At 58.2% G+C, this 42,980-nt stretch carries 45 protein-coding genes and 2 pseudogenes; 15 read left to right on the top strand and 32 right to left on the bottom strand.

The window, feature by feature from the left end; translation table 11 throughout:
• Window positions 1-340 precede the first annotated feature (340 nt).
• Together ACXAJT_RS25305 and ACXAJT_RS25310 are read left to right on the top strand one after the other, a co-directional pair.
• Window positions 341-718: a hypothetical protein gene (locus ACXAJT_RS25305; RefSeq protein ID WP_475241091.1), complete on the top strand. Its 378-nt coding sequence runs from the start codon at window positions 341-343 to the stop codon at window positions 716-718.
• Between the two features lie 93 nt (window positions 719-811).
• A complete protein-coding gene (locus tag ACXAJT_RS25310; RefSeq protein WP_475241095.1) occupies window positions 812-1,693 on the top strand; it encodes a hypothetical protein in 882 nt (293 codons plus the stop codon).
• A gap of 332 nt (window positions 1,694-2,025) precedes the next feature.
• Here the strand turns inward: ACXAJT_RS25310 and ACXAJT_RS25315 are convergent, their stop codons facing one another.
• The gene (locus tag ACXAJT_RS25315) at window positions 2,026-3,120 is read right to left on the bottom strand and encodes a glycosyltransferase family 4 protein (RefSeq protein WP_475241098.1); all 1,095 of its coding nucleotides are present in this window, start codon (window positions 3,118-3,120) and stop codon (window positions 2,026-2,028) included.
• Between the two features lie 274 nt (window positions 3,121-3,394).
• Between ACXAJT_RS25315 and ACXAJT_RS25320 the strand changes: the two are divergent.
• Window positions 3,395-3,532, top strand: a pseudogene (locus tag ACXAJT_RS25320) (transposase domain-containing protein); the annotation flags it as partial.
• Between the two features lie 265 nt (window positions 3,533-3,797).
• Window positions 3,798-5,879: a tail fiber domain-containing protein gene (locus ACXAJT_RS25325; RefSeq protein ID WP_475241102.1), complete on the top strand. Its 2,082-nt coding sequence runs from the start codon at window positions 3,798-3,800 to the stop codon at window positions 5,877-5,879.
• Window positions 5,880-6,073: 194 nt separating this feature from the next.
• Here the strand turns inward: ACXAJT_RS25325 and ACXAJT_RS25330 are convergent, their stop codons facing one another.
• From ACXAJT_RS25330 to ACXAJT_RS25350, 5 genes are all read right to left on the bottom strand, one after another.
• Window positions 6,074-9,454: an MFS transporter gene (locus tag ACXAJT_RS25330; RefSeq protein ID WP_475241107.1), complete on the bottom strand. Its 3,381-nt coding sequence runs from the start codon at window positions 9,452-9,454 to the stop codon at window positions 6,074-6,076.
• A gap of 21 nt (window positions 9,455-9,475) precedes the next feature.
• Entirely contained in the window at window positions 9,476-10,051 is a 576-nt protein-coding gene (locus ACXAJT_RS25335; RefSeq protein ID WP_475241110.1) for a TetR/AcrR family transcriptional regulator, read from the bottom strand.
• Between the two features lie 315 nt (window positions 10,052-10,366).
• Complete coding sequence (locus ACXAJT_RS25340; RefSeq protein WP_475241216.1) at window positions 10,367-11,737, bottom strand: RNA-guided endonuclease InsQ/TnpB family protein; 1,371 nt, start codon at window positions 11,735-11,737, stop codon at window positions 10,367-10,369.
• Between the two features lie 9 nt (window positions 11,738-11,746).
• The gene (locus ACXAJT_RS25345; RefSeq protein WP_475241115.1) at window positions 11,747-11,938 is read right to left on the bottom strand and encodes a helix-turn-helix domain-containing protein; all 192 of its coding nucleotides are present in this window, start codon (window positions 11,936-11,938) and stop codon (window positions 11,747-11,749) included.
• Entirely contained in the window at window positions 11,935-12,870 is a 936-nt protein-coding gene (locus tag ACXAJT_RS25350; RefSeq protein WP_475241118.1) for an IS1595 family transposase, read from the bottom strand. Before ACXAJT_RS25350 ends, ACXAJT_RS25345 begins: the two co-directional genes overlap by 4 nt.
• 348 nt (window positions 12,871-13,218) lie before the next feature.
• On the opposite strand from ACXAJT_RS25350, the gene ACXAJT_RS25355 reads away from it, so the two are divergent.
• Window positions 13,219-14,970: a UvrD-helicase domain-containing protein gene (locus tag ACXAJT_RS25355; RefSeq protein ID WP_475241122.1), complete on the top strand. Its 1,752-nt coding sequence runs from the start codon at window positions 13,219-13,221 to the stop codon at window positions 14,968-14,970.
• Window positions 14,971-15,033: 63 nt separating this feature from the next.
• Here ACXAJT_RS25355 and ACXAJT_RS25360 read toward each other — a convergent pair whose 3' ends face one another.
• Entirely contained in the window at window positions 15,034-15,270 is a 237-nt protein-coding gene (locus ACXAJT_RS25360; RefSeq protein WP_475241125.1) for a hypothetical protein, read from the bottom strand.
• Between the two features lie 259 nt (window positions 15,271-15,529).
• Window positions 15,530-16,297: a hypothetical protein gene (locus ACXAJT_RS25365; RefSeq protein WP_475241129.1), complete on the bottom strand. Its 768-nt coding sequence runs from the start codon at window positions 16,295-16,297 to the stop codon at window positions 15,530-15,532.
• A 218-nt stretch (window positions 16,298-16,515) separates the two neighbouring features.
• Between ACXAJT_RS25365 and ACXAJT_RS25370 the strand changes: the two genes are divergently transcribed.
• Window positions 16,516-16,710 carry a hypothetical protein gene (locus tag ACXAJT_RS25370; protein WP_475241133.1) on the top strand — a complete coding sequence of 65 codons (195 nt, stop codon included), beginning with the start codon at window positions 16,516-16,518 and terminating at the stop codon, window positions 16,708-16,710.
• Between the two features lie 98 nt (window positions 16,711-16,808).
• Here ACXAJT_RS25370 and ACXAJT_RS25375 read toward each other — a convergent pair whose 3' ends face one another.
• From ACXAJT_RS25375 to ACXAJT_RS25395, 5 genes are all read right to left on the bottom strand, one after another.
• Window positions 16,809-17,081, bottom strand: a complete 273-nt coding sequence (locus ACXAJT_RS25375) for a hypothetical protein (protein ID WP_475241138.1) — start codon at window positions 17,079-17,081, stop codon at window positions 16,809-16,811.
• Between the two features lie 130 nt (window positions 17,082-17,211).
• Complete coding sequence (locus ACXAJT_RS25380; protein WP_475241141.1) at window positions 17,212-17,391, bottom strand: hypothetical protein; 180 nt, start codon at window positions 17,389-17,391, stop codon at window positions 17,212-17,214.
• Between the two features lie 11 nt (window positions 17,392-17,402).
• Window positions 17,403-17,654 carry a hypothetical protein gene (locus tag ACXAJT_RS25385; protein ID WP_475241143.1) on the bottom strand — a complete coding sequence of 84 codons (252 nt, stop codon included), beginning with the start codon at window positions 17,652-17,654 and terminating at the stop codon, window positions 17,403-17,405.
• A gap of 12 nt (window positions 17,655-17,666) precedes the next feature.
• Complete coding sequence (locus ACXAJT_RS25390; protein WP_475241146.1) at window positions 17,667-18,305, bottom strand: hypothetical protein; 639 nt, start codon at window positions 18,303-18,305, stop codon at window positions 17,667-17,669.
• Window positions 18,306-18,673: 368 nt separating this feature from the next.
• Window positions 18,674-19,318: a cobaltochelatase CobT-related protein gene (locus tag ACXAJT_RS25395; protein ID WP_475241148.1), complete on the bottom strand. Its 645-nt coding sequence runs from the start codon at window positions 19,316-19,318 to the stop codon at window positions 18,674-18,676.
• A gap of 44 nt (window positions 19,319-19,362) precedes the next feature.
• Here ACXAJT_RS25395 and ACXAJT_RS25400 point away from each other — a divergent pair, with 44 nt between their 5' ends.
• On the top strand, window positions 19,363-19,680 hold the full coding sequence (locus tag ACXAJT_RS25400; protein ID WP_475241151.1) for a DMT family transporter: 318 nt from the start codon (window positions 19,363-19,365) through the stop codon (window positions 19,678-19,680).
• Between the two features lie 20 nt (window positions 19,681-19,700).
• Window positions 19,701-20,333, top strand: coding sequence for a cysteine hydrolase family protein (locus ACXAJT_RS25405; RefSeq protein WP_475241155.1), 633 nt, complete (start codon window positions 19,701-19,703; stop codon window positions 20,331-20,333).
• Between the two features lie 432 nt (window positions 20,334-20,765).
• On the opposite strand, the gene ACXAJT_RS25410 is transcribed toward ACXAJT_RS25405, so the two are convergent.
• The 8 genes and pseudogenes from ACXAJT_RS25410 to ACXAJT_RS25445 form a co-directional block, all read right to left on the bottom strand.
• Window positions 20,766-21,083 (bottom strand): hypothetical protein, encoded by a 318-nt coding sequence (locus ACXAJT_RS25410; protein WP_475241218.1) that lies wholly within the window; start codon window positions 21,081-21,083, stop codon window positions 20,766-20,768.
• A 60-nt stretch (window positions 21,084-21,143) separates the two neighbouring features.
• Window positions 21,144-21,302 (bottom strand): annotated as a pseudogene (locus tag ACXAJT_RS25415) (IS1/IS1595 family N-terminal zinc-binding domain-containing protein); the annotation flags it as partial.
• 26 nt (window positions 21,303-21,328) lie between these two features.
• On the bottom strand, window positions 21,329-21,940 hold the full coding sequence (locus tag ACXAJT_RS25420; protein WP_475241159.1) for a cobaltochelatase CobT-related protein: 612 nt from the start codon (window positions 21,938-21,940) through the stop codon (window positions 21,329-21,331).
• Between the two features lie 8 nt (window positions 21,941-21,948).
• A complete protein-coding gene (locus ACXAJT_RS25425; protein WP_475241163.1) occupies window positions 21,949-22,746 on the bottom strand; it encodes a hypothetical protein in 798 nt (265 codons plus the stop codon).
• Between the two features lie 57 nt (window positions 22,747-22,803).
• Window positions 22,804-23,577: a hypothetical protein gene (locus tag ACXAJT_RS25430; protein WP_475241164.1), complete on the bottom strand. Its 774-nt coding sequence runs from the start codon at window positions 23,575-23,577 to the stop codon at window positions 22,804-22,806.
• Window positions 23,578-23,645: 68 nt separating this feature from the next.
• Window positions 23,646-24,095, bottom strand: a complete 450-nt coding sequence (locus ACXAJT_RS25435; protein WP_475241166.1) for a hypothetical protein — start codon at window positions 24,093-24,095, stop codon at window positions 23,646-23,648.
• A 21-nt stretch (window positions 24,096-24,116) separates the two neighbouring features.
• Window positions 24,117-24,296 (bottom strand): hypothetical protein, encoded by a 180-nt coding sequence (locus tag ACXAJT_RS25440; protein WP_475241168.1) that lies wholly within the window; start codon window positions 24,294-24,296, stop codon window positions 24,117-24,119.
• An 84-nt stretch (window positions 24,297-24,380) separates the two neighbouring features.
• Window positions 24,381-24,572 (bottom strand): hypothetical protein, encoded by a 192-nt coding sequence (locus ACXAJT_RS25445; protein WP_475241170.1) that lies wholly within the window; start codon window positions 24,570-24,572, stop codon window positions 24,381-24,383.
• A 163-nt stretch (window positions 24,573-24,735) separates the two neighbouring features.
• Here ACXAJT_RS25445 and ACXAJT_RS25450 point away from each other — a divergent pair, with 163 nt between their 5' ends.
• Window positions 24,736-24,945, top strand: coding sequence for a hypothetical protein (locus ACXAJT_RS25450; RefSeq protein ID WP_475241172.1), 210 nt, complete (start codon window positions 24,736-24,738; stop codon window positions 24,943-24,945).
• 79 nt (window positions 24,946-25,024) lie between these two features.
• Window positions 25,025-25,588 (top strand): hypothetical protein, encoded by a 564-nt coding sequence (locus ACXAJT_RS25455; protein ID WP_475241174.1) that lies wholly within the window; start codon window positions 25,025-25,027, stop codon window positions 25,586-25,588.
• A 156-nt stretch (window positions 25,589-25,744) separates the two neighbouring features.
• Here ACXAJT_RS25455 and ACXAJT_RS25460 read toward each other — a convergent pair whose 3' ends face one another.
• Together ACXAJT_RS25460 and ACXAJT_RS25465 are read right to left on the bottom strand one after the other, a co-directional pair.
• On the bottom strand, window positions 25,745-25,999 hold the full coding sequence (locus ACXAJT_RS25460) for a hypothetical protein (protein WP_475241176.1): 255 nt from the start codon (window positions 25,997-25,999) through the stop codon (window positions 25,745-25,747).
• 471 nt (window positions 26,000-26,470) lie between these two features.
• Window positions 26,471-27,715 (bottom strand): AAA family ATPase, encoded by a 1,245-nt coding sequence (locus tag ACXAJT_RS25465; protein WP_475241179.1) that lies wholly within the window; start codon window positions 27,713-27,715, stop codon window positions 26,471-26,473.
• 325 nt (window positions 27,716-28,040) lie between these two features.
• Between ACXAJT_RS25465 and ACXAJT_RS25470 the strand changes: the two genes are divergently transcribed.
• Both ACXAJT_RS25470 and ACXAJT_RS25475 read left to right on the top strand, forming a co-directional pair.
• Complete coding sequence (locus tag ACXAJT_RS25470) at window positions 28,041-28,394, top strand: hypothetical protein (RefSeq protein WP_475241183.1); 354 nt, start codon at window positions 28,041-28,043, stop codon at window positions 28,392-28,394.
• A gap of 8 nt (window positions 28,395-28,402) precedes the next feature.
• Window positions 28,403-28,750, top strand: a complete 348-nt coding sequence (locus ACXAJT_RS25475; protein WP_475241185.1) for a hypothetical protein — start codon at window positions 28,403-28,405, stop codon at window positions 28,748-28,750.
• Window positions 28,751-28,755: 5 nt separating this feature from the next.
• On the opposite strand, the gene ACXAJT_RS25480 is transcribed toward ACXAJT_RS25475, so the two are convergent.
• Entirely contained in the window at window positions 28,756-29,505 is a 750-nt protein-coding gene (locus ACXAJT_RS25480; protein ID WP_475241189.1) for a hypothetical protein, read from the bottom strand.
• A 793-nt stretch (window positions 29,506-30,298) separates the two neighbouring features.
• Between ACXAJT_RS25480 and ACXAJT_RS25485 the strand changes: the two genes are divergently transcribed.
• Window positions 30,299-31,696 carry a sensor histidine kinase gene (locus ACXAJT_RS25485; RefSeq protein ID WP_475241191.1) on the top strand — a complete coding sequence of 466 codons (1,398 nt, stop codon included), beginning with the start codon at window positions 30,299-30,301 and terminating at the stop codon, window positions 31,694-31,696.
• A gap of 5 nt (window positions 31,697-31,701) precedes the next feature.
• Here the strand turns inward: ACXAJT_RS25485 and ACXAJT_RS25490 are convergent, their stop codons facing one another.
• A complete protein-coding gene (locus ACXAJT_RS25490; protein WP_475241193.1) occupies window positions 31,702-32,169 on the bottom strand; it encodes a hypothetical protein in 468 nt (155 codons plus the stop codon).
• 128 nt (window positions 32,170-32,297) lie between these two features.
• A complete protein-coding gene (locus ACXAJT_RS25495) occupies window positions 32,298-33,221 on the bottom strand; it encodes a Fic family protein (protein ID WP_475241197.1) in 924 nt (307 codons plus the stop codon).
• Window positions 33,222-35,255: 2,034 nt separating this feature from the next.
• Here ACXAJT_RS25495 and ACXAJT_RS25500 point away from each other — a divergent pair.
• Window positions 35,256-36,050, top strand: coding sequence for a hypothetical protein (locus tag ACXAJT_RS25500; RefSeq protein ID WP_475241199.1), 795 nt, complete (start codon window positions 35,256-35,258; stop codon window positions 36,048-36,050).
• Between the two features lie 746 nt (window positions 36,051-36,796).
• Window positions 36,797-37,444 carry a class I SAM-dependent DNA methyltransferase gene (locus ACXAJT_RS25505; RefSeq protein WP_475241202.1) on the top strand — a complete coding sequence of 216 codons (648 nt, stop codon included), beginning with the start codon at window positions 36,797-36,799 and terminating at the stop codon, window positions 37,442-37,444.
• Between the two features lie 465 nt (window positions 37,445-37,909).
• On the opposite strand, the gene ACXAJT_RS25510 is transcribed toward ACXAJT_RS25505, so the two are convergent.
• The 6 genes from ACXAJT_RS25510 to ACXAJT_RS25535 form a co-directional block, all read right to left on the bottom strand.
• Window positions 37,910-39,046 (bottom strand): ATP-binding protein, encoded by a 1,137-nt coding sequence (locus tag ACXAJT_RS25510; RefSeq protein ID WP_475241204.1) that lies wholly within the window; start codon window positions 39,044-39,046, stop codon window positions 37,910-37,912.
• Entirely contained in the window at window positions 39,043-40,053 is a 1,011-nt protein-coding gene (locus tag ACXAJT_RS25515) for an ATP-binding SpoIIE family protein phosphatase (RefSeq protein ID WP_475241206.1), read from the bottom strand. Before ACXAJT_RS25515 ends, ACXAJT_RS25510 begins: the two co-directional genes overlap by 4 nt.
• The gene (locus tag ACXAJT_RS25520; RefSeq protein ID WP_475241208.1) at window positions 40,050-40,469 is read right to left on the bottom strand and encodes an ATP-binding protein; all 420 of its coding nucleotides are present in this window, start codon (window positions 40,467-40,469) and stop codon (window positions 40,050-40,052) included. Before ACXAJT_RS25520 ends, ACXAJT_RS25515 begins: the two co-directional genes overlap by 4 nt.
• Window positions 40,462-40,815 carry an STAS domain-containing protein gene (locus ACXAJT_RS25525; RefSeq protein WP_066110692.1) on the bottom strand — a complete coding sequence of 118 codons (354 nt, stop codon included), beginning with the start codon at window positions 40,813-40,815 and terminating at the stop codon, window positions 40,462-40,464. The genes ACXAJT_RS25520 and ACXAJT_RS25525 overlap by 8 nt, the downstream gene beginning before the upstream one ends.
• A 1-nt stretch (window position 40,816) precedes the next feature.
• Window positions 40,817-41,692 (bottom strand): STAS domain-containing protein, encoded by an 876-nt coding sequence (locus ACXAJT_RS25530; RefSeq protein ID WP_475241212.1) that lies wholly within the window; start codon window positions 41,690-41,692, stop codon window positions 40,817-40,819.
• 520 nt (window positions 41,693-42,212) lie between these two features.
• Entirely contained in the window at window positions 42,213-42,581 is a 369-nt protein-coding gene (locus ACXAJT_RS25535; protein ID WP_475241214.1) for a response regulator, read from the bottom strand.
• Window positions 42,582-42,980 lie beyond the last annotated feature (399 nt).

Below are 42,980 nucleotides of genomic sequence, written 5' to 3' on the forward strand. Positions count from 1 at the left end.
GAACATTGCGAAACGCACTCCTTCTCTTTGGATGCGTATCAACTCGCAATGGCTGATCCCGTCGGCAATGTGGGGCGGCGACAGCGTTTACATCTCTACAACCGAGCCAAGATGTTCGGCTACGCGATGGCTGACGATTCCGATGACCCTCAAGATCTCGAGGGTGATGTCGAATACATGGCCCACCACTACCGTGATGTCCTAGGCGCGGATGCAGAGCTTGGTGACCTCCGCCTCTATAGCGGTCTCGCCCTGCTCGCCTCGCCCGCAACCTGGAATGTGTTCAGTAGCTGGGGGTCTTACATTCAGAGCGGTGACCTAAAGATGTCCGACCCATTCTTTGAATGCCGGCGGTGTGCGCTTTGCCTGGGATATCCCCTCCTACCTCAACGCAGAAAACATGTCTCTGGCGCCGATGGCCTATGTGGATGTCGACGGCTTCGTGGCGGGTGCTGGCGTCGAAACGCCAGTCGTGGGAGACGGCGACAATGAATACACGATGTCCTTCGGCAAGCAATGGGAGCACTTCTCGCTGCAAGCAGACCACACATTTGCGGCCGATGGTAGCCACACTGAGCTGCAAGCAGGCTACGACTTCAACGACAACTTCGGACTGGAGGTACGCCATGTGCAGAGCTCGGGCCAAAGCTATCGAGGAGATCGCAACAACCTCTACGGAGAGGCCGTCACGACCTTAGGTGTCAACGTAAAGTTCTGAATTTCGACGGCGGGCATCGTTCCCGCCGTCAGTTAAACCTCAGAGAAATCTGACTTTGTCATGGTTGCGCGAACCACACGAAAAGGACATGCCGTGACATTCAGTGATCGTTTGAAGAAGTTTATGACGCCGAGCAAAAAGGCTCAGGAGCGCAAAGAGGCGAATAGGCAATATTGGGCTTCAATGCCTCGCTGCGCGAAGCCGACATACTACCTCGGGGTGGTCGCACTCGCTGCGGTGGCCATCATCTCCGGTGAGCTCCTGATCAGCGTGTTTGCCTTCCTTTTTTGGTCTGCAGCCTGGGAAATGCACCGCACAAAGAAAGTCATCAGGCCCTTGGTGCTGCCGATCGCCTTCCCGGTAGCCGCCGTGGTCCTGGGGAATGTCGCTTTTCACTATAATTTGCGACATTTCACCGACGAAAGCCTGCAGGACTATTTCTACGCTGAAACGCTCATGAACGACCCCGATGCAGCCAGGGCCGCCGCCCAGCAGTTCTACGACCAAGTCGAGAGCGAAAACGTCTATCTGAAGCGTGAAGAGTTCCCTAGCAGCCCTCTCAACTGGGGCTTTCGCTTCCTGAACGCGACCACAGTTGTGCCCTCCGTCAACCGCGCCCTCGATCTACCCGACTACGTAGAACCGACTGATGTTCTGCCTTTCGCGGACATCGTGAATACTTCCGAGCTGTTTGCGATCTTCCCCAAGGACCCCGAATGGACCCGAGGCCGCGATCTCAAAGAGGTCATCATGTTCGCGAACTGCTACATGAAAGAAGACGGATCACCATTGCGCGTGACCATGATGCCGAATGGTAACGCACTGAACGCTGCCAAAGTTCCTGAATTTAAGAAGGTCGCCGAAGCGTGCACTCTTGCGAGCTCGCTTGCCGACGAAGGAATGATTGAAGAGCGGCCTTCTCTCGTGGTCACAGAGGTCACCCCCGAAAAAGCTGCAGGAGCAACAAAAGAGTGACTCTGATGGGGGCCCTAAGGCAATCGTACTCGGCGTTAGTGTAGTCGGCGCCACTGACTGACACCGTCGAAGCATCACAAGCCCCCTGAGAGCCGCCTCTCAGGGGGCTTCGCTTAGGTCGCCATTGCTGGTAGGGCCTCGCCCTCCAAGAAATACCCGCTCTTGCCGCGGCGTACGGTTCTTTGAGGAACACGAGAGCGCAAAGCGGTCCCCTGAACTTTCGCGGCCGCAAGTTCGGTTAGGAAGCGATCGGGAGCACTAAAGATCGACTTGGCGAGAGAAAGGGGCGCGAAGAGCTCTAAGGAAGGCTAGCGCTACGTAGAAAATAGTGCTTAGCTTTCAATGCCGCTCTCACACATCAAAGCACGGATGCGCAAGATGAAATTCTCGGCGCTTAGCTCGCTCTGTGCCGTACGCCTCGCAGCAGCCCCAAGGCGCAGACGAAGGAATGAATCCGAGAGTAGCTTTTCGAACACCTCCTGAACTGCGCCAGAGCGCTCGACGTTCACATGCATTCCGTTTTCGCCGTGCCGCACGTAGCCCGCCGAGCCGGCATCCGTCGATATAACCGGCACACAGCCGTAAGCCATAGCTTCCAGCGGTGCGAAGCCCAGCGGCTCACACACCGAAGGTAGAATACATATGTCCGATTTCATATATAATTTCGGCATGTCCCGGAAGGGCACATTGGCGTGCAGTTCGAGCCAAGGCTCACGAGCCGCGACATCTTCGAGAGCGGCGATTTCCTGCGCGTACTTCTCACTTTCTCCAGTTGTGCCAGCAACCAACAAACGAACATTTCCGCCACGTCCGTGTGCGCGAAGAGCATCAATGACCAGACTGTGGTTTTTACGTGGACTGTATAGCTTGGCGACGCAGAGAACCGTAACCGCCCCTTCCTGAGTTTTCTCCGGAGCATCCGGCGCCGCGATCACAGGCCATGGGATGTGGCGTGTGGCTCGGTTTGGCAGTGTCGAACTGTCGAGGCCCAATACTGGTGTAATTCGGCGTGTCGGAAGCCCTTCTAGCCGGCGTCTCAGAAGGCGTCTGAGAGGCTCACGCCAGTGATACGGTCTAAGATCATAGAACCACATTGGTACGCGATCCATGCGCGCCAGCTCGGCCACCGCACGACGGTGGGGCGAAACATTGCGCACGATCACGAGGTCTGGCTTTTCAGCGTTCCAAGCAGCCCGCAACTCTGCGGAACTGGCATCTTTCGAAAAAAGTCTCGGAGTGACGATACTATGGTCTTCGGCGTTGCCGCGCCCTTCACCCCATATCGAAACCTCAATCTGAGCTTCGCTAAGTGCGCGAGTTGCCTCCCAAAGGTTTGTATGGAACCGCTGAACGACAAATAATATCCGTCGTCTCTCTTGCCCCCCGCTTTCGTCGCAGGATCGGTCGCCAAAGGTGTCGAACTGCACAGACGCTTCCATTCTATTAGCCCGTTCGAGCGAAACCAAAACACAGTAAGTAATTGGTTTCCATAACACCCTCCAGAGTACGCCTCCGGCGAGGCTTGCAATTACCCACAAGCGTCCGGCGGCGGTGTTGCGAGACGGGCGTCTTCAACGAGGTCGGCGAGGCGGGAGAAGCCACGCCAGTTTATCGTCGTCCCCGGTCGTGCGTCGGAAGCGCGGTCGAAGTAGCCTTCATGTACTCCTTGATCGTCACGGCATAGTTCGGCGTACGGCATAAACCGCCAAGATGAACGACATCGACCCGCAGGCATGGCTTGCCGATGTCCTCGCCAGGCTCCCCAACACCACGGCCTCACGACTCCCGGACCTTCTGCCATGGAATTGGCAGCCATCGGAGCGCCAGCTCGCGGCGTGACCACGGCCTACGCCGGATGCTTACTTTTCTTCGGTATCGAAAACCAACTTGCAGTCCCGCTCGACCTCATCCCCATCTTCGTCAAAGACATGAGGCCAAAGGTTATCGGGGTCGTCGGCGATGACGTAGCGCATAGAATTCCCCTTATTCTCAAGGTAGCAGGTACCCGACCAAGTGTAACTCGCAAGAATTCTATCCATTATTTTTGCAATTAGTAACCGTCCGCGCACATGTCCCTTAAAGACAGTAACTTGAGGGTAGTCTTATGAAACTCAGAAGAGGGATAAGCCGCCGGCACGAACGCGGCAGTAATTTCCTGGAGACGGCGGGCGCCTTGTTGGTGGTCGCCATGATCGGCGCGGGCATCTTCGTGCTCATGGCCGACAACGCACGGACTGTGAAGGCGCAGAGCAATGCTGAAAAGCTGCGCACCATCACCGAGACAGCCGAGCGCTATATCTCCACCTACCAGACCGATCTGGCTGGCGCAGTGTCCGGCGGTGGAACCATCGCGATCCCGGTCGGACGCCGCTGCGTTGGATGCGCCCAACCTCCTGCACCGAGCGGGTTCCAGACGATCCAAGAGGCTGGCTTCCTTCCCTCCTCCTTCGTCGATGTGAACGGTAACCAGCAAAGCCACGCGCTCCTCGTGCAAAGGTCCCCTTCCGGTGGTGTCGAGGCGATCGTTACGACCTATGGCGGGTCACGCATGTCCGATGAAGACATCGGTCAGGTCTCCAGCATGCTTGGCGCGGCCGGTGGCGGTGTCTTCAGCAATGCGTCGATCGGCCCAACCAACAGGATCTCCGGTGTCCACGGTGGATGGGGCGATGCCACCTCAAACTGGAATGCCTCCATCGGCGGTACGAATGTGCGTCCCAGTTCCGGTACGGTCCAGGTTTCCATGGACCTTGCGGGTATCGCTGGCCTTGGCGGCGTCGACCAGACCAAGTATCTGCACCGCACCGCGCAGACCGACACGTCTTTGAACGGCATGGAGACCGATCTTTCGATGGACGTCGGTGGTTCACGAAACGACATTACCGGTGTCGGGTCTCTGACGGCACGCACACTAAACGCTGAGGTTATGAACGACACTTCCGGCGGCACCTGGACTGTGAACCCTTCGCACACGTCACAAATGAATGTGATCAATGCGCAGAGGGCCGATCTCGGAAGCACCCGCGTGCAGCAACGACTGATCCGCTGGGGTGGCAATGGGACCATTCAAGACACGACGACCTTCGATGGCTCTGGCGACGTGAACTACAACAACCAAGGTGACGTTCACTTCAGGAACACCGTCGACCTGATCACATTCGACACTCCTACGCATTTCAACCGCCCTGCCTCCTTCACACAGGGCATTCGAAACGACGGAAGCGGACCTCTTCGTATCAGGGATGACCTAATAATTGAAGGCAACTCCAACCTCCCAAATACGCTCACCGTGGGAACCGTGAATGCAAACTCGCTCACCAGCGGAAGTAATGTCGACGTCGCCAACGACGTGAATGTGAGCCGTGATGTCAATGCCGCCAACAACATCCGGGCGGGAAACGACGTGAGGGCTTCACGAGACGTGGTCGCTAGCCGAAACCTGGTGTCGAACACGGACATTGAGTCGGCACGCCACATCACTGCGGTTGGCAACGTCAATGGCCTGAACGTCATCGCCGACAGCCTCGTGCGCGGGGCCAACGCAAATATCGCTGGCCTCGCCAAAGTAGGGACCTTGGCAGCAGAGGATAACGTGCAAATCAAGGGAACACTCCGTGCCTTGGGCAACGCGACGGTTGCAACCACCCTGCAAGTCGGGGACGAAGTACGCTCGGAGAACTTGCATACGAACCACCTCACGGTCGGCGATGTCCGGTTTTCTTCGAATTTGATGTCCTCAGATGGCGCAGGCAATGTTGATGGGCTCATGTCACTTTCAGAGTCCGCCCTGAACTTCGATAATGGCTCCTCACAAACACAAATCACAGGGGGCCGTTTGCTGACCACCGGCTACGTCCGCTCTGACTCTGTGCAGACCTACAGCATGTACTTCCGCTCAGACCGCCGCCTGAAGACCGACATCAAGGACCTCGAGGATGAGGGCATGATCAACAAGCTCCGTCCTCGCGAGTTCCGTTGGAAGAAGGACGGCAAGAAGTCCCTCGGGTTCATTGCCCAAGAGGTCGAGAAGGACTTCCCCGAGCTGGTAATGACCGACGAGGACAGCGGCATGAAGTCAGTTCGCTATACCGACCTGATCGCCCCTCTGGTCGCCAAGGCACAGGCCACCGACGCGAAGATCGAAAGCCTCGAAGAACGGCTCGAAATCCTAGAAGCCGCCCGCTGAGGCCAGCTACCTTGAACGATGAAGACGCCCTGCCATTCGGCGGGGCGTTTTCTTTTGACCGTCGCCCACTATCGACTTCGGCGTCCGGTTGAGACCGTGCAATAGGACAACGCACGCGTCTTCGGATGACACCCCTGCAATCGCTGCCCCCGGGAGTCCGAGAGCAGCGACAAGCATGCCTTGAAGAAGCTTCCTCACGCCGCCGTCTCCTCGGTGGAAAGGAGACGGGCGGTGAGCGCCGGGTAGTCCGTCTTGCCCGAAGCCAACAGCGGGATGCGATCCATCACGAGGACTTCTGCGGGTACCGTGATCTCGGCCACACCCTGCGCCTTTGCCACACCGGACAGTTCCTTGCGGGTTGCACCGGGCTGATCAGTCACCAAGACGACCTTCTCGCCTTTGCGTACATCTTTGAGGGCAATTGCCGCCACGTGTGCGTCCGGCCAAGCCTGAGCTGCAAGCACTTCTGCAGCAGCCAGCGAAACCATCTCACCGCCGACCTTCGCAAACCGCTTCGCGCGGCCGACGATCCGGATGAAGCCAGCATCATCGATCTCCACGATATCCCCGGTGTCGTACCAGCCCTCTTCCGGCGCATGGATGGTGTCACCCTGTCCATGCAGCAGATACCCCGCCATGATGTTCGGGCCGCGGATCCAGAGCCGGTTTCCGTCGATGCCTGGAACCGGTTCGAGGCGGGTCTCCAAGTTCGTCATCGGCCGGCCCACCGTTCCAGTCTGCGCCTCCATAGGCGTGTTGAGGGCGACGATCGGACCGGCCTCGGTGGCGCCATACCCCTCGAGGATCCGCACGCCGAATTTCTCGGCCCACATCGCACGGGTAGCAGCCTTCACCGGCTCGGCCCCGGCGATCGCCGCGCGCACAGTTGCGAAATCATAGGCACTTGCCCGGCGGCCCCAACCGGCCAGGAACGTATCAGTGCCGAGAACGATCGTGGCGCGGTGGGCATAGGCCATTTCGGGCACGATCCTATAGTGCAGCGGCGACGGGTACATCATTACGCTCACACCGGAGATCAGCGGCAGGAGTACACCCGCAGTGAGACCGAAGGAGTGAAACAGTGGCATCGCGTTGAGCATCCGATCCCGCACGCTGATGTCCGTCCTCGAGCGCACCTGGGCGACGTTGGCAATCAGGTTCGCATGGGTGAGCACCACCCCTTTCGGGGCGCCTTCTGTCCCCGATGTAAAGAGAACGACAGCAGGGTCATTCGGCAGCATCTCGATGTCGGTCGCCTGGCGCGAAGCAATCAGTGCCTTCACCTTCGCTCTCATGCCGATCTCAGCCTTCAGGTCATCGGTCCAAAGGATATCGATCCCACCGGCGACCAGCTCATCGACAACTTCGCCAATTTTCGCCTGCTCGACGAAAGCCCGGCTCGTGAGAATACGCTTGATGCCCGCCGTCTCGATCGCGGACCGCATCGGCCCAGCGCCCAAAGTCGGATTCAGGATCGCCGGAATACGGGCGGACCGCCAGAGGCCCATCAGCACGACTGGAGCCGCAGCCACACCTGGAAGTAGGACACCCACGCGCTCGCCCGGCTCGGTCTTCTCCCGTAAGAGCGCCGAGAATGCTGCCGCGCCCACGGCGATCTTCTTGCGTGTGAGCTTCGTGCCCATCGGATCAGTCGCTGCGATACCGCTGCGGCTCAAGAGAGCCCGCGCTTCATGAAATGCCTCGGGGATCGTGCTGGCTTGGCTGAGGGCCTCGAACCGCCCCTTCTCGAGGATGCCCTGCAATGCTCGGGTTGCCGCCTCTCTGCGGATGCGTCCTTTAAGATCTTCGGCGACCTCAAGATTGACCGGTTTGCCAACGCGAACACGGACCTTCGGAAACAGACGGCGCGCCAAGCCCGGGATGCGGCGGGTGAAGATCGAGCTTTCCAGCCCCTCAATGTGCACCGGAACCACCGGTGCGCGGGAAGCATCCACCATCCAGGCGCTGCCCGGATATGTTTTCATCAGAGCTCCATGCGTCGAGATGCGGCCCTCCGGGAAAATCAGGGCGGCACCACCCTCTCTGATTTCTTGCGCAAGCCCCTTGGCGGCCATCGGGCGCTGCGGGTCCAACGGTGCAATTTTCAGAGTCTTCGCCAGGCCCTTCAGCAGACGGCCCTTGGCCCAGCCAGTGTTCACCGCGATGTCGACCTCGCGATCGATCAGCGAAAACAACAGCGGCCCGTCGGCGAAGGACGTGTGGTTCGCCACGTAGACGACCGGGCCATCCGCCGACAGGTTCTCTGTCCCCTCGATCTCGAGGCGGAACCAGGTCTTTAGGACCACCCGGCCGATCCACTGCAGCGCCGCCCGCGGGAAGAATGCCAAAGCACCCACGAGTGCGAGGACTGCGCTTGCCGCGACCACGAGAAAAATGTCGGACAGCCCCATGCCGGCACTCACCCCCGCAGACATCAAAGCTGAGGCTGCCGTGATGCCCAGCGCGTTCAGGATATTGAAGCCAGCCATGACCTGCGCACGCTCGCCTGCAGCAGCCCGGGATTGGATGATCGCCTTGAGAGGGACGGCAAACATCCCACCCCCGAAGGCCAGGGTGAACAGCGATGCCACGACGAAGAGCCCTTCCGGGGTCGCGATCAGGCCGGCCATGCCAGCACCTTCCTGAAGCCGATCAAAGCCCGCATAGACGCCGAACGCCGCCGCAGCCACGAGCACCGAGGAAGGAACCAGCAAGGATGCGCCCACGCGCCCCTTCAGACGCATGCTCGCGAAGAAGGAGCCAGCTCCGATACCGATCGCGAAGAGTGCCATAACAAGCGTCATCATGATCTCACCACCCCCAAGTTGCATCCGCAGGTACGCAGGGAGCGTCGACAGGTACACCGCGCCGGCGGCCCAGAACCAGGTCGAGAGGATCGCTGCCTTGAGTGCGGTGCGGTCAGAAATCAGAGTCTTCAGGATGCGCCAGTTACCGGCAAGCGGGTTCAGCGGCATGTGCAGGTTCGGTGCCGCTGCCTTGGTCACCGGAAGCTGCCACGCCCAGTAGATACCGATCAGGGCTACGACAATCGAGGCCACGCCGACCCACAGCAGGGTTCCTGCGCCGGCCAGGATGCCCCCAGCGACGGTGCCTGCGAGGATTGCGAGGAAGGTCCCTGTCTCGAGCCATGCGTTCGCACCGGTGAGTTGATCCTGTTCCAGACGCTCCGGAAGCCAACCCAGCTTCAGTGGCCCGAAGAACGCGGACTGCGTCCCCATCAGAAAGACAATCACCAGCATCGCTGGCACGGAGCCCGAAAGCATGACGGCGAGAGCCGACACCGAGAGAACGAGCTCGCTGACTTTGACCGCGCGGATCACCTTCGCCTTCTCGAACTTGTCGGCCACGATGCCTGCCCATCCAGAAAAGAGAACGAAAGGCAGCATCAGCAAGCCCCCAGCCAGAAGGCCGGTTGTCGCCGCCTGCTCGGCAGGCACACTCATCGCCGCGTAGACGATGATGGCAGCTTTCAGAAGGTTGTCGTTCAGCGCTCCGAATATCGCTGTAACAACGATCCCGAAGTAGCTGAGAAATCTATTTGAATCGAAAATCATGGAAACTGGCCCTTCTGAAAATTACTGAGCGCCCAAGAGCTTCAGGATGCCCTTGAGGATCTCGTCATGGTGGGAGATCGCCGGCCTGGAAATTCGGCCGAACAGCATGAACGTGAGCGGTTGCAAGGCGGCCCCCATGACCATTGCTGTCGCCATGTCGATATCGTCGACTTCGATGGCTCCAGAGGTACTTGCGGACTCGATCGCGTCCCACACCATCGTCAGCGGCGTGACATCTTCATCAGCCACGGCCGCATTCAGGGTGTCGTGCTGTTGGGCGAGCAGAAACCGGATCAGGTACGCATCTTTGTCGAAGCCATTCAGCATCACCTTCAAGTACGCAGACAAACGCTCCTCGAGGGTCACATTGCCCTCTGCCGCGGCATCCATCTTCGCTGCAAAGCCCAGGTAGGCTTCCCTGAATACCCGGATCGCCAGCTCTTCCTTTGAGTTCGTGTGCCGGTAAATCGCGCTCTGCACGATCCCGCATTCCTGCGCGATGTCCTTGATCGAGACCTCCGCGAAGCCCCTCTCCGCGAACAGCCGCAGGGCCGTCGTCTCGATCAGGTGTCTCCGAGTTTCCGCTGCCTTCGCCATACCTGTTGCCTACCTTTCAAAATGTGAGTGAACGTTCACTCACATTTTTAGATATGGCAGGGCATCCTCAAAAGCAAGGCTCTAAAACTGCGAAGGCCACGCTCCTCACGCCCCCGGCCGCATGTGCCTGAGCTCTCCCTCATCCTCGGTGAGCTTCCTCTTGTTCCTGCGCAGCACCCCCTTGAGCATGTCCTCTAGCGGATTTCCGGGCCCGGGATTTGGGAACTTAGCCATACTCCCAGAGGTCAGCTCAATTCCCGCAGCGAGCCCAGGAACCGGCTGCCCGTTCATCTGTCGCACGCCTCCTGAACGGCATTATTGAACTGAGTCATGAGGCCCCAAGGTATTGAGAGGGCTCATTTCATCGGTATCGATATTTCCGGTTCTTTCTGCAAGAGCCTTTCGAGCGGAGTTTCGCCGGAGGCCTTTGCCTCTGGCCAGAGCTCTACTCTCCCCGGACGTTACTTCCGGCGTGCCGCGCCGTAGTGCCTCTTCGAGCCCCCATCTTAGGATGTTCAGGGCCGCGTTCTCGTCTCGGTCGTGCTCACACCCGCAGGACGGACAAGTCCATCTCCGGGTCTTGAGGCTCAATTCATCAAGCTTGTGGTCGCACGCGGAGCACGTTTTTGAACTCGGCGCCCAGCGATCGATCTTGACGAAATGCCTTCCGCGCCAACTGGACTTATAGTCCAGCTGGCGTAGGAACTCTCCCATGCCGGCATCAGAAATCGAAAGGGCAAGTTTCGAATTCTGTTTCATGCCGGAGACGTTCAGGTCCTCCGCACAGATCACAACCGACTTGGCTATCGCTCGGGATGTGATCTTGTGCAAGAAGTCGGTCCGCGCATGCCGGACCTGACGGTGCACGCGCGCTTCTTGTTCGTAGGCAAGGCGCTCCCCTTTTGACCTCGGGAGTCTTGCTGCTTCTTTTGTGGATAGCTCCAGGCGCCGCTGTCGGCGCCGAGCGGATTTTCTTTGTGTGCGCCTGAGCTTCTTCAAGCGCTTGCGCAGGTGGCGCCCAGGCGCAACCTTCTCCCGGTCTGAGCCAATCACTGCAGCCGACAAACCAAGGTCATAGCCGCGAGCGGCTACTTCAGGCTCCGGGACAGGCATGTCCTCGCCGCGACGCTGAAGCTTCGGCGGAGGAGCGTCGAATTGGACGGACATGACCCAAATATCCGGCCCGTCCTCGCGAATTGTGGCAGAGCGGATCTTACCTTCGGGCCAACGGCTTCCCCGAATACGGATCGAGTATCGACGCTTCTTCTCGAAATGGTTGTACTGGCCTTTTCGAAGGCCGCGCTTGACTTCCTTCCTCCAAATCTCGGTCTGATCCATGTTCGGAAGTTCGACCCAGCCCCGAGCGGCAGTCAGGTTGGCTTCGCGGCGGATCAGGTTGATACAGCTCGGCGCGAGATAAATCGATCCTTGGCTATCCCCCTTCTTCTTAAACTTCGGAAAGCCCGCGGCTTTCTTCTGTTTCATTTCACCGGCGCGAACTTTGCGCCGATCGGCGAGGAACTTGTTCAGCGCCGCATCATACCTGCGGCATATATCGACAAGATGGATGGCTGGTGGCTGTGCGAGCCACTCAAGCCCGTTGGCTTTCTTCATTTGCGGCAAGAGCGACGACAGCTCGCCGTGGAAAGCAAAGCGCTTCTCCACGTCGTAAAGGTGCTGGTTAATCTCGACGCATCAGTTCCAGTCCCAACGACCTACACCGATCCACTGCCGGAAGGCTTCTTTCTGGCGCTTGTTGGGATAGATTCTGAAAACGGCGGCCTGGCTGACGACCTCTGGGGTTTGCGTGAGCTCAGGCAATGCTGGAAAGGACGCAAGCACGTCCGCTTCGGTCAGCGCGTGATTTGGTCCAGCGTCCAGGCTCATACCGTGAGCCTTCGGAAGCCAAGATGGCCGTTCTCAAGTCCTGAGAACGCCGCTTGGAAGCGGTCCATCAGTGAATGCTTGGATCGTTCTTGTCGCCAAGCACATTCTTCGGTGTAGGCTTGAACATGTTTCTGACTTACCAAGTGCCAGGTGCCTTGGACCGAGCGGCGGAACATCCCGATGAAATTCTCTGCAGTGTTAACGTGGAGTCCGTCTCTCAAGCTGAAAATCCTGCGCCCGTGGTTGACCACGTGGTGACTCACAAGGGTTTTGCCGACGCTTCGATAGGCGGGTAGCCCGTCAGTGACAAGCTGAGTGTCGAGAGATGCAATCTCTCGCATCACCCGCCCGATCTCTGCTTTCGAATGCGTGGTAATTTTGCGCGTCGCGACGCGCAGAGGGAGGTCATCGCTAGGGCGTTGCACCGCAACAAGGACAGGTGTCCGGCGATGGCCACGGCCGCGCTTCGAGGCCCCTGTCGTTGGTCCTGGATCGGGATCTTCGGGCTTTTTCCGCCCACCTACGTAAACCTCATCGGCCTCAACGACACCTGTCAGCTGACACCAGACAGGGTCTCGGAGCAGTCTCCGAATGCGGTGTCCCATGTACCATGCCGTGCGATAATCGACCTCTACCCATTCCGCGAGCTTCTTTCCCGAGATGCCTTTCGAGGACGTCGCGATCAGCCAGGTGGCAAGGAACCACTTTGGAAGCGGTAAGCGCGTACGATGTAGAGGGGTTCCGGCTGTCACTGTGAACTGGCGCTTGCACCTGTTCAAGTTGCATGTCCATAGGCCAGGTCGAGACGACACCCTGCCCGATCGATTGACTGAACCACACTTCGGACAGACCGGCCCATCGGGCCAGCGACGCTCTCCTAGAAAGGAACGGCAGGCGGCATCGCTCGAAAACCGCTGGATAAACTCAATCATACTCACACACCATATCTAGCATGTTCATGATCTGTTTCAATAGTCAGGCAGTGTTAAACCATTTGACTGTTCCCGTCGCCATTCGTGCGGCCTCCTTGGAAGTTTTGGTATCGGCTGCGATTGCGCCCGCAAGTCACCCTGACAATAGATAGATGAGAAGATGTATGGCCGTCCGATCGATCCGATATCAAAGATGCGAGTTGAGTTTGGAGTTCCTGGCGCAAGAACTCAAGCGTCCGGCTCCACGTAGCGCAAGATACCCCCATGTGATGATTTTTCGCGACACCGCAAGAGGTTGTATGAATCCGTCTTTCTGGGTATTCAGACTACGAATTCAGGAAAGCACGCATGACCACCCATTCGATCCCAAAGCCTTCGTTCTTTGAAAGTCATCTCCAGCGCTGCGAAGACGTACGTGCGAAGAGAATGGACATCAGCTCGGTGGTCGACAAACTCCGTGCGGTCATCGATGCGCAATCCAAGGAGACAGGCGCCAAGATCCTGAAGCGCGCCGCCCGCGAAGAGAGAGCCCCGTTCGCCGCGCTTGCCGCAGAGGCCATCGATCGGCGTCTGCCGGCTGCTTCAGATGGCACGAAGGCCTCGAGCCTCGATGTGAACAAGGGCCTTCTAGACTTTGTCTCCCTCGTCTCTCCTAACATCCGTCTGCGCGCCCGTGCCGGCTCTGGAAAGTCGACCGCGATCGTCATTAAGTGCGACTTCCTGGTGAACGAGCTCGGCGTGGCTCCTGAGACGATCCAAGTCCTCACATTCAACAAGGCGGCCGCCAACGACCTGAGCCGGAAGCTCAAGGATGCTCTCGGGCCGGAGGTCGGCGGCAAGATCGGAGTGAGTACCTTCCATAGCCTTGCATATTGGGTTCTCAAGACGTGCCCCGAAACACGGCACCTCACTCTGAATTTCAAGGACGAAGACCGAAGCCAGAAAGAGCAGCTCTCCGATTTGAAAATCGCGGTGATGAAGACCTTCGCGCCCCAGGATTTTCGATCTTACCTCTCTCGATATAAAGGTACCGATTTTCAGTTTCTGACCAGCAATCCGAATTTCGAAAATCAGGTTCGCGATTTCATCACTGGAGCAACGTCGCTCTACCGCGCCCGCCGCGGCACTCCGAAGGCCGCCAAAGCAACGCCGATCACGCGCCACCTGGCGCGCGTTGTCGACGCTTATGAGGGGGGGATGGCGGAGACGAACGTGATCGACGGCGAGGCCGGACTCAGGAAGGCGGCTGAGCTCCTTTCTGGAAACGCCGATATCAGCACACTGAAGCGTCTCGACGGTGCTCTGAAGTACCTCTTCGTCGACGAGTACCAAGATTTCTCGGCTGCCTTCGAAGCACTCACAAGAGGCGTCCTCGCCCGCAACCCGAGCTGCGTGATCAACACGGTCGGTGACGACTGGCAATCGATCAACTCGTTCATGGGTGCCGACCTCTCCTTCTTTACAGGCTTTCGAAAGACCTACCCTGCCGCCCTCAATCTGCCTTTGCACACAAACTGGCGCTGCGGGAAGCGTATCGTCGAGTTGGGCAACGCCGTGATGGACGCCGAGGAAGCCGAAGCAGCGGTAGCCGGCTTGCCTCATGAAGGCAAAATCCGGGTGAAGACGGGCGGCATCAACGACGACCGCCGCAAGCGCAAGAAGGAAGAGTGGCACGAAGAGGCCCGAGTCTTTCTTGAAGCGCAGATTGAGACCATGGCGCGCTATGCCTGGGCAGATGATGCCCGCGCCGGCCGGGAACCCGGTACAATGGTTCTGTTGGCCGCGAAGAACGAGCCATTCGGTCAGTCCCTGCGCAGCTACGCGAATGCGATCAACATTCCGGAAGGTATGAAGGTCGACGTAAGCACGACGCACGCGTCGAAGGGCCGAGAATGGGATCACGTGATCTTACTCGACGGCGTCGTGTCAGAATATCCGGCATCTCACCCGGCCGACCCGGTTACGCGTGACATGATCAGCACCCAGGACAAAGCGGCAGAGGGGCAGCGACTGCTCTATGTCGCTGTGACCCGGGCGAAGCATTCCTTGGCGATCCTGGCACCCACGCAGTTGCACCCTAAGCTGATGGAAGGCGCGTGAGTTCGCGACACTCTGAAAACGTGCCAGGAGTCCTGGTGGCGAGCTTTCTTCGGACTCCTGGTGTCACCGCCGGCAAGGCTGCAGGAGACGGTACTCGGCCTCGAACACCATGCCGACATCAGCAGTCTCGCAGATGACACGAGAGCCCTCTGACAGCACGTAGACGCCGGCCTCAAGCACGAGCTCGAGGCGCCCTTTCGTCCAGTGGCTTTGGCGCTGGTCGTCGAACATATCGGGCTGAACGGATGCCCACCCTTCCGTCGCGAGGCGGCGTTCATCCGGCGTCATGAACAGCATCATTGGAATTTGACTTTGAGGCCCTTCCGCGGCTCATTCGCAGCCGCAAGCGCATCCGCAAGACGATCAAAGTGCTGCACGGGCTCGTTCCATCGGTACAGGCGGACCGCACCGATGACAGCCCCATCTGGGATCTCCATATCGATCGTCAAAAGGTCTTTCTCACGGACCCAGCGTGCCCTGCCGTCTCCTGCACAGTGCTCAGAGGGGAGCCAGCCATCCGCTTCGGGAGCTATTGCCGGCGGGATCGATTGCTCAGTCATCACCAGATGGGCCTCACTTGCATCTCGGACGGGTCTACAGACCCGGGTTCAATGAGGACTTCATCTTCGCCGCGCTGCGTGATGTATGCGGCAATCAGCGATTTTGGGACCTCGGAGGTAACGACGTAGCAGAGGTCGCCTGGCCGCGCAAACCGCTTCGAGAACCACTCCGCAGTATTTTCAGAGAACGACCAGGCCCAGCCGGAGTTAGCTCCGACCTTCGGTTCAGCCTTGGTGTACTTTGGGAACTGAACGCCTCGGTGGACGGTCACCACGTCAGGCATGGCTCGCAGCGCACGGCGGTCACGCGCGCTCGCCATGAAGTCGCGATGCGGCACGTTCACGTTCATCAGGCGAGACCAGATCGGGCTGGCCTCGTCATGCTCGCCGTCGGACCACATGTGGCGCGCAAGACGCCAAAACGTCACGGCTTCACGCGGGTCCTCCTCGGCATCCAGGAACTCTCCGATCGTCGCGTACTCGATCAGGTAGTCTATCCGGAAAGCGCGCTCGAGCCCGGCGAATACGCCACCCCAGTTCCGCTTGGCTAGGTTCTCTCGATGGACGCTCTCCCGGAACTCGATCAGACCTTCGATCTCACACGGCGTCGCAACCGGGAACATGGTCACATAGTGAGGGTGCTTGAACCACCAGATCTCCGTTCCCGTCTCTTCCGGCGAGCGGCAGTAATGTCTCAATCGGGCAGGCAGGTCATCGGGCGTCTCGTAAACGGTCAGCTTCATTTCAGGCGGTGAAAGTTCTGTCATCGAGGTCCCTGCTTCTACGCTTCCCTTTTATCATTCGCCCTGCGGTTGGGAAACTGGGTGTGTGCGCTAACGCTGCATTGCAGCAAGCGCAAGGCGGGTCTTCGGCATCGTCGGTGGTCCCCAGGCAAGGACATCCCTATTTTCAGCGGTGTAGCACGACGGGGCCGAGGAAATGGTCCCACACCGGCAGATGGGCTGCCGAACAGAAAGGACCAGCTATGACCGCAACTGCAACAAACACTCCGAACGTTTCCAGCTCGAACAGCCTGACGGATGCCCTACGCCGCTTCGGCCGCCGCATGATGATCAGCCGTGAGCTGACCGCACTCAGCTCGATCCCGCCGCACCTAGTGGACCGTGACGTGATCGCTTTGCGTCAGAAGGCACTTCGCGACGAGTTCCAAGCTCTCTGATTTTTAGGGCTCAGGTATCGACTGCAAGACCGCGCCGGGCGTCCTCGAGGGGGCGCCCATATTGCTATCTGAGGTATCTGAGATGAGGTGATCCCAGATCAGGCTCCAGGCCGCGGCGGTAGGCTCATGGTGACCCGGGACATTTGGGCCTCTTGGTGAATCTTTTCGAGCTTCTCCGCATCGGTGCCCTCCCCGGAAACGGTCTCCTCGATCATCTCGAAGATTTCCTCGAGGTGGAACGCCCGGCGCGTGAGCAACTCCAGCGGCCCTTCAAGGTTGTTGATCTGCTCACGGATTTCCCGCGCAGCTGCGCGGCTTCCTTTTTTCGTCACGTGTAGATTTCCTTTCTCGTTCTCCGGCACGAAGCTCACGGTGAAACTTCCTGAATTCTGTATTCCCGCTGTTCTCCGGTTTGCTATTGGTGCGCGCCGGTCCGGCTTCTCCACGCCATGCGAAGGTTGTCTTCACGGGACGCAGATCGCGGGTCTCCGGTGAGTAGCCTCACGCTCGCTTCTTCCAGTCCAAGATCGCCTGGATCGCAACGTCTGCAGCCTCCTCACGGCTCAGCAGACCAGTCACGACTGCTTCATCAAGGTCTTCGCGGATAACACGCTGCGTTGTTTGCACGGCCCGGTTCCGCAGGTTCCGTTCAAGCGCGCCTGTTCGAATGTAGTCTTCCATGGGCTTTTCCTCTATTCGGAATCGACGCCGAAAATGCCCGGGACGGCACGCTTCAGCTGCCGGCCTCCGAGCAGGCCTCCATCGGCATTCCCTGCGAGCATCTGGTCCGCGAGCGCATCGAGCCGACGGCGCCCCATCCGAGCATTGTCGCGCAGCCGCTCAAGCTCGTCGGCAATGTCTTCAAGCTCGTGGGCTTCGATCGTGGCGGCGCCCATGGATCGAATGCTCTTGGCTTTCTCTCTAATTTGCTCAACAGACAGCATCACTCCGCCCCTTTAGTAGACGTAGGTTTTCAGAGAAGCATACTCACCGGTGAAGATTTCGCCGGTTTCCGGATCGTAGGGAGAGAGCTTCTTCACGATATCCGTGTGGCGCCCACGCTCGTCCTTGCCATCTTCGATCTCGGCGACGACGAGTTCCGCCGGCAAACGCGTCGGGCTGACAGACAGGTCGATCGCCCCGGTGTTCGAGGCGCGATCCCAGTAGTCCCGCGGCAGCAGGTCGTCGGCAGCGTCCCAGAGCACGTCGCGGGGCTCATGTTCCCAGCCATCTTGGAAGCAGGGCCAGTGGGTGCCGGTCATCTTCCAGTTCTGGTGCTTGTGGGCTTCGGTGATCGAAGTCCAGTGCGTCCCGCTGGGTGAAAAAAGCGTGTCGACGTAAAAGGTTTTGTGGTTCGCGTCCCACAGTTCCTTGTTTCCATCGTCACCAAAGCCCCAGAAGTTGAGGCGAAAGTCAAAGCCGAGCCAGGCGCAGACGGGTTTGCCATCGACGGCCTTGCCCGAATACGCCGCACGGGGCGCCAGCTGCAGGCGATGCATGACCATTCCAATCAGGCGAAGCTCCTCGTAGATGCGATGCGCGAGGGGCTCTTGAATCTTAAGGCGATCGGGGAGAGTGGCTTGTGCTACGGTCACGGGCAATCCTTTCTATTATGGATAGATTGCCGCCCAAGAGGGGGTAATGTCAACATTAAAGAATAGATTGCGCTCTCCCTTTTCTTGAGCACATCCGATGACTGCCAAGACTTGCTTCCTATCCGGTCAGGCGGGCAGTGGCGTCAATCTACAACTGAGCGGATTTCTGGGGACTAGCGGGAAGACTTCGGGGCGAAAAGCACTTCTGGGCATCATTCCCCGCCCCTACGAGTGAGCGGATTTTCAGAGTCTCTACAGGGCGCCCAGCGCACTACGACTGAGCGGCTTTCTGACAGACTCTGAAAATAGAGGCAGCGCCCACGCCAGGACGCTGCCGCCTGTTACCATGGTAACAGCTTCCTGTGTGGTCAAATGCCGAAGGCGTTCTTGTTTTCCGCCGACAACCGGTTTGAGGCTTCTGCTACCGCGTGGGCTAAGGCGTCGTTCAATGGATTCATGGGAACCTCTTCCCCGCCCCCCATGCGAAGGCGCTCTAGCGGCGTATCGGGAGGCATCCTTTCTCGATTGGAGATTGCGCTCCTGAGGTTGAGGCTCCAGTCGCGCACATCCACGCCGGAAACGGCGGTGTCGATGCCATCCCGAAGGGTGATCCCGGTCTTGTCCCAATCTGAGCCCATGCGGACTCTCTGAACCGCGACGCCGGCCTTGATTGCTCGGTCCAACACGTCATCGAGGTGATCTTCGAGAATATGTGGCGTGTTAACCTTCAGTGTGCTGTCACAACGTGGCGTGCCGTCCGAAACCATGACCAGCGCCGCGGGCTCGCTATCGGTAGCTGCTCGTGACAATGCCCATTCGAGAGCTTCACCATCTACGTTTTCTTTTGGGGGTGTCCGCAAGTCGTGTTGGTTCGCGCAGCGGGGCGATCCGAAGGTCTTCGAAGCGCAGAACAAATTATGCGAGTTTGACCAGTGGAACATTTTAACGAGGATGTTGACCTGCGCCCCTCCATAAGATAAGGCACGAGCATGCCAGCCGGGACGACCCGGCATCCCCACGGCCTTCGTCAGGACGACCTGAGACTCAGGAGGTCGAAATGTCTTGGCTCTTTCTTGTTATAGCCGGTTTGCTCGAAGTCGCTTGGGCGACAGGTCTGAAACGGCTCGGTTTGGGCTTCTCGTGGAGCGTCGGCGCCTTGACCGCCATCGCCATGATCGCGAGCTTGGGCGGCCTCTACGCTGCCATGGCACGGCTCCCGATTGGCGTGGCCTACCCGATCTGGACGGGCATTGGAGCGGTCGGATCGGTCGTCATGGGCGTGGTGCTTTACGATCAGACGCCGGGCATGAACGGCATGCTCGGTGTTGCGCTACTGGTCGCGGGCATGTTCCTGATCGGAAACGAATTTCATTAACAAGAGAGGAGGCCACCATCATGGCGAACGAAACCAAGACCGAACGTGCCCTGATCGAGGGTCGGGCCACCCTTCTCGTCATCGACATACAGAAGAGCACATTCATCGACGACAGCGAGGTCCGGTCGATCGACAACATGCCGGGCTACAAGGATCGCATGATCGCCGCCCGCGACCTCGTGGAGGCGGCGCATGAAAGCGACATCCCGGTGATCTTTATCCAGGAGGTCCATCGCGACGACCATGTCGACTTCGGGCGGGAACTCGACGGCGACGAGGACGTGCATTGCCTCGAGGGCGATCCGCGCACCGCGATCGCGAAGGAGGAGATGGGCTTTCGGCGCGGGGACTACGAAGTCTCCAAGCGGCGCTACTCGGCCTTTTTCGGGACCGACTTGGAAATCCTGCTCCGGGGCCTCAAGGTCGACACGCTCATACTCTGCGGAGGCCTGACGGACGTCTGCGTTCACTACACCTTCGTGGACGGTCACCAGTCCGATTACTTCTGCCGCGTCGTCGAGGACTGCGTCGGCGGGTCGTCCATCGAGGCGCACCAGGCGGCATTGCGGGCTATGGAGTATCTCCAAACGGGCGCGGTGCAGTCACTTCCCGCCATGCTTGAAGCAATGGGCGCACCGAACCGTTCGCTCTGAGCAGCAACTGGCTCCAATGGTCTCGAAGCCGACATATGGCCCCGCTACGCCGCTCTACGAAGCGCGCATTACGTCCGCGGGTTTCATCCCCGCCAAGCGAGCCTCCAGCCACCTAATGTAGCCGTTCAGGTTTTTCGTTGCCGGACCACAGAAGGGCTTGATGAACTCGGAATAGCGTGCGTGAAGCGAGTTTACATTTTGGATGTGATAGCAGCCTGCTCTGACGCGAGACCCTGGTTTGGTGCCAACCACGACGTGCTCAATGCTGCGGCTTACAGCGACTGTCGCATAACCGCTGGCGCCATCCGAGCAGAGAATGGCATCCGGCGGCAAGAGTGGCTTCATAGCACGCATAAAAGACGCGCTCTGGCGGTTCGGAAGGCGCCGGAATAGGCTCGCGCCGCCACGATCAGCAACGGTGAGAATGGGGAGCTACCATTTCGAGAGGCCCCGCATCATCTTCAGCCCCTTCGTGGTGAAGTCCTCCCACCTTGGACGTGGCGGCTGAGGGACCTTCTGCGGATCGGCCAAGTGTCGAACCCATTCTCGAGACCCCTTCCGGGACTCTCGTTGGTGAGTTTCATCTGCCTCGATGATCCCGGAGAACGCCGTCACTTCACCGGAGTCGATGATCGAAAATACCAGCATCCGCCAGCGCCAGACCGTGAATTTATTGAGCCCCAGCTGTTCCGCGAGCTTCCGCACCGATTGCGGCGCGGGAGTGCCCAGCATGTCTCGCAGCACAGCCATGAACAGGTCAGGTCTGTGGATGCGGCCTATCACTGATCCAGTCCGTCCCGAGTAGGTCTTGCCGCATCCCCGGCATCGGTAGCGTTGAATGCCGGTGCGCGTTCGTCCCCACTTCTGTCGGTGTACGATACCACAGGACGGGCACGGTTCCCCCTGGCTTGTGCGCGCTTCGATCTCGGAGATTGCCTCCGTCTTGAGTCGGAGATTCATGATCTTCATCTGGGCATGCTCGACCTGAGCAGGGTTCAGATCACTGAGCGCATCCAGGAGACGTCGAAAGTCGTGGTGTCGCAACGGGTTCCCTCCGTGGTGTTCACGGAAGGAGATTGGCTCTTTTGCTCGAAAGCGAAGCGCGCCAACACGATATGCGGACACCCCCTTTCTTTTAAGACGCCTTCATTGAGGCACGCTCCTAGGAGGTCCCGACATTCAGACCAGTCTTCTTCCATCCCTTTGATGACAACATGCATCAGGTCACTGAGACGACCCGGGTTTTGCGGCCGACCAGCGTCTTGCCAATCCTGGCGGGATTGCCCACCCCGCCAGGTAGACGTGGTGAAGCCCAGGATCTCAAACGGGACGCTGGCTGCATCGAGGCGATCGCCCTCCGTCCTCATGGCGGCGATAAGGGAGAAGATCGGCGCGCCCCTCATCGAACCGGACAGGTCAAGTACGAAACGAGTGGGCTTGGCTTCATCCGCGGGCGCAGCGCCTATTGCTTCAGGCGCCCATTTGTCCAAGAACTCCTCCAGCCCCGCTTGGGTCTCATCAGGTAGGGTCATCATGATATCTCGTGCATGGATAACCTGATCATTTGCCGTGGTGAAGGCTTTGTACCGTCCTGCTTCGTCTTCCATAGCGCTCCTCAGAACATTGCCAGTTGAGGGCCGGCGGCTGTCATTTCCTCGCGGAAAATCAGCTTCTCTGGCTCCATCGCGAACTCGGTGTCGAGCTCTACATCCAGGAAGTCCGTCTCGACTTCGAACTCGACGTCGTCGACGTTCGTCGTTTTCAGGAACTCTTCGCGTGTTTCGAACACGTAGATAGGTTTCAGAGAGCCATCGGCCTCGCGAGCAGGCGAGATCGTCGACAGCTGCTGGGCGGTCGCAAACGCCTCTGGCAGCGCGGTGGCCTCGAACACGACGGTATCGGCAACCTCTTCCTCATTCTCGAGCTCAACGCGCGCAGCGCGCCAAATCGTCGAGGACGATGCAACCACACCGTCGCTCTCGCCACTCCACGCTTCATTGGTGATCGTAATCCTATGGTCCTCGTCGGTCTTGCTGAACTCGAGTTCGCCGTTGGGATGCTGAAGAAGGCTAAAACCTCGGCGGGCGGCCTCTTCATAGACGTCGACCGGGCAGCTTGAGGCAACAGCGCGGTCTTCGCCGGTCATCTTCATGTGCTCGCGCTCGAGAATGAAATCGTCCGCCACTTCTTTCATCCAGGCGCCGACCTTTCCTGCACACACCATGCGCGGAGCGGTGCCGTCTTCTGGAAGAAAGACGAGAGCTTGCGAGACGAACTGCGTTCCCTCGTCCTCATCTCCGAACTCCATCCCAACAAGGCGGAGCTCACCAAGATCGTCAGAGTGGATCTTGCGATGGCGCTTGAACTGGCTTGCCTCCAGCGTGCTCTCGGACGTCATCTCTTCAATATTCATTTTCAGATTATCTCCTTAAAATCACTTCGCAAGTTGCCCGCCGGCCGCATGCGTCAACTACATTTTCAGGCCGGCAACCGGCCCGTCTGCTTCATTGTGGACACGCAGGGTGCCTGTTTCAGAATTTGCTTCGAGCACCACGGTCGACCCCTCGAGGTCAGTCATCTGCACGAGGCAGTCAGGCTGGCTCCCTGCGGCGCAAAGGTCCCTGGAAATCATGAAGGTTGTGAGTTCGCGACCAATCTCTTCGGCCGCCTCAGAGGCGCTTAGCTCAGAGAGCTCTGAAACCTCCTCGATGATAGATTTCAGGACCCACGGCGAGGGCTGCAGCTCCGCGCTGGGCGCCGGCATTCGCTCGAGACGATACCCATCGCCATGCTTGAAGACGCCCCAACGGGCCAATGCGTCCTGAACAGCGAAGCTATCGACGTTTTCTTCATCAAACCAGGCGACCGCCTCTTCCACAGGCTCCGCACGCGGGTCCGGGCTTTGAAAGGCACTCAAAACCTCCCCAGAGCCCCGATGAACGATCTCTGATTTTGCGCTCTGCGTGGTGATCCCGAGATCGATCGAAGACGCGACCTCAAGCAGTGCCTGATCCACGGATACATCCTGAAATTTGTCGGACATCCGGTGTTCTACCGCGCCGTAGACTGCAGCCCCACTCACGATACCGCAGAATAGGGCCCCTTTACCCAGCGCGCGTCCCAGGCGGGCCATAGGCGTCGGTCCATCCAGCGGGCGATCCGACATCACAGTAAACGACAGAATGGCAACGTCGAAGAAGCGACGCAGCCGATCAATAACTTCTATTTCTGAAAACTTCACCATGAGAAGGCCTCCTTTGGCCTAAGGTGGGGATTTCGATGCAAGCGATAGGATTGTCCACACTCGGCCCGTTACCCCTTCTGAGCACTTGGGTCGGTTTTCTCGGGGTCATCCCAGATCCAGTATGGGATCGACATGTCGAACTCGCCGTTCTCGTCCTTGGGACGTTCCCAGAAGGTTGCGGCCACGCCATAGAAGCCATCGGCAACCGCAAAGCAGCGAGTAGGCACGATCACCCCCTCATTGAAGCCTTCAGGAATGACCTGGCCGGCTTCGGCGTACTTGGCCAGTTCGCCTTCGCTCAGGTCCTCGTATTCAACCATGTTCTGGTATTGCACGCGGGCATGGATGTGGTTCTTGAAGCAGGGCTGCAGGGGCTGGTTCTGCGCGATGTCGACCAAGACAGCACTGGGCGAACGGGCTACCGCCAGATATGTCACCGATCCAGACGCTCCCGCGACGACTGCCGCGGCAGCAAAGACGCCCGCCCAAAAGACACTTCTACTGGTACGCTTGCTCATGGGAGATGTGCTTCCTTGTCTCTATTCTTTGCCGAGAGCTTTAGAATGGTGCTTCACCCCAAGGGGATCATCGTCCACAAGACCAGCCGCCTTCTGATGACGGTACTGCTCGAGGGACCCCTGCAGCTCAAGCGTGTACCAGGCAGCACGATCCGCTTTGAAGTTGTCTGCTCGCCGCTGAATGCTGCTGTCGGCAGCCATGGCGCTCACCTCTTTGGGGGATAGGCTCACACCCTTCCCCAGCCTGGCAGCTTCCATGATCCGGTTGTAGGAGTCTGGCGTCATTCAGGTGACGCCGCAGATGATCTGTTCGGCCGCTTCTGCAGGTGTCACTTGTTCGGAACCGCAAGGCATCGTCGACAGGAAGCCATCCAGGCGCTGGCTAATTGCGCACGCACCGTTCACGTCGACTTTGCCGTCGAGGTGGTCGCGCACTTCGCTGACAACGGAAGCTTTGAAGGATTGTTGATCAGTCATGGCAGTTCTCTCTTTTCTTACAGCCAGTGAACAGCACATAAAAAGAACAGTCAACACTTTATTCTTACTCGGGCGGCCGATAATCAAAGAATAGATATCCTACCGCTAACCACACATTACCCCTAGCATACCTCTAAGCGGGTACACACCGAAAGGAATAATCATGGCCGACACCCGAGTTCATCCCGTCACTGGCGAGACCCTGACACGGGACGTCAGAAAACAAACCGTCCAGCACGCTGGTCTGAGTGCAGATGTGATGGTGCCTGGCTGGTATCCTCAAGGCGATGGTGATGCGATCCACACCGGCGCGGACCTTTTTGCGGAGCAAGAAGCCTTCGAAAAGCTGCGGGCCCAAGCTGCAGCCCGGTAACTCCCCCGGGCTTGCCTTGGCGGGCATTGCGAATTGCGCCCGGTCGGTCAACTCTGGGGCTTACATCAGGAAGCCTAAGATGACCGATCCCGACGACGACATTGCCCGCACTCTGAAAATCGCGATTACCTTACGCGCTCACTTGGCGCCGCTATGGGAAGCGCACTGGGCGCAGTGGAATGGGCTCCATCCGCTACCAGCGATCCCGTCGACGCATCTCTGCCGCGAAAGCTCCCATGCTGGCTTAAGAGCCCTTGAGGCGGCCGGGCACGAGGGCTGGAGGGTACAAGCCGGCGCAGTCTCCCTGTTCACCTATGCGGACGTCCCTCTCGACGTCACCAATTTGGAAGGCTCCGATGAGGATGACAGCTTGGAAGAGGCCGCACACACCTGGCTTGTGAATGAAGCCTTGCGCATGCGCTTGGACCTCACGGCCGACCAGTTCGGCCAAGTCGAGACGGTGGTCATCGAACCGCTCGACGCTGGTGAGGACTACATTGATCTCTTGGATGAGGTCGACTGGATGGACGACCCAGACATCTCCGACGTAGTGGATCAGTGGACAACCGGTTCTTCGTACGACAAAACCGTCGACACCTTGAAATCGCTCACCCGGGCTCCAAAGCTCTCTCTCGCTTTCTGAAAATCTGGGGAACCTTCTCTTTGCGCGATTGCCACGGCAACCAAGGCAGAGACATTGCATTTAGCGCGAAATCTGCCGTGTCAGAATTCAGGAGAAATTGAGAAGCCTCGCCTGCTGCCACATAAGAACTCGGCGGCAGGTGAGGCGCTATAGCAGCTACACTTCTGGCGCGCCGGGTTTTGGTACGATGCCTCCGCCAGGCGGGGTTTCCTTTGGGCCCCACTTGGGGTCACGAGCCTTGATTATCCGAGAGACTACGAAGGCACTCGGCCATGCGAGAACTAGCGCAACCAATGCGGCGCCGACAATCCACCAGAAATCGTAGATACCTAAACTGAGCAGAGCGATGACCAGCACACCGCTGATCAAGGTCCAGCTCAGCATGCTCAGATAGAGTGCGAGACGGTCCATGATCTTCCTCCTTAGCCACTCAACGAAAAACATACCCATCGGTTCCGAAGCTCTTCTGTAGAGTACAACGTTGCTTGGGCTCAAAAGGATCTGAAATAAATCGACACCCGGAGTCTCCCCCGGGTGCCCTCGTGCTAAAAAAGTAAGGGCCGGCCACTCACTACCGTCTCCCCACTGAACGCTGCGCGTAGCCTCGAACAATAGAGGCCAGTCACGATCACCCGGAGAGAAAATCTCCAATTTTGCTCGTTGTGTCCGCGACTTCAGTGGTATCACGCTAGCAGAAAACGCGGGTTCGGAAGACAACATTCTCACTTTGATAGGTTTCCTCAGCATTAACCCGCTAGCAGCGTTAGATATTTTTTGGTTTCAGAGTATGTCGAAGCACAACTTTATCGTGCAGGCAGATTGTGGTCACAAAACGACAACGTGAAAGAGTGTCAGGTGGCCGATAGAATCAGGCCGAAACCTTTAAAAATGCAGGGATTCGGGCGCGTCGAGACCGTCCCACGCAACATATTCCGGGTAGCCAACAGAAGGACACATGTGGTAGTGCGCTCCGCCGAAGTAGGGGCCACCCTTCACGTCCCACATCACGGAATGCGCTTCTTCGATCCGGGGCGGCTCCAGCTTGGCCAGCATCCGGCCAAAGGCTTGGGCCGGAACTTGGGCGTCTCGGCCGCGGTTCTGGGCATAGATCGTGTCGAGGTCAGGCTCGAGGTAAACGATACACGTGTGGGCGCCGTAGTCTCTGAAAAGAGAGAGCAACTCCGCGCGCTTCTGGCGGGTCACGTTCGTCGCATTCCACACGAAGTCTTCACCGGCACGCAGATGCTCCCGGGCCCGCTCTTTCGCCGCCTGGACGACGGCACCTTGGTTGGCATCGGGGGAGACCCCCATCTCCACACGCAGGTCATCGAGTGAAACCACATTCTTCGTCATCGCATATTTGCTGATCCAGGTGTCCTTGCCGGCCCCCGGAAGCCCGCACATCAGGATTACGAACGAGCGGAAGTCTTCATGCGCCTCAAATCCAAGGTAGCGGTCGTCCTTCTCAAGATACTCGATGCGGGTCGTGTCATTGGGGAAATCCCGCGCCACGCCGAGGCATGCGGACTCTGAAAACTGCATCTCGGCGAGATCGATGTTATCGAGGACGCGCTGGGCGTCCTGGCAGATGCGCCCGTGGATGTCGTGCCGGGCGTGAAGGCAGAGATCTGTAGTATTGCAGGTCAGCGAGATCTCGATCGCTTTTTTCTCCGGGTCATCTCTCTCGAGCAGCCAGAATGGGGCCTGGTGATGCTCGATCAGTCCGCAGACTTCTTCCCGCCAGCGGAATGGGACCCCTGCCTGCATTAGGAAGCGGCGGGCGATGTACACCCCTGCGCGCGAATGCCCTCTCGAGGAAATGCGACCGTCTTCGTCATAAACAGTAGTAGCCGGCTTGCCGACGTCGTGAAGCACCGCGGTCCAGAAGAGCATCTCTCTGCGGTTTTCAGGAAGTCCCCGCCAGGCTTCATCTGCCACCAGGCTTTCGACGACGAGCTTGGTGTGCGTGAGGACATCGCCTTCAGCGTGGTGAAGAGGAGACTGCTCGGTTGCGCGCATGGCCTCGAACTCATTGGAAAGGATGGCCTCGATACCATCCCAGTCGATTGCATGGTTATTGCCGGCTGACGGGGTCAGCGCGCGCAAGTGTTGGAAGCTAGGTCTCATTTCTAGATATCCTAAAAATCCAGGCTAGCCTACAGCTATCCTTTTAAGAAGTCGAGATCGACAAGCGTCAGCCTGCCATTTTTGCGATCAAGGCGCCCCATGTCGCACACCAGATAGCAAGAAACCCGGACGCTGCGAGCGAGAATGACGCTAGTGCTCGAGCATCTACGGGGCGGGTGATCACATCAATGGGCGTATGTGAGCTCATAGTCGGTATCCTTTGTTCGACACCTTCGACTGTACAGAATGCCTATTAATCCAAAATTAAGGACGCCAGTTGCAAACAGCCGCACACTTTCTTCTTGTCAGAATAAGGAACACAGACATGAATGACGACGTTGCGGCACATGAAATCGCGCAGGAGAACACTGAGCGTTTGGGGGAGCTCTTCGAGATGCTGCGCGAGGTTCGCGAGAAGGGGCTGATTTACTGGGAGCCGAACACATCCCGCGGGGCCGACAACCTTCGTGACATGCTGGCAGGCATCGACAGGTTCATGGCAGCGGCCGTCCACGATGTCGAGGACGCCATCGAGAAGACGACTGATCTGCTTCGTGATGCGCGTGACAATGGCCTAATCTACTGGGAGCCGAACACCGACCGCGGCGCTGAGCGAAAGTCAGACATGGTCGCGCGCATCGACGGCCTCATCGAGCCGGCCCCCGCAATGAAGATGTGAGGATACCAGTGTCCGACGCAAAGACCCCGGCACAGACCCTCGAAGCGATGATCGATTGCTGCCATGCGCTCAAGGACTCCGATGTCCTGCGCATGGCGCTCCCTGGTCATGGCGTAACTCTGAATTTCCTGACGCACCGCCTAGACCGCCACATCGCCGAAGAAAACGCCGAGCCCACCGAGTATCGTCTGGATGAGGTCACTGAGACCCTCAGAGAAGCCCACGAAATCCTCGAAGCTTGGGCGCCCGAGGATCCCTCCGTAGAAGTCACGCTGCGCCACATGGCGGTTTTCCTAATCGAGACTTCGAACAAGCCTGTGTTTGGGCCGGAGATGCCCCGGGCGCCCGCCATGTAGGGCCCTTACCCAGCCAGCTTCTCGTTAATTCTGTGAGACGCCCTTTGGGTTGCCTGGGTAAACTCTCCCTTGCTGAACCGCTGGACACCGTTGTGAGCTGCACAAAGGGCTCTAACTCCTTCCCAGCCTCGCCCGAGACCCTCGAGCCAGGAGCAGAATTCATCCAGCGCGCCATCGTGCGATTTCAGAGCCTTTTTCAGAGTCGGGTGCAAAAGAAGCCGAGGATGCTTGCTTCTGAAAATTGGCGGCACGGGAAGAACGTTGAAGGTGTCGTCGACATGCAAGGCGCCGCTCTCAGGGTGGTAAGCCAACAACGAGCCCGCGTGAACGCTCTCGTCAGGTGAGATGTAGTCGATCCCCCGCGGCAGAGAGAACTGCAGATCTTCGCCGAACTCATGTGCGACCTCGGGGCTTTCAACAGCCGCTTCCTCCCATGGGACGTCCGGGCACACGCGGTGATGACGTTCGGAGCCGTAGAACTTCGCCGACGGGAAGTCTCTAGCCATGGCCTCACAGTGCAGCGTGTGGAACGGGTGCAGGTTTAGAACGGCATCGACCAGGCGACCATCGTCGGTGAGACCCATGACCTGATCTCTGATCTCGCCATTCAGGGTGTAGCTATCGAGGATTACGAAACGACCAGACTTCCGGCGCACGATCGATACGTGGGTACCAACGTTGAGAATGCGGCCGATCTTCATCGTGCAACGGACATTCCAGAAGCCATGCCCTAAGTTCACGAGCCTGCGCGTCATATCCTCACCTTCCTTTCACCTATGAATATAGCTAGAAGCGGCTAAAACAAGCAGGTAGAGCCAGCCTTCATGATTGCGACAAAATGGGCTCACAAATAGCTCGTCTTCGGGACCGCTATACGTGTCTGCTGCAGCCGGCTTCGAGAATGCCCCCACAACCTTGACCTCCACAAGGTTGACGCTAACTCGCGTTCAAGAGCATGTTTGACCGCCACTCACGGAACTGCTCTGGAGAGGGCCCCTCAGTTTCTTGAGGCGCTCTCTCCCTCGAACCCACTCGTACTGATGCTTCACGGCAGATTGAAACCCGCCCGCCGCAAGATGTGGTACTGTTGAATGCAGGGTGATGCTGCATCCCCAGATGGCTGCAACTCACGCGGCAGCAGCTCTCCCTCGAAGCGCGCTCACATCACTCGAAATGGGCGCGCTTCACGGAATGGCATTCTTACCAGGGTCTACGTTCTTTCCGACTTCTGATGGCGCATGCTCGGGCGCTTCGCTTGGCGCGTTCGTACACATCATTTCTCAGTGAGATCAGCACTCTGCCGCCCGGCAATACTTGCCTTCGAAACACTTTTCGCTGACCCTCACCCGATCTCTGCGCTCTGAAAAATACCATGTCTGCCAATGCCTTGTATTTGCCTTCATTATGATCGAAGGTACCATACCCATGTGAAGGCAGCTTTAGGACGTCAACTTCACCTGACGCATCCGACACTTGGCATTTTCTCCACGTTTGCCTTACTTCCAGAGGCATGGAGGCACCGCAACAGAAAAGTCAGGGGACTACCTTTTGGAGACCGCAAGCGACGCACAGTGGGCCGGTATAGCCGGTGTTGGTAGCTACACGTGGTGGATCGACGACGACACGCTCGAGTGGAGCTCCGGGCTTCTCGCGCTTTATGGTCGAACGTCTGCACCTGAAAATGTTGGCGCGTACGTGAAGCTCATTCATCCCGAAGACCGCCCCCGCATTCGGGAAGAGCTCGAGAGAGTTCTCGCGTCCGACCGTGACTACCAGTCGGAATTCAGGATCCTTCTTCCAGATGGGCAAGAACGCACTGTGCTTGATCGCGGCGTGGTCCTGCGAGACACAACAGGCAAGCCGGTCGCCGTAAAGGGTATCGAGACCGACACAACCTTCGCCCGTCGGCTTGGAGGTTCCCACCCGGCTGAGAAAGATGCGTTCCGAGACCTAGAGAGCCGGATCACGAGATCTGACGCTGTTCTCAAGGCGGTCTTCGATGGGGCGCCCGTTGGCTTAGGCGTTTGGGATCGAGACTTCCGGTTCGTGCACATCAACCGAAAGCTCGCCGAGATGAACGGGCTACCCGCCGAAGACCATATCGGGCGCACCGCCCAAGAGCTGCTACCTGACGTCAATAATCACGAAGGCATCCGCGAGATTTGGACCCATGTTTTAGAGACCGGCGAGCCCAAATTAGACATTGAAGTCAGCGGGACGACCCCAGCGTACCCGGGCGTGACACGCCATTGGCGAGAGCAGTTCTTTCCAGTGACGTCCGCTGACGGCATCATAGGGGTAGCGGCGATCGCCCAGGATGTGACCGAGCATAAGCGGGCCAATCAGCAGATAGACACGCTTCTGCGGGAACTCAATCACCGCTCGAAGAACTTGCTCTCCCTCATCAGCGCGATTGCGCGCCAGACCGCGCGTAACCACCCCGACGACTTCTTGAAGCATTTTCAGGATCGGCTATCTGCCATGGCTGCCGCCCAGGACTTGTTGCTGACCGGAACTACTGGCGCCGTCGACATGGAAGAGCTCATGCACTCGCAGCTTCGCCCGGTCATTGAGGCAGCTGAAGCTCGTGTCAGCCTCACAGGCTCCGACAAGATCTCGATCACGGCGACAAAAGCACAAACCCTTGGGCTGGGGCTGCACGAGCTCGCCACCAACGCGATGAAATACGGTGCGCTATCTACAGAGGAAGGAACACTGGAAGTCTCATGGAGCCAGAGCCCAGAGGGCAGCGTTACGCTGAACTGGAAGGAGCGCCTCGGCCCTCCGGTTAACCCGCCTAAAGAGAAAGGGTTCGGTACCAAGCTCATTGAGACGATGGTGCCCAGCCTTATCGACGGCAAAGCTGCCACGAACTACGATCCAGAGGGCTTCAGCTGGACCTTGACCTTCAACGCCGACCCGACAAGAGAGAACTCCCTCGGGTAGCTCGCCTACTCGCAGTAGGTCTTAATGTAGCTATCCAGTTCATCGAACACTGCTTGCCCGACGAGTTCCGGGATCGTGAAGGTCGCTTCGCTGAGAGACGACCTCCGATGCATGTCACCTCCGCAGAGAAAGATTGTCTCCGACGAGAGGCTGGAGATATCTGGGCGCCCTGAGAGAATGAATTCGGTCCTTTCGTCGTCAACCTGTGCGGAGAGCTTACCGACCGAACGCAGGTTGATATCCGCGCTTTCGCTCTTCAGATCGCCGGAGGCCTCGCAAGTCCCCATAGCCTGCAGAACATAGGACAGCTTGCACTCGTTAATCGTTACCATAGAGACGAACGACTTGCCGCGAGTCGTCAAATCTCGGCCCAGCTTCGTAGAGGCCAGATACTCTTCACCTAAGTTTTCCGCGAACACGGGGACTGGTGCCGCCATAGCCACAGCAGCAGTGAAAATCGCCCATTTTTGCACGTGGACCCTCAGCAGCGTTTCATTGTTTCGGCTTAGCTAACTCACAAAAAGAACGCGGTCAAAGCGATTAAGCTCCCGTTTCCTCAACCGACGGTGAGCGTGTCGTGAGAACGACATTGTAAGACATCTTACTCTGCGGCAGCTTCGATGAGGTTCTCGGGAGAGGCGTGGCCGGTGCCAATCGTGTCGCTGATTTCGCAGAGCATCTGCTCCAGAAACCACTCGGTGAAGTGCTCGAGATAGCACAATGACAGGTTACCACGGCCGTCCCTGTCCCCCTGCCGTGGTGTGTCGGCAAGCGCCATCTCTTCATGGTACCGCCGATCCTGATTTTGGCCCTCGCACAAGGCGTAGCTGATGGACCACGGGCTGCGATCGCATAGGCCGGCACGCAGCATCATGGCATGCGTCATCAAACGTGCCACACGGCCGTTGCCGTCCTGAAATGGGTGGATGTAGCTGAACCGGTGATGGGCAGCCGGGATCGCCAGGACTTTGCCGAGGGCGCCGGAGGTCAGGCCGCGGTACCGCTTCTGGAAATGAGCCATGAAGTCTGGCACTCGATGCGGAGACGGCGGCACATGGCGGCCTACGCTCACATGAAACAGGCGGTATTCCCCGGGGATCACATCCTGGTCGTCGAGCTCGCGCATCGAAGCCGGCATGCCGTAGTAGAGCTTCCGATGGACCTCACGCAGGAAGTCGGCGTCCGTCGGTGAAGGGAGTTGCCCGCGATCATGCAAATCATCAATCCAGGCTTCGACCTCGATGTGCGTGATCGCCGCTTGAGCAAGGTCGGCCTCCCGCCCCTGAAGGCTCTCTCCGCTCAGTGCCCGAGTGATCAGAAAGATGGGAACGTCGATGCCCTCAAGCTTCAACGAGAAGTGCGCATTCATCAGCCGGACTTCGCGGCGCTCATGCTCGAACTCAGCGCTGCTTGGCGCTGGGCGGACATCCTTCTGCAAGTTCAGCGCCAGGTTCACGGCAAGCTCGAGGCGCTCGGGAATCTCTTCCTCGAGGCCACAAGGCTCCATTCGGCCTGGCGTCTCCATCACGTCTCTCCCTGCCTCGTTCGCGCCCCTTGAACATGGAGCAACTCGTTTCTGGGGCGCTAAGGCCAGCCACATTACCGAGAAGCTAGACCAGGTCATCTGCGCCTTCAACGACGCGTTTGTGGGATCGGCGGCATCCGGGAAGAGGGCCTGCGCGGTGCCTTATACAGCCGAGCGGTCACCAGGGCATAGGTCCTCGCCCATCCGCTTGAAGACCGACCCCCAATCCCAATGAAAACCTGTTTTGACTTCAGGAAAATGTGGACCAGCCCATCCTGACCTGCACGCAAGTCAGCTCAATGTGCACTGAGGTCAACATACTTTGCCCGCAAGTCGGCTAAGGTCGAAGCAGGTTGCCTTTTTGCGATACTTATCTTGGCATCCCCGATACCTCACTTGTGTCTTGCGATACCTAGCTCATCATTTTTCTTACGACTAATTTTCAGAGAAATAGAAGAGTGAGGCTTCCAGCGACATTTTCAGAGTTTTGAGCAAGCGAAAGTACCTGCAAGCATTGGGCTGCACCATTTCAGGTTAGTGACTCTGGATCGCACTAGAGAAAAGCCATCAACCGGGGGAAGCAGAGTGCTCCGCCCCTCGCAGTCGCAGACGGCTGTTACCAGATGCGATCAGAGGTCAAAAGTCACTGGACGATTGACGGGGTCGAAGGTTCTCCCGCGGCAAAGGCGGAGAGCCAAATGGCATCCGATGGTCCGCAATGCCCCTCTGAAAAGCCTGCCCGGCTCTCGCTACAGAAGCCCCTTGTTTATATGACTTCTTCGATTTCGCGTAAGACTTTTCGAGGACTTCGTAACAAAGATGTTGAGATCGACCTGAAGCAGGTGACCTCAACCGGGTAGATCATGGCGGCTTCAACATCTTTGTTACGAAATTAATCATCCGCGGTACTTAGTTAGCGAGTAATGGGGAGAGACCTACCAAAATAGAATTTTAGAGGCCCACTGGATAAGCTCAGCTATCCATCACCTCCCCAAAGGGATGCTGCTCATCGCACGTCCCTTTCCATGACAGAAGTCATTCCAAAGGACAAAACGATTTCACATCGAAAGGAGACCAGACGATGTCTGACCCACAAGACCCAAAAGGGTTCCAAACGGCCCGCCCAAAGGACGCCCCAGCCAAAGGCCCCGCACCTGACGGCACCCGCCCCAAGGTCCAGCAGGCCCCCATCGCCTCCGGCACCGGCACCAACGCCCCCGGCGCCAAGGACACCGCCCCGCCGTCCCGGCACGGCCCCAAGCCCAAGCTTGGCGCGCTCACCCTCCGGCCAACCCGGAAGGCCCCGGCCTCCTCCAATGTTGACACCCCCAGCCCAGCTGACGCCAGGCCCCCAACATCTTCCAATGTTGACACCAAACAAGCCCGCCCCGCAGGCCGCGGCTCAGGCTCCTCCAATGTTGACACATCGGCACCCTCCCCTGCCAAGGCAGCGGTCTCCGACAGCCCCAATGTTGACACCCAACGCGCTGGGCAGCGATCGGCCCCCTCCGATAAAAGCAAGTCGACGTCCTCCGCAAAGCAGGTGTCGAGCACTCCCACTCCCGAGCGGCCGAGGCCCGTCCTCTCGAGCCTGAAGTTCCCCGGCAGCAGCAGCGGAAAGACATCCAACCCCAAGGCACCTGTCGATCCCTCCAAACCCCCCGGGCCCGATCCCGAAATCTTGAAAAGGGTGAAAGCATCAAAGAAGAAGCTGGAAGAAGCCAACAAGGACCTCGACCAGTCCGACGGCGCCACGCCTTCCATGCGGTCGCCCAGCGCCCAGGCGCGGGAGAACACAACCGTGTCCAAGGCAACCTCCTCGCAGTACCTTGACCGCGGCCGGATGCTCATCAATCGCGCAAGCGACAGCAAGGGCTTCCGCAGGACTACGATGACTTCTCGGCGACCGAGTTCGTTGCGTGGCTGATCTCCAACAAGCCTGACCTGAAGTCGTCGACATGGCGCGTCTACCGACAGGCCGCGTATCACACGCTCATGGGGAAGCCGGGCCCAGACATCGATGTAGCTCTCGACATGCTCGACAACGACATCGTCGAAGGGGACGAGGCCTCCGGTAAGCGCAGTGGGAAACAAGACCGTCTGGCCAAGAGGACATCGGCAATGAAGGAGAAGAAGTTTCCCAAGGCGGAAATGGACATGGTCTTCGCGTACCTGCAGTATAAATCGCGCTCGAAGATGGCGCCGATCCTGCGAGATTGGCTGGAGGCTACAGTTCACACGGGTCTTCGCCCCGTTGAGTGGAGGGCCACCGCGTTTCAGAGCTACCAGGACCCGAAGACTAAACGCCGCTACTGCTGGCTCTATGTTCTGAATGCCAAGGCGACCAACGCGCGAGGCAACGGCATCGTCCGAACTCTGGATCTGTCTGAGCTCCCAACGCCGATCATGAACGCAGTCGCCCGTATGTCGAGCCGCGGCCTCGAGTGGCATGAGGAAGGTCGCTTCGACAACGTGAAGTCCCAAGTGGGCCAGCTGCTCTACACGATCGGCGAAGACATCTTCCCGCGGCGCAAGAAGCACTTCTCACTCTACAGCTGCAGGCACCAGTTCGTGGCCAATATGAAGTCGGTCCTCGAGCCGGCGGAGGTCTCAGCTCTCTCGGGGCATGTGGTGACCAGAACTGCTCGGGAGTCCTATGGCAGGTCCCAGTCGGCTTGGTCTCTTGATGACATTGGACCGCACGCTCGGCCGATTTCTGAAGAGGTCGCCACCGTGCAGCAGTCTGCAGACTTCTACGAGGCGCGTATGGAAAACCTGAAACTGGCAGGGGTGATCCACGGGAACACGAACTCTGAATTCCCGAGCTGACTATGACCATAATGAGGCCGCTTTTGCGTTCCCTTTGCGGTGCCGATGGTATGTGATTCCTGAAGGGTGTCTGTGAGTGGTAATTGTTTGTGTGCGCCCTGACCCGCGGGCTGCCACCAGAATTTCGTCTGGTACCGTGGGTGTTTGAAAATTTTGAGATAGCATTTTCTGATTATCAATCTGCCCCCGTCATGGTGACCGCCATGGCGGGGGCTATTTCTCTCTCATGTACGGCCTACGCCATACCCCCATACCCCAGGAAGCCGACGATCGGGTTGCGGCCATCGGATTCGACGACACATCTCCAGGGGGCGCCGGCAGGTCCGATGCGCATGTATACCGTACTCGAACTCCCTGAGCTTTCTGATCCTACAACCTTCAGCTTCCCCGATGTCTCCGCCGACAGCTTCTCACGGCAGGAGCTAACTGCAGCGCGACTTGCGTCATAGCGCCCTTCAACGAATGGAGGGCCATCTGAGAGCGGCTGAATTTGGGGCCCGCCGCCACACGCACTCAATCCAACGAGCGCCCCAAGGGTGAGCACAATCCTGAAAGCTGGCATCGGTTACCTCGCTTGTGGTCTTTCTAAGAAGATTGGTGGATGCCCGTTGGTCACGCAAGACGATCTCCTGCGGGTGAGCAATCATCCGCACTCGACGTAGCGACAGATTTCACAGTAGCCTTTTCAGAGAGCCTGCAACGCCTCCCAGTCAGGGTAAGGGAAGCAAGAAGAAGGAGCTCTGAACATGCCTATCGACGGAAGCGATGAGCAAGACTTCGACCTCAGGACTGGGAGCACGGACCCAAGGAAGATTTCCGCCTACTACGACAAGTGGGCCTCGACCTATGACGAGACTCTGAATTCCTGGAACTACCGCACGCCTCCTGACGCGGCCAAATTGCTGGCACCGGAGCTTGATGAGAGCGCCCTAGTTTTGGATGTCGGATGCGGCACCGGCCTGTTCGGCGATGCACTCACGGGTCTCGGAAACTACCGGCTCCTAGGCTTGGACATCTCGAACAAGTCTATCGAGGTGGCCAAGGATCGCAAAAAGTATGATGGCTTCATTGAGCATGATCTCCAAAGCCTCCCGCTGCCCGTTGTCGACGATGCTATGGATGCGGCCGCATGCGTGGGCGTACTGACTTACATCGAGAATGCCGACGAGCTCCTGCAAGACATCTGTCGCTGTGTTCGAACGGGTGGCAGCCTGATTTTCACGCAGCGAACCGATCGATGGGAGATGCTGAATTTTTCGCAGACATTAGAGAGCCTACAAGACGCTGGCATCTGGGAAGTTCAGAAGCTCACAGACCCCATGAGCTATTTACCCGGCAACGAAGATTTCAGGGATGAAATCAAGGTCCATCATGTGCTCTGCAAAGTCCGCTGAAAGACCTCCGAGAGCTCCAACTGCCAGGGAATGAGATCACACAACCTCACGCCCGCGTGAGGTCAAACAATATGCCTGAGGCATAAAGACTCTGAAAAAATGGTACATTGGTTACCCACTTTCAGGATCTGGGTAACGAAACGACCATTTTTTATGGACGTATTTTTAGGGTGCGTGAGCTCTCATTGGAGATTTAGGGCCCTGAGGTGGGGATGGTCAGAAGCCGGTTATAGCCGGGCTCGGAGATGGAGTCCTCGCAATCTTCCTGAGCTGCGTGTGAATGTGGATTTCAGCGAGTAGTTAACGACAAACGGAACTCGCCACCGTCCAATTCAGAGATTGAGACCTTACGCTGACAAGGCTTCATCGCTCATCGTAAGCGCCCGTCTCGCCACACCGCCGCCGGACAGTTGTGTGTAATTGCACGCCTTACCGGCCGGTTACCGCTCATCGAACTTTTCAGGATTAGAGCTTGGGAGGGAACTTAACATTGATGGACAGACCATCGCTCCCGTCTACAGTCAGGGTCGCATCATGCTGGAACGTTAGCGTTCGGATCATGCGCCATCCCAATGAGTTCGAACGCTCCGGTCGCTCGGCACCGTCTGCAAGGCCTACCCCATTGTCAGAGACCGTCATCATAAGGCCAGTCTCGAAATCGCCGGAAACAGTGCAAGTGATCGTACCTGTGTCTCTTCCGACGAACGCATATTTGTAGGCATTCGTGACGAGTTCACCAACGATCAGGCCGATATCGATCGCAAGTTTGCTTTCCATCCGCAGAGGCCCGCAGTTCACTTTGATGTCGACACGGAGGCTATCGCCGCTGAAGGCGCGCTCGGCATTCCTGGCAACCTCACTCAACATTTCATTAAGGTCGATCTCACCGGACGCGGCAGCCCTCTGCATCAACTCGTGCGCCTTTGCCAGAGAGCCAACTCTGATCTCCAACTCACCCAATACCTGCTTGGTCTCGTCTGCTTCGGCCTGAGACTTGCTCATGCGTACCAACGCAACGATGAGAGCGAGGTTATTTCCGGTGCGGTGATGCAGCTCTTGCATGAGGAGCTCGTGATCCGCCAGGCTTTCCGTCAACTCCCGGTTCTTCTCAGCAAGCTCTGCTGTAGGGTCTTTGGATTTCAACTCCGCCAAGGCTGCCGCTGCCTTATCGACGAGGTTTGAGCAATCGACCTTACAGTCTGCAGATTGGAACGCGGCATCGATACGCGTCCCTTCACTGCCAGTCTTCACGTCGAACCGCGATGCGATCCTTTGCACCCCTCGCAGACCGAGCCCCATGCCTGCCGACGAAGAGGAAGTCCCCTCGGGGTCTAGGTACTGATCAGGAATGCCGGTGCCTTGGTCCGAGACCGTTACTCCCAAAGCTGGCCGCCCTCTGAATTCAACGATTGAGAAGGTCGCTTTCCCTTTGTGGCCGTGCTCAATCGCGTTGCGGCCAAGTTCGACAACTGCAGTGACGGCCCTGGTGCGCTCGAAGTCTCTGAAATTCAGCACACCCGAGAGTACCCGGGAGACTTCCCGGAGGCGCGAGATGTCCTCCGACTTTTCGAGCACGACTGTCGTTAGCTTAGCAGATTTCAACGCTCAGGCTCCTGCGTAACCCTCAAGACTATGATGCTGGCATCGTCTCGCCCCCGAAACGCCCGATCGAGGAGAAAGCCGGCAATCAGCAGTGGGCTCTTTCTGAGAAGGCCTGGTGGAAAATGCGTATCTCTCAAAGTCTTCAGACCGTCGCTGTGCAAAATGACGAGATCGTTCGCCATCAGTTCCAAAGTCTCTTCGTAGCCACGCGTAGGCCCGGCTCCGATGCGCCCATCCCGAACGGCCATGCGTTGCACGCCCGTTTCACCGATACGGATCGTTGAGATGTTGCCAAGGCCCGCGTAGCTCATCACCATTTGCGGTTGGGCGACGTGGACGATGGCCGCTACTGCCCCGCGCCTTCCAACCAGCTTCTCAGTGATTTGCCGCATTGTCTGGCCAGGCTCCGCCGAGAGGCCTCCGGCTGCCCAAGCAGCTTCGAAAACTTCTTCTGAGGCCGAGGCCGCGTCCGGACCATGCCCCAAACCATCGCACATCAGGATGTCTGTCGCGCCTTTGGTCTCTCTGATCAGAAAGTCGTCACCGCACTGCTGCTCCAAGGGATGGCAAACGCGCAGTCCTGCCAACTCGATCCCCGGCGCGGTGGGCCCAGCTGCTGCAGAAAACGTGCAAACGATCGTTGTCCCGCAGTCAGACGAGCTGAAGATGTCGAACGTATCGGAGAGCCTTCTGATGGCACCTAGTCCGAGGCCCGCAGAGTCGGTGCTGCTCTCGCCATCCTGGAACATCCGGTCCGCGTCGGAGATGCCAGGCCCTTTGTCGGTGAACACCAGCGCAACGCTTTTCTGGCCCCCTCGCTGGACGACATCGATCAGAGCGCGGCCGCGATCCGCATAGCGAAGGATATTCGTTGTGGCTTCGGTCGCGACGATGGCCAGCTCGTCGATGCGGACTTCCGACAACCCAATCTCCTGGCCATGTCTTCGCGCCAGTCGCCTCACGACAGCAACGGCACTTCGCTCGTCGATCTCAACCCATTGGTTCATAACTTCACGCTCATCGAAACGATGGTACCTTCCCCGGGCGTGGACCGGATATCGAAGCCATGCGATAGACGTTTGGCCCCACCCAATCCGCGACCAAGTCCACCGCGGGAAGTGTAACCATCGGACATCGCCAGTGAGATGTCTTCGATACCACGACCCTTGTCCCGGCACTCGATAACCAGATATTCGTTGCGCTTGTCGAGATAAATCGAAATCTCGCCCCCGCCACCGTGCACAATCGCGTTTCGCGCGATCTCACTGACCGCCGTCGCAAAGCGCGTGACGCGTAAAGTGGATGCACCACGATCTTTCATAAAGCGAGCCACTGCTTGGCGCGCTGCAACAACGTCCCTACTGACCGCAAGATTGATCGACGCCAGCAGGGGACCGTTCGGCTTCCCCTGCAGATCAGTCACGTCTTAGTTGAGACAGAGCATGAGTGAGGCTGAGCGCTGTTCGGACTTCAGGCAAGTACATGCCGAGTTCCACGAGCGTAACCGCCACCGCCGGTCGCATGCCTACCACGTAGGTCTCCGCTGCCAGAAGCCTGGAGATACCGGCAAGCTGCGCGATCACGCGACCAACGAAGGTATCGACGATCTCGAGGGCACTGATGTCTAGGATGACGCCCTTCACGTCATCCTTCGCAATACGGTTCGAGAGTGTTTCTTGGAGATCCACGATTTCAGTGTCCGTGACATCGTCCTGGATCGACACGAGAAGGGCGTTCTCGACCAGGTTTATCGATGTGACACCCGACACGTCAGGAAGCCTCTGTGGTCTTGATGACGTATCCGACCTTCAGAAGGGCATCGGACAGGGCGGTTCGGATGCTCGATCGGGTGGACACGGTACCAACATCAATGCCGAGCTGAACCATGGTCTGAGCAATCATCGGGCTGATGCCACTGATGATACACTCCGCTCCCATCAGTCGCACGGCAGCGGCCGCACGTAGGAGATGCTGAGCAACTTGGGTATCGACTGTTCCGACCCCAGTGATATCCATGATCACCACTTCGGCCTGACGTTCGAGAATGGTTTGCAGAAGGTTCTCCATGACCTCCTGAGCACGGGCGGAGTCCAGCGTGCCAATCAGAGGCAGCGTGAGGACACGGTCCCAGAGCTCAACCACCGGGGTTGAGAGCTCAAGCATCTCCCGACGCTGACGCTCAATGATCTGATCGCGCTCGGCGATGAAGATTTCATTCGTGTAGATCGCGAACGCATCGACCAGCCGGGTCACAAGAAGGACATCACGGATAAGGATCGATTGCTCGACGTCCGGCATGGCTTCCAAGCGCTTGAAGAGTGGAGCCTTGAGAGCCAACACGAAAGTGGCCATCTCAGTCGGGGTCACACCGCGGCTTACGCGCTCCTTGCTCACGTCCGCCAGCACTGCACGTAGATCGGCCCACTCATCGTCATCGAGACTGAACTCTTCGTTCGCAACGCCAGCCCGGACGCCTTTCGAAAACGCCTTAAGGAGCTCTAGGTTCTGCGTCCGGCTTTCCGCGTCTGAGAAGAGGTCAGACCGCTTTACCCCTTCTTTGACCTGTGTTCCAAGCCACTCCTCTACGATCCCCGAGAAGTCTTTGTCGAGGATGGTCAGTATGTTCGCCGTCGCAGATTGCGGCATCGTAGCCCCCAGCGCTGAATGATTACGCAGATAAGCCAGTTTAGGGTCAGGGAGTCAACGTCAATACCGCGCAGTATGAGTTGAAAGTCTCGCAAAATCTGAGGATTAGACATGCATCTTAAAGGCCGGAAATCTCGAGAGCTTAATTTTCTGAGTGTTCGCATGACGAAAGGCGTCTGCTGCGTGCGCCACGGCCCATCAACTTCGTTCTTCGTGTCCCTTCGAGGCCACATTCTGTGATAAGCTGCGCAAGCGTGGAACCAAATGGCGCTTCACGTTGCCAATGTAGGACCCAGGTACGACCGGAGGAGGTCATACGCAATGGGGAAAGCGAAAAGACAAAACCTCAGTCAAGGACCTGCACAAAACTGCACCCGGGCCCCCGGCCTTCCCGACGCCATTTCTGGTTAGTGCTGGCTGTAGGTTTGCAATCGCAATAGCGATCATCGCATTACAAGCGCCTCTCGACCTATGAGCGCATACCCGGGGCCCACGATGCTGCTTCTGACGATTTTCAGGTTTAGCCTGGGAGAGCCGGATCGAGGGTTTGCAGCCGCTTGAGAGCTGCAACCAATGTCCCCGGCGCCACTGGCTTCATGCAGCACTCAGCGCCGGGGAACGTGTTCGTTATGTCGCCCTTCACGAGGTGGCCCGAGTGAAAGACGATGCCGACGCCCATTTGTTTGAGCTGATCTGCGACCGGAAAGACCTCACCGTCTGCTAAGCGCACATCGAGCACCGCAAGGTCGGGCTTCATTAAAGCCAACGCCGACATGGCTTTAGAGACCGAGGGGTAAGACCCGACGACGTCGAATCCGGCATCCTCAATGGTCATCTGGAGGTCGAGGGCCACGAGCGCCTCATCTTCACAAATCAGAACTTTGGTCATTGCGGGCGCTCTCTCTCAATGCTCGACATATTGTGTCTCATAAGCCGACAGCCCTGCGTTTGGTTCCCAATTATGTTGATCGCAGGCCTAAATTTTCAGAGAGTTGTAGACCGCCATCAGCTCTGCGCCCATAGGGCGGGCCACCGAAGCGAACGCGAAGCGACTTTCCCGGAAGTCTGATCCACGAACCTGACGGCGAATGCGATGCCCCTCGGCACACGGAACACCGGCAGTTCGACAGCCCGCCAAGAGACCTCTGGGCTGGACCGGACATCGCATTCCAATCAGAACTAGCCTGCCTCCCCTCCTAGGGTCAGGACCCATTGATTTGGTTGGACGAGCGTGATTCACCGTTCGAAAACGAGCGGTGAACATGTCTGATCTTTTTTGGCTGAGCGA

Source organism: Salipiger sp. ABF4_146 (genome assembly GCF_056161345.1).

Excerpts from the sequence above, each read along its gene's own strand:
- ACXAJT_RS25325 (WP_475241102.1), top strand. The coding sequence starts at position 3,798 with ATGAAACTCAGAAGAGGGATAAGCCGCCGGCACGAACGCGGCAGTAAT.
- ACXAJT_RS25330 (WP_475241107.1), bottom strand. The coding sequence starts at position 9,454 with ATGATTTTCGATTCAAATAGATTTCTCAGCTACTTCGGGATCGTTGTT.
- ACXAJT_RS25335 (WP_475241110.1), bottom strand. The coding sequence starts at position 10,051 with ATGGCGAAGGCAGCGGAAACTCGGAGACACCTGATCGAGACGACGGCC.
- ACXAJT_RS25345 (WP_475241115.1), bottom strand. The coding sequence starts at position 11,938 with ATGAGCCTGGACGCTGGACCAAATCACGCGCTGACCGAAGCGGACGTG.
- ACXAJT_RS25350 (WP_475241118.1), bottom strand. The coding sequence starts at position 12,870 with ATGATTGAGTTTATCCAGCGGTTTTCGAGCGATGCCGCCTGCCGTTCC.
- ACXAJT_RS25355 (WP_475241122.1), top strand. The coding sequence starts at position 13,219 with ATGACCACCCATTCGATCCCAAAGCCTTCGTTCTTTGAAAGTCATCTC.
- ACXAJT_RS25360 (WP_475241125.1), bottom strand. The coding sequence starts at position 15,270 with ATGATGCTGTTCATGACGCCGGATGAACGCCGCCTCGCGACGGAAGGG.
- ACXAJT_RS25365 (WP_475241129.1), bottom strand. The coding sequence starts at position 16,297 with ATGACAGAACTTTCACCGCCTGAAATGAAGCTGACCGTTTACGAGACG.
- ACXAJT_RS25370 (WP_475241133.1), top strand. The coding sequence starts at position 16,516 with ATGACCGCAACTGCAACAAACACTCCGAACGTTTCCAGCTCGAACAGC.
- ACXAJT_RS25380 (WP_475241141.1), bottom strand. The coding sequence starts at position 17,391 with ATGGAAGACTACATTCGAACAGGCGCGCTTGAACGGAACCTGCGGAAC.
- ACXAJT_RS25385 (WP_475241143.1), bottom strand. The coding sequence starts at position 17,654 with ATGCTGTCTGTTGAGCAAATTAGAGAGAAAGCCAAGAGCATTCGATCC.
- ACXAJT_RS25395 (WP_475241148.1), bottom strand. The coding sequence starts at position 19,318 with ATGCCGGGTCGTCCCGGCTGGCATGCTCGTGCCTTATCTTATGGAGGG.
- ACXAJT_RS25400 (WP_475241151.1), top strand. The coding sequence starts at position 19,363 with ATGTCTTGGCTCTTTCTTGTTATAGCCGGTTTGCTCGAAGTCGCTTGG.
- ACXAJT_RS25405 (WP_475241155.1), top strand. The coding sequence starts at position 19,701 with ATGGCGAACGAAACCAAGACCGAACGTGCCCTGATCGAGGGTCGGGCC.
- ACXAJT_RS25410 (WP_475241218.1), bottom strand. The coding sequence starts at position 21,083 with ATGGCTGTGCTGCGAGACATGCTGGGCACTCCCGCGCCGCAATCGGTG.
- ACXAJT_RS25420 (WP_475241159.1), bottom strand. The coding sequence starts at position 21,940 with ATGGAAGACGAAGCAGGACGGTACAAAGCCTTCACCACGGCAAATGAT.
- ACXAJT_RS25425 (WP_475241163.1), bottom strand. The coding sequence starts at position 22,746 with ATGAATATTGAAGAGATGACGTCCGAGAGCACGCTGGAGGCAAGCCAG.
- ACXAJT_RS25430 (WP_475241164.1), bottom strand. The coding sequence starts at position 23,577 with ATGGTGAAGTTTTCAGAAATAGAAGTTATTGATCGGCTGCGTCGCTTC.
- ACXAJT_RS25435 (WP_475241166.1), bottom strand. The coding sequence starts at position 24,095 with ATGAGCAAGCGTACCAGTAGAAGTGTCTTTTGGGCGGGCGTCTTTGCT.
- ACXAJT_RS25440 (WP_475241168.1), bottom strand. The coding sequence starts at position 24,296 with ATGGCTGCCGACAGCAGCATTCAGCGGCGAGCAGACAACTTCAAAGCG.
- ACXAJT_RS25445 (WP_475241170.1), bottom strand. The coding sequence starts at position 24,572 with ATGACTGATCAACAATCCTTCAAAGCTTCCGTTGTCAGCGAAGTGCGC.
- ACXAJT_RS25450 (WP_475241172.1), top strand. The coding sequence starts at position 24,736 with ATGGCCGACACCCGAGTTCATCCCGTCACTGGCGAGACCCTGACACGG.
- ACXAJT_RS25455 (WP_475241174.1), top strand. The coding sequence starts at position 25,025 with ATGACCGATCCCGACGACGACATTGCCCGCACTCTGAAAATCGCGATT.
- ACXAJT_RS25460 (WP_475241176.1), bottom strand. The coding sequence starts at position 25,999 with ATGGACCGTCTCGCACTCTATCTGAGCATGCTGAGCTGGACCTTGATC.
- ACXAJT_RS25465 (WP_475241179.1), bottom strand. The coding sequence starts at position 27,715 with ATGAGACCTAGCTTCCAACACTTGCGCGCGCTGACCCCGTCAGCCGGC.
- ACXAJT_RS25470 (WP_475241183.1), top strand. The coding sequence starts at position 28,041 with ATGAATGACGACGTTGCGGCACATGAAATCGCGCAGGAGAACACTGAG.
- ACXAJT_RS25480 (WP_475241189.1), bottom strand. The coding sequence starts at position 29,505 with ATGACGCGCAGGCTCGTGAACTTAGGGCATGGCTTCTGGAATGTCCGT.
- ACXAJT_RS25495 (WP_475241197.1), bottom strand. The coding sequence starts at position 33,221 with ATGGAGACGCCAGGCCGAATGGAGCCTTGTGGCCTCGAGGAAGAGATT.
- ACXAJT_RS25500 (WP_475241199.1), top strand. The coding sequence starts at position 35,256 with ATGCTCGACAACGACATCGTCGAAGGGGACGAGGCCTCCGGTAAGCGC.
- ACXAJT_RS25505 (WP_475241202.1), top strand. The coding sequence starts at position 36,797 with ATGCCTATCGACGGAAGCGATGAGCAAGACTTCGACCTCAGGACTGGG.
- ACXAJT_RS25515 (WP_475241206.1), bottom strand. The coding sequence starts at position 40,053 with ATGAACCAATGGGTTGAGATCGACGAGCGAAGTGCCGTTGCTGTCGTG.
- ACXAJT_RS25530 (WP_475241212.1), bottom strand. The coding sequence starts at position 41,692 with ATGCCGCAATCTGCGACGGCGAACATACTGACCATCCTCGACAAAGAC.
- ACXAJT_RS25535 (WP_475241214.1), bottom strand. The coding sequence starts at position 42,581 with ATGACCAAAGTTCTGATTTGTGAAGATGAGGCGCTCGTGGCCCTCGAC.